This window comes from Bacillus cereus group sp. MYBK195-1, assembly GCF_051916605.1.
Taxonomy (GTDB): Bacteria; Bacillota; Bacilli; order Bacillales; family Bacillaceae_G; genus Bacillus_A; species Bacillus_A cereus.
Window position 1 is genome coordinate 1,087,225 of the sequence record NZ_JBQAGZ010000001.1, and the last position, 57,671, is coordinate 1,144,895.

The following is a 57,671-nucleotide window of genomic DNA, read 5'->3' on the forward strand; positions in this document are numbered from 1 at the left end:
TCAAATTTAATTGGTCCAGGGGTATCGAATGGTATTTGTTCGATTCTCGCAAAGAAAATGATAGATATAGAATCAGGTAGAAGTAAGGCTATTATCGAAGTAAACAGTTTGAAAGATAGTAGAGATTTTCTAGATGTACGTGATGCGGTCAAAGCGTATCATGTGTTATTACGAGATGGAATAAATGGAAAACAATATAATATCGGATCAGGAGTAAAACGATCTTTATTAGATGTACTAGAACAATATAAAGAATTAACACAGCTAAATTTTTTTATAGAGGAAACAGAGAAAAGTGGGAGCGACTCAAATGAGAGTTTAGCAACAGAGGAAATAAAAAAGTTAGGTTGGATCCCAGAAATTGAATTTCATCAATCATTAAAAGATGTACTTGAGTATGCGAAGTGTAGTGACATCTGCATGCAATGAAAAACAAAAAAGGGTGTAAGAAATATATGAATGGTTATGAAGTAATAGATAATCAAAATACGCTATTTCTTTCAATTGTTGATACGCTGGACTGGAGAGATGAAGAAGCGCATGTATTGCTTATTTATGAGGCAATACATAAATATCAAGCGTATGTAGAAGAAAAAAGGGTCAATCGAATAAAGTCAGCATTAGAGACGGAAACTAGGTATGTGATTCAAATCTTTGCTCAATATGAGTGTAGTGAGTATGGAAATGATTTTTATGAACTCATTAACGATCTTTTAAAAGATATAGAGGTGGAGTTAAAGATTTATATAAAAAATAATAAGTTCATTTACATTTAAAAGGTAAATATAAAGCTAGATTTTTAATAATAAAGGTGGGTATAAGTTATGAGCAAAACGATTCTTTTTACTGGGGGCGGTACAGCCGGACACGTTATGATTAATATTGTATTAATTCCTAAATTTATAGAGAAAGGATGGAGAGTCGAGTATATTGGATCTAAAAATGGAATTGAAAAATCATTAGTGCAAAATGTTAAATACAATAGTGTTTCAACGGGAAAGCTTAGGAGATATTGGGATTGGGAGAATTTTAAAGATCCTTTTAAAATTATACGCGGTTGTTTACAAAGTTATAATTTAATTAAGAAAACAAAGCCTGACGTTATCTTTTCAGCAGGAGGATTTGTTTCAGTTCCTGTAGCTATAGGAGCATGGTTAAATCGTGTGCCTATAATTATACGTGAACCAGATAGCACATTAGGGCTTGCCAATAAAATAGCATTACCTTTTGCTACAAAGCTATGCACAACATTTCCTCAGACAGGAGAAAATGTAAATAATGAGAAGAAGGTTTATGTAGGACCAATTGTAAGGGAAGAAATTGAGAAGGGTAACGTATTACGAGGAAGAAGATATTGTGAATTTCAGCAAGATAAACCAGTATTATTAATTATGGGTGGGAGTCAAGGTGCTAAGTGGATAAATGATATGGTAAGGAAATGTTTAGATACAATACTATTAAACTTTAATATTATTCATATATGTGGTAAAGGGAAGGTAGACCCATCTATTGGCAAGGAGGGGTATATGCAATTTGAATATATAGGCGATGAGTTGCCGCATATACTAAATATGGCAAGTGTTGTAGTTTCAAGAGCGGGTTCTACTGCTATTTCTGAATTGTTATTTTTGAAGAAACCGATGTTGCTTATCCCGTTAACTAACAGTTCCAGTAGAGGAGATCAAGTTTTAAATGCTGAATATTTTTCACAGCAAGGATATGCGGAAGTTATACTCCAAGACAGAGTAAGTACGAATACATTTATACATGCAGTAAATAAGTTGTATACAAATAAGGATAAATATATTCAAAACATGAATGGATATAAGAAAACAAATGATGAGGGGATTCATCAATTAATAGATATAATAAATGAAGTGGTGAAGTAATAGAAATGTAAATAGTAAAAAGGAAAGAAGGTATCTTCTTTCCTTTTTACTATATTTGTTCCAATTCATTATTATTTATTCCAATTAGCTATGTACTATCGGTGAATGCCATTTTCTAATAGCTCAGTAAATGCATGAATATGAATAGGTTTACTGTAATAATAACCTTGAATAAACTGACATTTATTTTTTTGAAGGAAATTTACGTGCTCTTTCGTTTCTACACCTTCAGCAATGACAGACATTCCTAATGTATTTGCTAATGTGATGATCGTTTTAATAATTTCCATTCCATCATCACATGTTTCAGACATTGTAATAAATTCTCTCGGGATTTTTAACGTATCAATTGGATACAAAGGTAAGTAGGCTAGCGAAGAATAACCTGTACCAAAATCGTCGATAGAAATGTGAATCCCTAAACTTTTTAGTGTACGCAGTTTTATCAATGTTTCTCGCTCATCCATCATTGCAATTCGCTCTGTTAATTCAAGATCAAGAGAGCTTGCTGGTAAACCTGTATTTGTTAAAGTAGAAGAAATAGATTTTACAAAATCCTCTTGTTCAAATTCCTTAGCAGATAAATTCACACCTATTTTTAAATGTGAATATCCGAGTGCGTGCCAACGTTTCATTTGCTTGCAAGCCTGCTCTAATGTCCATTTACCTATTGAAATAATTTGTAGTGTTTCTTCTGCAATCGGAATAAACTCGTATGGAGAAATAATACCTAATTCAGGATGATTCCACCTAATTAAAGCTTCTGCACCGATAATTTTATTAGATTCACTATCAACTTGAGGTTGATACAAAAGGAACAATTCTTCATTTTGTAGTGCGTTTGGTAAATCTTTTTCTAATCGCAATCGTCTTTCAATTTTTTTAGCGATTACATCGTCATAAATAGATACAGAGTTAAGTTCTTTTGCTTTTGCATCATACATTGCAACATTAGCGTTTTTTAGAAGTGTAGCGGTATCGATTCCGGAATGTGGATAAATAGCGATGCCGATACTCAGTGATAAAGTTAATTTATGCTCATGTATGATAAATGACTTTTTCATGCATTTAAATAATTGGTTACATAATTGGAATAAGTAATCTTCGTCAGTATAGTTTTCAATTATGATTGTAAATTCATCGCCACCGATTCTTGAAAGATGAGTATGTGATGGAAGACATGATTGGAATCGCTTTGCTACTTCTTCTAATATGTAATCTCCTGATGAATGTCCAAGTGTATCGTTAATTGCTTTAAAGCGATCTAAATCTAAATATAATAATGCAAACTCGCTTTCTGTTATTTTAGCATTTTTTATAACTCTCTTTAATTTCTTATGGAAAAAGGCACGGTTCCCAATTTTCGTTACAGTGTCATGGAATGCTAAATATTTTATTTCTTCTTGCTGTTTTTTTAGTGCAGTAATATCTTTCACCATAATATAGCTTCCTGAAATTTGTCCGTCTATTATAATAGGAATGATTGTAACGTATAAAAAATAAGTAAAGCCATCTTTATATTGAGAACTAAGTTGTAAGAATGCCGATTCTTGTTGTTTCACTTTTTCTAATGCCATTGCTAGCTTATGCTTATCTTCATCTAAAATGATCGAAAAACAAGTTTCACCTAGTAACTCATCTGTTGGTGCCCCAAGTAGTACACTCCCAGCCTTATTTACATTTAAGAATATTCCATTTAAATCAATGGTGAAGATAGGGTCAGGATGATATTCATATAATGATTTAAACTTTTGCTGTTTTTGAGAAAGAGCCTCTGATTTATGAACTAAATCAGACGTCCGTAAAGTAACTTTTTCTTCTAGTTGGGCATTAAATGCCTGCAAACGTTTTGTTAAGGAATTGTTTTGCATACGTACGATAGAATGACGAATGAGTACGAAAATAAAAGTAATACAATTTCCTGTAATGAGAGTTGAAGATGATGTTTGTTCTTTTAATGTAAACCCGATTAGTATTGCAACAGCAAGATAGGGAAATACAACTAAAGCTTTTTTTCCTATTATAGGGTTTACAAGGAAATAATTTTTATGGCTATTATGATCTTCTGAAATAGAGCCAGCTATTGCAATAAGTAATATAGGTATTCTATATAAAAGACGTAATAATATTATCGTTTCAGTTGATAAGTGGTTATTTAAGTAAAAATAAATATAGTTAAAAGTTGCAGAACTTATTAATACAAAAATAAAGATATAAATTTTCCGTTTGGAATTAAAAATTGTTGGACGGAAAAAGAGACTAACACCTAGTAGTAGAAATAATAAATCTGCAATTGGGTATAAAAATGAAAGGAAAACATCTCCTAGTGAAAGAGCGAATATATTTAAATTTGGTTGATTAAATAAATACCATTCTAATGTAAATATGGAAGTAAGCACTATGCATATATCACAAATAAAGAACGCTTTTTCCCATTTATTGCATTCCTTTAAGATTTTATAGCAGAAAGCGATAAGACAGAAAAATAGAAAAAACATATAAAATACATCAGAAACCGTAAAACGATGTATTGGAATTTCGAAGAAGCTATCTTGATATGTATATACTATTTTCCCTAATAAAAAACTACCAATTGCTATTGTAATACATATCCAAAACGGATTTGAACTGACTTTTTTAGAATATATAGAGTAAATCAGTGATACAAATGTAATGGCTTCAACGACAAGTGAAGCGAAGCGTACATCTGAATTTGAAAAATGAGTAGGGAACAGATAGAAAAATATAAAATAGATTGAATAGCATATTAATGTTCCGATTAATATACATAATTGTAAATTTTTATTTAATTTCAATGAAATCACCTTCTTTAATTATGCACTATGTTCGTTATATCTATACATAATAATATTATTTAAGAATTGTATCAGATTTCCTTATAAAAATCATGTTTATAAGGAAAGTGTTAAAGAGTGTAAGTATTCTTAAGGTTTAAAAAATATTGCGGTTGATAGTATAGACTGCATCAAGACTTTAAATAGAAATTGTATATTTAGTCATCCTTTGAATTGTAAAGTTTTTTTAGTGATTTGTAAGTGGAGATGCAAAATTGCATATAAAATGATGAGTATCCTTTTTTGGGGAACTTTTTATTTTTTAATCTGAAAATTAACATTTGTGAAAATGTTGAGAAAGGATATAAAATAAGAACGTGTATTCTTACAGAGTGGAATAGTATTGCCACTAAATAGGGAGGCTTTTTTATGATATATCGAATTAAAGATGCAGAAATATACTATGAAATTGTGGGAGAGGGTAAACCGGTCATTATCATACATGGCTGCGCCCCTGACCATAGGTTAATGATGAAATGTATGGAATCAGTATTTCAGAAATATGAAGGTTATAAGCGAATATATATTGATTTACCTGGAATGGGAAAATCGAATGCTCCAAATTGGATAAATAGTTCAGATCGTATAGTAGAAGTGCTTATCACATTTATTGAGGAAATCATTTCTACTGAAAAATTTTTATTGGTAGGAGAATCATATGGAGGCTATTTAGCTAAAGGTATACTTGCAAAGATGTTTGAGAGAGTTAGCGGATTACTATTAGTATGTCCTGTTGTTGTAGCGGAGCCAGAAAAAAGGATTCTTCCAGATAAACAGGTAATTGTACAAGATGAGGAATTTTTAAATACGCTCACTTCCACAGAAAGAGAGGAATTTTGTGAGTTAGCTGTAATAGCAAATGAATATACATATAAGCGATTTAAAGAAGAAATTAAGCCTGGGTTAGATGTTGCTAATGATGAATTTATTGAAAGGTTGCAAAAGAATTACTCTCTTACTATGGATTTTCAGCGTGAAAAATATGAAAATCCCGTTCTTTTACTGACTGGAAGACAAGATATATCAGTAGGTTATCAAAATATTATAGAAATTATTGAAGAATATCCAAGGGCAACATTAGCAGTGTTAGATATGGCAGGGCATAATTTGCAAATTGAGCAGCCTGAATTATTTGAGAGTTTAGTAGGAGAATGGATTAGACGAACAAATCAGCACAGTTTATAAAGTATTTTAGTATTACGCCTAAGTGTTGAAATGGGATAAATGAACGTGATTTATTAACTTATCTCGCTATTTTCCTGTAAAAGCCCGATTAGTAAGGGCTAATTAAAGTTTCACTTTATAAAAAATTTTAAGGAGAAATTATGAGCACATATATTTATATGGTTAGACATGGTGAATCACCAAAACTAGAAGGAAATGAAAGAATGCGCGGGTTAACTGAGAGGGGACATATGGATGCCCGTAGAGTAACTGACATATTAAAAGCGGAGAGGATTGATACTTTTATTTCAAGTCCTTATAATCGGGCTATGCTAACGATAGAGGAGTCAGCTAATTTCCATGAAAAAGAAATAGTAGTATATGAAAATCTTAAAGAGTGTATGTTTTCAAGTGAGGATCAGGTTATATCAGACAAAGAGGTGTATCCACTTGTACAGAAGATGTTCTCTAATCCGGACTTTGCACGAACGGAAGGAGAGTCATATGCAGATTGCCAGAGAAGAGTAGTGAAAGTATTAAAAGAAATCTTAATGGATTTTCAAGGATGCAAAATTGTAATTGGTACACATGGGCTTGTCATGACATTAATGATGAACTATTTTGATAAACAATATGGTTTTGAATTTTTAATGAATACGTCAAAACCGGATATATATAAGATGGAGTTTAAAGAAGAACAATTAATGAATGTAGAGAGATTATGGAAAGAGGAATAAAATTAGTTGCATGGATTTTGTTGTAAAAGTTACTTTTATAGCAAAGTCTTTTTTTTGAATAGAAAGCATCTTTATCAACTATTTTTAGAATGTTAAATCAATAAGTAATTATTCAGTCTTTGAATAAATTATGGAGAAATTGGTTTAGGGAAACAATTTTAAATGTGTCAAAACTCCAAACGTTGGATTTATATTCAATAGGAGAAAAAGATGTAGAATTTTGTCTTACAGTCCCCGTTTACTTTTCATTTCATTACATATAGGCTTTGTGGTGTAAGGGAGACATTGCCTTTACGCAAAATCTATAAGGAGGTCATTGTAATGAAACAGATTAAAAAGTTTGCGGGAGTTGCTTTAGCGGGGACGATTGGATTAAGTGGACTACTGTTTTTAGAACCAAGTGTAAGCGTTGCGGAAGCACAGCAAGTGAAAGTAGAAAATTTCAATACAATTGATGTAACGATGAATCTAAATGAATTGTATGTATTAAGTGGCAGAAGTATTGATATTCTTTCTGGAGATAAAGAAGCAATTCAGTTAAATAAATACACAATTAGTTTTAATAAACCTGGGAAGTATGTGATTAAAGTAAATGGCTGTATTTATGATGATGTATATACTTTTATTGTAAATGAGTAGTATATATTCTTAAATTGCGAGATAAAAACAGAAACACCCTATTTACGGTGAGAGTCGTAAATAGGGTGGATTTATTTGTATTAAGCTGTACTTTAAAGATGTTCACTAATTTTCTTTTTGCCATGTAAAGTATGTAAAAGTGTTTGAAACATCTTAAATGATTGCTGAAAGATTGGACTTTGAATAAAGGTGTACAGAAAAGTTACGATGAAAACAGGACCTCCTAGCATAAATCCAATAACTAGTACAATACATTCTACTATGATTCTAGCACGGCTAATAGAAAGTCCTGTTTTGTCTGAAATAGTAAGCATGAATCCATCACGGGGTCCAGCGCCAATCCCAGCTGCAACGTACATACCTCCACCGATACCTGTAATGGCAATACCAGAAAATAAAATGAGTAAGTTTATCCATAAATAATTACTAGCTTCTGGAAGCATGTTTGATTGTAAGAAAAAGTCCATAATGGGACCGATAAGTAGTGCATTCAAAAATGTCCCCACATTTATATATTTTCGATCTACTAGTAAAGATATTAGAACGAGACATAACCCACATATGACACTCCACGTACCGATGGTCCATCCAAACTTTTGGTAGAGAGCCATATTTAAAACTTCCCAGGGGTGCAAGCCGAGAAATTTAACTTTGACTGCGAGAGCGTTTCCAAGGCCAAAGAAAATTAATCCTAAGAAAAAAAGAAAATAGCGAAAGAGAGTTAGCCTCATCTTTAAAACCTCCCATATTTTATAATTATGTATGTTACCTGTTACGGTCTTAATGTACAAATATTATGTCTTTTTATCATGCGTTTAAAAGTGTTAACAATGTAAATGAAATATACATCTTCACAGTCAAAAAAGTTAAAATATTTCGTTTTAAGGATTATAATGGAGGGAGAAACATAAAAGGGAGTGAATGAACTTGAAACAAGAACTTATTGAAAGATTTACGAGATATGTAAAAATTGATACGCAATCAAATGAAGAAAGCCATACAGTACCAACAACACCAGGACAAATTGAGTTTGGTAAGTTATTAGTGGAAGAGCTAAAAGAAATTGGTTTAACAGAAGTAACGATGGATGATAATGGCTATGTAATGGCAACACTTCCAGCTAATACGGACAAGGATGTTCCTGTAATTGGATTTTTAGCCCATTTAGATACAGCAACAGACTTTACAGGGAAAAACGTCAAACCACAAATTCATGAAAATTTTGATGGTAATGCAATTACGTTAAATGAAGAGCTAAATGTTGTGTTAACACCAGAGCAGTTCCCGGAATTACCATCATATAAAGGACATACCATTATTACAACTGATGGTACAACACTTCTAGGAGCAGATGATAAAGCTGGTCTTACAGAAATTATGGTTGCAATGAACCATTTAATACATAATCCGCAAATTAAGCACGGGAAAATAAGAGTAGCATTTACACCGGATGAAGAAATTGGTCGTGGGCCAGCGCATTTTGATGTAGAAGCGTTTGGTGCATCATTCGCTTATACGATGGATGGAGGTCCATTAGGTGGTTTAGAGTATGAAAGTTTTAATGCTGCAGGTGCTAAGTTAACGTTTAACGGAACGAATACACATCCTGGAACAGCGAAAAATAAAATGCGCAATGCTACTAAACTGGCTATGGAGTTTAACGGGTATTTACCAGTAGAAGAGGCGCCAGAATATACAGAAGGCTATGAAGGATTCTATCATTTACTTTCTTTAAATGGTGATGTTGAGCAAAGTAAAGCGTATTATATTATTCGAGACTTTGATCGTGAAAATTTTGAGGCGCGTAAAAATAACGTTAAAAATATTGTGAAGACTATGCAAGAAAAGTATGGCGAAGATGCAGTCGTTTTAGAAATGAACGATCAATACTATAACATGCTTGAAAAAATTGAACCGGTAAGAGAAATTGTTGATATTGCATATGAAGCAATGAAAAGTTTAGACATTGAACCAAATATTCATCCGATTCGCGGAGGCACAGATGGTTCACAATTATCATATATGGGATTACCGACGCCGAACATTTTCACTGGTGGTGAAAATTATCACGGTAAATTTGAATATGTTTCGGTAGATACTATGGAAAAAGCCGTTCAAGTTATTGTGGAAATTGCAAGACGTTTTGAGGAGCAAGCTTAAAAAAGAACCAAGTAGTACGAATGTGCTACTTGGTTTTTTTTATATAGTACTCGCCACAAATAAAAAGTCGCATAAGACTCCCAATTAGCCCAGTTTGCCGCGAAACCTTTTATTTCATTTTTAGTCGGTTTATTTTCGGAACCTGTTATAAATTTAATTGCATTATGCAGACCAACATCATCAATTGGAAAAGCTGAAGGAAATCTTAAACAACGCATTAAAACATAGTTGGCAGTCCATGGTCCTATACCATGGATAGCGGTTAATTGTTTCTCAGCAACCTTTACATCTTGTGTTTGCAGTAAATCCTCTTTTGATAGTTTTCTCTCTGTAATAAGCTTCGCAATACCGATTAAATATTCACATTTTCTAGTCGTCATTTTTAATTGTTGGAGATCTTCTACATGTAGATTTGCAATTGTTTCAGGTGATGGGAATATCCAATGCTTTCTACCGTCCCATTCTACATAACTGCCAAATTGCTCAACTAATCTTCTTTTTAGCGTATAAGCATATGTTAAGTTAATTTGTTGACCGATAATTCCCCAGGAAAGTGCCTCAAATAAGTCTGGAATACCTAAATTACGAAGGCCATAATATTGTTCAATTGGTCCTTGAAGGAGTAAATCATGTTTAGCTAATGTATAAAAGGGAGCTAAATCAGTAGTTAAATCAAACCATTCTTTTACATAGTTAGCTACAGCATCGCTTACCCATCTTTCATGAGTATATAACTCTCCTAAAAAACGTATTTGAATATTGCCATCAGTATTCAAACTAATTTCAACTAAAGGATTTACATCTTGAACAGGGATAACTTTATAAATTTTATTGTCTTCAATATGAAACATACATTCATTGTTAGAGCGTGATAGATAACGTAAATTTTCTTGGAAACAAAATTCTTTTGGAACTGCTATAGATAATGCGCTATTATATTCTGCTGTCATATGAATTCCACCTATAACTTTTCTAATGTAAGCAATTTTTTCTTCATTTCTAATCCACCCCTAAATCCGGTTAGTTTCCCATTCTTCCCAATAACACGGTGACAAGGAATAGTAATAAGGAGAGGGTTAGCAGCAATAGCAGAAGCAACGGCGCGCACAGCTTTAGGTTTTTGAATTTTTTCAGCAATTTCTGTATAAGAATATGTCTTTCCATAAGGAATTTCACGTACCGTATTCCAAACAGATAATTGAAAATTAGTTCCATAAGCATCGATAGGAAATGTAAAAGTTTCTCGCTTGTTTTCTAAATACTCGATAACTTCTTGCATATATATTTGCAAGTAATCTGGACTATGAATCAATATATGTTGGGGCAGTTTTTTTCTAGCCCATATATTTAATTCTTCAAAATTTTCGTCTTGTGATCCAATGAAACATAGTCCATTTTCAGTTGCAGCAATATGAAATCGCCAATTTTTATGTGTAAGTAGCGTCCAATATATATAATTATTTTTGTAGGAATTCATTATCGTATCCCTCTTTCATTTCGTTCTTTTTTCGATATTCAGTAGGAGTAAATCCGGTTTTCTTTTTAAATAAAGTTGCGAAATACTCTGGGTTTTCTATCCCGACAGCAGTACTAATTTCTTTAATAGATTGATTTGTGTGTAAAAGGTATTTGGTTGCTTTAAGAACCCTGAATTGTTGTATATATTCTATAGGAGTTAGCCCTATTATTCTTTTGAAAGTACGCTGTAAATGAAAAGGGCTACCGTGACACATTTCCGCAAGCATGTCGAGAGTTAAGGATTCGTCATAATGCTTTTCGATATAGTCTTTAATTTGTTCTACCCACTCTTCATTAGGTAAAGTGATCCCATTTGGCTTACAACGTTTGCACGGGCGAAAGTTTTCGCTTAATGCTTGCTCTGCATGATGAAAAATTCGTACATTGTTTCTATTCGGTATTCTTGATTTGCATGATGGCCTGCAAAAAATTCCAGTTGATTTCACAGCATAAAAGAATTTGCTATCATAGGAAGAATCATTATGAATAATTGCTTGCCAATACTCATTTGTTAATATAACTCCTTCATTATGCAAAGAACATCACCTCTGAAATTAGTATAACCTGAATAAAGTGCGTATGTATGTATTCATAAATGTAAGAGCAAGATTACAAAGGTGAAAATATGATTGTTTTTCTATTTTGTGATAGCATGAAATTTGGAAATAAACATCAAGAGGAGGGCTAAAAGTGAAGTTAATTTCATGGAATGTAAATGGTTTGCGAGCAGTTATCGCAAAAGGTGGATTCTTGGAATATCTCGAGGAATCAAGTGCTGATATATTTTGTCTACAAGAGATTAAATTACAAGAAGGGCAAATTGATTTAAATCTAGAGGGATATTATACATACTGGAATTATGCTGTGAAAAAAGGATATTCAGGAACTGCTATTTTTTCGAAAAAAGAACCGCTTTCAGTTACATATGGTTTAGACATTGAAGAGCATGATCAAGAAGGGCGACTTATTACTTTAGAATTCGAAGATTTTTATATGATAACGTTATATACACCAAATTCAAAACGTGGATTAGAACGATTAGATTACAGAATGAAATGGGAAGATGATTTCAGGTCCTATATCAAACGATTAGATGAGAAAAAACCAGTTATTTTTTGTGGAGACTTAAATGTTGCTCATAAAGAAATCGATTTGAAAAATCCAAAAAGTAATCGTAAAAATCCTGGATTCTCTGATGAGGAGCGAGAGAAATTTTCATGTATTTTAGAAGAAGGATTTACTGATACATATCGTTACCTTTATCCTGATCAAGAAAGTGCATACTCGTGGTGGTCGTATCGTATGGGCGCGAGAGCGAAAAATATCGGATGGCGTTTAGATTATTTTGTTGTTTCGGAAAGAATGAAAGACCAAATAACAGAAGCGAAAATTAATAGTGAAGTGATGGGATCAGACCATTGTCCAGTTGAATTGCATATAAATTTCTAAAAAAAGAAGTATCTCCCTAATATTAGGGAGATACTTCTTTTTTTAATTCAGTTTGTTAAAATTTTTCAAATCATTCTTGAAATAATTTCATATTAAATATATACTTAGTAACGATAATCATTATCAGTGAAAAAGATTATCAAGTGATGAAGGCGTAAAAGAATTATAGTCTAGGGGAAGTGAACGTGAATGAGTTCTGGATAAAATTATTAATCTAATGAAATATATATATGGGATAAGATTCATATAGTTAAATTCTATTGAGAATATAGTTTGAAAATTTGAGAGGAGACATATAAAGATGAACAAGAAATTATTTACTTTAGGGATGGTTACAGTTTTAAGTGTAGGTTTAGCGGCATGTAATAGTGCGGATAAAACTTCAGGCGAGCAAAAACAACAGACAAAAGCTACGGAAACGAAAAAAGATGAAAAACGAAAAATTACATATTTAGGTAAAGAATATACAGTGCCAGCAAAAGTAGATAAAATTGCGACAGCTAGTTTAGAGTCAATGGAAGATGCGGCAGTACTTGGAATTAAACCAGTTGGTGCCATTACTGTAGGTGGTAAACTACCAAAGTACCTGGAAAAAGAGTTAGAAGGTGCGAAATCTGTTGGTGAGAAAATGCAACCCAATTTCGAAACATTACTACAATTAAAACCAGATGTGATTACATCAAGTACGAAATTCCCAGCAGAAACAGCTGAAAAGTTTACGAAAGTAGCTCCTACATTCCCGGTATCACACGTTTCAACAAATTGGGAAGATAACTTAAAGTTAATGGGAGAATTAACTGGTAAAAAAGATAAAGCAGAAAAAATTATTAAAGACTACAATTCAGACGCTGAAAAAGCAAAAGCAAAACTAGGAGATAAGTTAAAAGATAAAAAAGTACTTGTCATTAGACTAAGAGCAAACGAATTATTCCTATATCCAGAAGGAGTATACTTCAACCCTGTAATTTATAAAGATCTTGGACTAACTGCTCCAGAACAATTGAAAACTGTAAAAGCACAAGAGAAAATTTCATTTGAAAAACTTGCTGAACTTAACCCAGATTATATTTTCTTACAATATGAGGCAAGTGAAAATAAAAATCCAAAAGTGTTAGAAGAAATTGAAAGTAATCCAATTTGGCAAAGTATGAATGCTGCGAAGGAAAAGAAAGTATTTGTAAACGTTGTAGATCCAATGGCACAAGGTGGTACTGCTTGGAGTAAAACTGCCTTCTTAAAAGAAGCAGTGAAAAATTTATCTAAATAATACAATAAGTAAGGTGCGTTGAATGATATGCAGAAAACAAATGCAGTACCAGTAACTATATTATGTATAGCACCCATACTCATCTTATTTACAGTTATACTTTCGATTTTGTATGGGGCGAAAAGTATTGATGCTGAAACAGTGTGGAACGCATTATTTCATTTTGATTCAAGTGATGTAAATCATAATATTATTATTACTTCACGTTTACCAAGGGTAGTTGCAGCTCTTTTAGTCGGAGCATTTCTAGCCATATCAGGAGCACTTATGCAGGGGATGACAAGAAACTATCTTGCATCCCCTTCTATTATGGGTGTGACGGATGGTGCTGCCTTTGTTATTACACTTTGTATGATTTTTCTTCCAGGAATGTCATCAATTGGTATGGTTGTATGTTCAATGATTGGTTCTGCACTCGGAGCCGGTATCGTGTTTGGTTTTGGTTCGCTCCTTCAAAATGGCTTATCACCAGTTAGGTTAGCAATTATCGGAACAGTTATTGGAACATTTTTAAGCAGTGTATCGGCTGCCATGGCTTCGTATTTCCAAATTTCTCAAAATGTTAGTTTTTGGTTTAATGCAAAGTTAGATCAAGTAGATCCTAATATAATTAAAATTACGATACCGTTTGGGATAATTGGAATAATTTTAGCATTGTTAATATCAAAATCTATTACCATTCTTTCATTAGGCGAAGAGGTTTCTATTAATTTAGGACAGCGTACAAAACTAGTTAAAGCGATGGCAATTTTATCGGTAATTTTTTTAACAGGAACAGCAGTTGCTTTAGTAGGAAAAGTTGGTTTTGTAGGTTTAATTATTCCGCACATTACCCGCTTTATAATTGGAGTAGATTATAAATGGATATTGCCATGTGCAGGCGTTATTGGTGGGGTTTTCTTAGCGTTATGTGATGTTTTAAGTAGATTTGTAAATTATCCATTTGAAACGCCAATTGGAGTCGTAACATCTTTAATTGGAATTCCTTTCTTCCTTTATTTAATCCGTACAAGAGGAGGAGAGAGACATGCTTAAAAGTTCAAGTCAACGTTTCGGAATGACGATGGGGATTATTATATTTTTAATACTATGTGCTATTTATATTAGTTTAACAAATGGTACGTTCGACATTACGATTACAGATGTGTTTAAAACACTTTTTAGAATTGATCCAGTACCAGAACATGATTTAGTTATTTTTGAGTTTCGTCTTCCACGTATCGTAATTGCTGGATTAGTAGGATTAGGCCTTGGTGTTGCGGGTGCCGTTATTCAAGGGATTACGAGAAATGGATTGGCAGACCCAGGTATTTTAGGAGTAAATGCCGGTGCGGGAACAGCGATCGTCATTTTTATGTTTTTCTTTCAAGGACAATTAAAAAGCACAGACTGGGTTTCTATTATGATGATGCCAATGTTTGGTTTAGTCGGCGGATTAGGTGCTGCTATTATCATCTATCTTTTTTCTTGGAAAAACGGTAAGTTAGATTCGCAGCGACTTTTATTAACAGGGATTGCAATTGGATCAGGATTTGGGGCCTTTTCTATGTACTTATCACTCAAAATGAAGTCAACTGATTTCGAGATGGCTGCAGTGTGGGTTTCTGGAAGCATATATAGTGCGAACTGGAAGTATATTGTGGCTATGTTACCATGGCTTATTATTTTAATTCCACTTATACAAAAGAAAGCATATTTACTAGATTTATTTCAATTGGAAGAAACGAGTATTACAAGTTTAGGTGTTTCAGTAGAAAGAGAGAAATCGATTTTATTATTAAGCAGTATCGGGCTTGTGAGTGCATGTGTTGCTGTTTCAGGGAGTATCGGTTTTATTGGCTTAATGGCACCGCATATAGCGAAAAGACTTGTCGGTATTCAACATAAGTATATAATTCCCACGTGCGGCGTAATCGGAATGTTTCTTGTAGTTGCCTCAGACTTTATTGCAAAAACAGTTTTCACACCTGTAGAGTTACCAGTTGGAATCGTTATTTCTATTGTCGGTGTACCGTATTTCTTATATTTACTTTATAAGGCGAAAGCGTAAGAGGAGGAATAAAAGTGAGTATTTTAAGTGCAAAAAATTTAGAAACAAGTTATGAAAAGCTTACAGTGTTTCGCGATTTAAATGTGGAAATACAAGAAGGAAAAGTAACGACAATTATAGGTCCGAACGGTTGCGGTAAATCAACATTGTTAAAAACAATGGGAAGAATTTTAAAACAAAAAAGCGGAAAAGTATATTTACAAGGGCAAGATTTACATACAATTTCAACGAAAGAAATTGCGAAGCAGTTAGCTTTACTCCCGCAAACTCCAATTGCACCAGGTGAACTTAAAGTGGAAGAATTAATTTCTTATGGACGCTATCCACATCGAAATAACGTAAATAAGTTAACGACAAAAGATAAAGAAATGATTGATTGGGCATTAAATATAACGAAAACTTCTGAATTTCGAACGAGACAAATTGCAAATTTATCAGGTGGTCAAAGACAAAAGGTATGGCTAGCGATGGCATTAGCACAAGAGACAGAAGTGTTGCTATTAGATGAGCCAACTACATACCTTGATATGTCTCATCAATTAGATGTATTACAAATTGTGGAGAAGTTAAATAAAGAACATAATTGTACGGTTGTTATGGTATTACATGATATTAACCATGCAGCAAGGTTTTCAGATGAAATTATTGCAATGAAGGAAGGAGAAATTGTTACAACTGGTAGCCCAGAAGAAATCATTACAAATGAAGTGTTAAAAGAAGTATTTCATATTGATGCACGTGTCATGATAGATCCGTATAACGGGGCTCCTGTTTGTTTCGGTTATGATAGCGTTGTATCTCAAGAAGAAAAAATCGAAATATATGTAACAAGTTAAAAAGGGGGGGATAGGGTGAATACTACAGTTGAAAAACAGCAGATTATAACATCTAATACAGAACAGTGGAAAATGTATTCAAAATTAGAAGGTAAGGAATATCAAATTCATATTTCAAAGCCGAGGCAACCAGCACCGGATTCAGGATATCCTGTCATTTATATATTAGATGGCAATGCCTTTTTTCAAACATTTCATGAAGCAGTTAAAATACAATCAGTAAGAGCGGAAAAAACAGGTGTTTCACCAGCTGTTATAGTAGGATTGGGTTATCCAATTGAAGGCGCATTTTCAGGGGAAGAAAGATGTTATGATTTTACGCCTAGCGTAATTTCAAAAGATGCCCCTTTAAAACCAGACGGTAAACCGTGGCCTAAAACAGGAGGAGCACATAATTTCTTTACTTTTATTGAAGAAGAACTGAAACCACAAATTGAAAAGAATTTTGAGATCGATAAAAGTAAGCAAACGTTATTTGGACATTCTTTAGGTGGACTATTTGCTCTTTATATACTATTTACAAACTTAAATGCTTTTCAAAATTATTTTATTAGTAGTCCATCTATATGGTGGAATAACCAATCCGTACTTGAAAAAGAAGAGAACCTTATACATGAATTAAACAATGCTAAGTTTGAAACAGGAGTGTTCCTTACAGTTGGGTCACTAGAACGAGAGCATATGGTTGTAGGCGCAAATGAATTATCAGAGCGCCTTCTGCAAGTAAACCACGATAAACTTAAATTTAAGTTTTATGAAGCTGAAGGGGAGAATCATGCATCTGTTGTGCCGACTTCTTTAAGTAAAGGATTGAGATTTATTAGTTACGTATAGGAAAAAAGGTTATGGATGAAACATTCCATAACCTTTTTTGATATGTAGAATTGTCCTTTTTGAAAGTTTTGTTTCAACTTTTCGTCTAAAGAGACAAAAAGTTGTCACAAAACGGTCACAATTAGCATAAACATAAAATAGACGAAATGAACTTATTTCCAAAAAGGCTTGGTTTATTCCGATCATGATTTGTAGAGCTGAAAAAGTATGGATTAAAAGTTCACTATATTCCCAAGGAGGTAGATCGTATGAAAACTATTCTTGCTATCGCTGGACTTATTTGGGTTTTATCGCATGGCATCCCAATTTATGAAGGAGAACAAATTCGCAGTGCTCTGAATAAAAATTTTAATGAATATCATATCATTGATCGGCAAGATAATGTTGTAACAGTTCGAGTAAATGACTGTTTTCATACGGTAACCGTTGAAGGAACTTCAGTAGTGAATGATACAAAAGTATGCGATCAGCAATAATCATATATGGAAAGAAAAAATTCTTGGATTAAATAGCTGAAAATTAAGTTTTTAATATTATAGACAAAGAATAAGCGGGGGCGGGTAATCCCCGCTTATTCTTGTTTCTTTTTATTGAACTTTGATGAGAGATATAATGATTTTTTTGACAAAAAGAAAGGGTATACTGAAAATTGAGATTAAGAAGCTAATGCGTTGTTAAGAATAATCATAAAGCGGAAATATACTCATATGGGGTATCATACATAGATAATTAATGCTATAATTGGTATACTCGTAAAAGCAATTGTTTTATTGGATGAAGAGAAACTTTAAGAAGGTGATAATATGGGTCATAAAGAGCATGAAGCGGTAACACATAGATCAGAAAAAGAAAAAGAACAAATTATAAATAGATTAAAGAGGATTGAAGGACAGGTCCGCGGTATTCAAAATATGATTGAAAATGATCGCTATTGTGTGGATATTTTAGTGCAAATTTCAGCGATTAATGCAGCGATGAAAAAAGTAGGAATGGGTGTATTAAAAAACCATACAAGTCATTGTGTTTCAGGTGCTATTAAAGATGGCAATGGTGACGAAGCAATTGAAGAATTAATGACTGTATTTGAACGTTTTTCAAAAGCGTAAAAACAAGCTAGTATGTCACTGGCTTGTTTTTTTTGTTTACCTTCATAATAAGATTTCGGGGTATTGATGTGAAAAAGTGTGTGTAAAATAAACTTTTAGAAAATAATTGAAAAATCATGATACAAAACCATTGATTACCTTAGGGGGGTATGGTAAGATGTAATTGTGATTAACAAATAATGAAGAAACAAGAGGAGGATTTTAAATGGAACAGTTAACATTACAAGTTGAAGGTATGTCTTGTGGACATTGTGTAAATGCTATCGAAAGCAGTGTGAAAGAGCTAAACGGTGTTGAACAAGTGAAGGTTCAATTAGCAGAAGGAACTGTTGAAGTTACTATCGACTCGTCTGCCGTAACATTAAAAGATATCGTTGCTGTAATCGAAGACCAAGGATACGATGTTCAGTAATTATTTTTAGATATGGAAATAAATCGTACTTTAAACGAAGTACGATTTATTTTGCTAATAATTATACCTCATAAGGGTATATAGAGGTGAGAGACATGAATGAACAAAAAGAGGCCAATCTTCAAATATCAGGAATGACATGTGCGGCATGTGCAAATAGAATTGAAAAAGGTCTAAAAAAAGTAGAAGGTGTTCATGAGGCAAATGTAAATTTTGCGCTTGAAAAAACAAAAATAATGTACGATCCAACTAAAACAAATCCGCAACAATTTAAAGAAAAAGTTGAATCGTTAGGATATGGAATTGTAAGTGATAAAGCTGAATTTACTGTTTCAGGAATGACATGTGCAGCATGTGCAAATAGAGTTGAAAAGCGTTTAAATAAGTTAGATGGTGTGAACAAAGCGACAGTAAATTTTGCTTTAGAATCAGCTACAGTAGACTTTAATCATGATGAAGTTAATGTAAATGAAATGAAGAGCGCGATTACGAAGCTAGGATATAAATTAGAAGTGAAACCAGATGATCAAGATGCATCAACTGATCATCGATTACAAGAAATTGAAAGACAAAAGAAGAAGTTTATTATTTCGTTTATTTTATCTTTCCCATTATTGTGGGCAATGGTTAGTCATTTCTCATTTACGTCGTTTATTTATTTACCAGATATGTTAATGAACCCTTGGGTGCAACTAGCACTTGCAACTCCTGTTCAATTTATCATTGGTGGGCAGTTTTATGTTGGGGCTTATAAAGCGTTACGTAATAAAAGTGCGAATATGGATGTTCTCGTGGCGCTTGGAACGTCGGCCGCTTATTTTTATAGTGTATATTTAAGTATTCAATCTATTGGTTCTTCGGAACATATGACAGATTTATATTTTGAAACGAGTGCGGTACTTATTACATTAATTATTTTAGGTAAATTATTTGAAGCGAAAGCAAAAGGGCGCTCATCAGAAGCAATTAAAAAATTGATGGGTTTACAAGCGAAGACAGCTACAGTTGTGCGAGGTGGAACAGAAATAAAAATTTTGATTGAAGAAGTAGTAGCTGGTGATATCGTCTATGTAAAGCCTGGTGAAAAAATACCAGTAGATGGTGAGATTGTCGAAGGAAAGTCAGCGATTGATGAATCGATGTTAACGGGTGAAAGTATTCCTGTTGATAAGTCAATTGGGGATGTAGTAATAGGTTCTACAATAAATAAAAATGGATTTTTAAAAGTGAAAGCAACTAAGGTAGGAAGAGATACTGCATTAGCTCAAATTATTAAAGTAGTAGAAGAGGCACAGGGTTCAAAAGCTCCTATTCAAAGGGTAGCAGATCAAATTTCAGGTATTTTCGTACCGGTTGTAGTTGTGATTGCGATTATCACATTTGCAGTATGGATGATATTTGTTACACCTGGTGATTTTGGCGGAGCACTTGAGAAAATGATAGCGGTACTTGTTATCGCTTGTCCATGTGCATTAGGTCTTGCAACACCTACGTCTATTATGGCGGGATCAGGAAGGTCGGCTGAGTATGGTATTTTATTTAAAGGTGGAGAGCATTTAGAAGCAACGCACCGATTAGATACGGTTATTTTAGATAAAACGGGTACAGTGACAAATGGGAAACCGGTGTTAACAGATGTAATGGTAGCAGATGGATTCCACAAAGCAGAAATACTACGTTTAGTAGGTGCGGCAGAAAAAAATTCTGAACACCCACTTGCAGAAGCAATTGTAGAAGGAATTAAAGAAAAGAAAATTGATATCCCAAGCTCAGAAACGTTTGAAGCGATTCCGGGATTCGGTATCGAATCCGTTGTAGAAGGGAAACAATTATTAATTGGTACACGTCGATTAATGAAGAAATTCGATATTAATATTGAAGAAGTTTCTAAATCGATGGAAGCGCTAGAACGAGAAGGAAAAACAGCGATGCTTATTGCGATCAATAAAGAATATGCTGGTATAGTGGCCGTTGCAGATACTGTAAAAGATACTTCAAAAGCAGCTATCGCGAGACTTAAGAAAATGGGTCTAGACGTTGTGATGATTACAGGAGATAATACACAAACTGCTCAGGCAATTGCGGGGCAAGTTGGTATTGATCACGTAATTGCAGAAGTATTACCAGAAGGAAAAGCAGAAGAAGTGAAAAAACTCCAAGCACAAGGTAAGAAAGTAGCAATGGTTGGAGACGGGATAAATGATGCTCCTGCTCTTGCTACAGCGAACATTGGTATGGCAATTGGAACGGGAACGGATGTAGCGATGGAAGCAGCGGATATAACGTTAATCCGCGGTGACTTAAATAGTATTGCTGATGCGATCTTTATGAGTAAAATGACGATAAGAAATATTAAACAAAATTTATTCTGGGCATTAGCTTATAACGCGTTAGGAATTCCAATTGCGGCATTAGGTTTCTTAGCCCCTTGGGTTGCTGGAGCAGCGATGGCATTTAGTTCTGTATCCGTTGTATTAAATGCATTACGATTACAAAGAGTTAAATTAAAATCTTAAAGAGCTACATTAAGTAATTGAATAGAATTAAAAAACAATACTTTGAATAAGTATTGTTTTTTTGTTCGTATAGAAATTAAAACGATATAATAAAGCAGAAATATAGAATCGTATGTAGTAGAAAAGTTAAGAGGTAGTTTCGTAAGGAGACTTATATATGTTAAAAGATATTATAATTAGAACATTCCAGAAAGAAGATTTAGATCAAGTATTACAATTGTTCTATGAAACAGTTCATACGGTTAATGCAAAAGATTATAATGAGTTACAGCTACAGGCGTGGGCACCGGAGCGACTAGATAGAGAAAATTGGTTACAGTCTTTAGAAAAGAATATTAGCTATGTAGCGGATCATAAAGGTGTGATTGTGGGGTTTGGGGATTATAACGATGATCGTTACGTAGATCGTTTATTTACGCATAAAGATTATCAAGGGAAAAGAGTCGCTTCATACATACTACAGAAGTTAGAAAAAGAAGCAGTGAACCTAGGGCATAGGGATATATATACAGAGGCGAGCATTACCGCAAAACCTTTTTTTGAAAGTAAAGGTTTTATTTGCATAAAAGAACAAAAGAAACAACATAATGGTCAGATTTTTATTAATTATGTTATGAAAAAAATATCCTTCTCATAAATGAGAAGGATATTTTTCATTATTTTACAGCTTCTTTTAGTTCTTTACCAGCTTTGAAAGCAGGTACTTTAGAAGCTGCGATTTGCATTTCTTCACCAGTTTGTGGGTTACGGCCTGTACGAGCAGCTCTTTCACGAACTTCGAATGTACCGAATCCGATAAGTTGTACTTTTTCACCAGCAGCTAAAGTGTTAGTGATTGATTCTACTACAGTTTGTACAACTACAGTAGCTTCTTTTTGAGAAATCTCAGCATTTTGTGCTACGTTTTTAATTAATTCTGTTTTGTTCATGTTTTTCACCTCATATGTAAATAATGCTATTTAAGTTGTTATTATAACGTATAAAACATTCGAGAACAAGTGTACGTACATATATTCGCAAAAAAAATGAAATTTGTAATATTTTTTAGGGCACTTTATAGACATTCCATTTAAGCGGACAGAGATTTGTTCTTCATTTCAGTCTTCTCTTGATGAGCAGGTAGTTTCTTATTATAAGATATGAAGTAAGGTAGTGCTACAAATAACATACCTCCTACTAAATTTCCAAAGAAAACAAAAATAAAGTTTGGAAAATATTCAGCCCAAGTGAAATGACCGGCAAAAATGGCGGCTGGGATGACAAACATATTGGCTACAACGTGTTGAAATCCAATCGCAACAAAAGTCATAACCGGGAACCAAATACCGATAATCTTTCCGATAAATTCTTTACTTCCCATACTGAGCCAAACAGCTAAACAAACGAGCCAATTACATCCGATTGCAGAAATAAATGCTTGCAATGGTGTATCTTGTAGTTTCGCTTGAGCGATAGAAATAGTTTTTGCTAAAAAAGCTCCTTCAGTTAAGCCAACGATATGACCGAAAAAGTAGGCTACAAATACAGCCCCTATGAAATTGCTAAATGTAACAATAACTAAATTTCGTATGAAATAAAATAAAGTAATTTTCTTTTGAAGCCAGGCCATAGAAACTGTCATCATGTTACCAGTTACTAGTTCACCGCCTGCAAGAATAACGAGAATAAGGCCAATAGGGAATACAGCAGCGCCTAGAAAACTAGTAAATGATCCCCAAGCCTTTGGCATTGTTCCAATAACATGAATATCGAGTAAATACCCTAATGCTATAAAAGCACCGCCAAAAAAACCGAGAATTAACATAGGGAGTAATGATAAATGAGCTTTTTTTCTTCCGGAATTCGCAGCAAGTTCCGTAATTTCTTCTGGTGTAAATACAGACATGAATAACCCCTCCGTAATAAAATGATGGAATGAATAGAAAAAATTTCGAAAATCTATGTATTATAAAAATATGTTATGACTTCTGTATAAAATTGTCAAAGTGAATAGAGAGGGAATTACATATTGATAACATTGTTCATGTTGTCACATGAATGTAACAATAAGGATTTAAAGTGTTTCTAGAGGTGAAAACATGAATACGAATCATGTAAAAAAAGAACGAAAAAAATCAATCGTAAAGATATTTATTATTAGTTTTATAAGTATATTAATGATACCAGTAAGTTTGTATTATTATGCGACAGAAATAGAACGAAAACTAGTAACAGTTACGTGGAATGAAATAGAAGCTTCTACAATTCCTAAAGAGTTTAATAATAAAAAAATATTGCAGTTTTCAGATGTACATTTAGGGCCAGAGTTTACACTGAAGCAACTTGAACATTTAGTGGAGAAGATGAATGAATTACATCCAGATATAGTAGTTTTTACCGGAGATTTAATAGATAAATTTGGGTCTTATAGTGCGGAAAGAGAAGAAGCGAAGGCTATTTTGCAGAAAATTCACGCTCCCTTAGGGAAATATGCTGTGTTTGGGAATCATGATAGGGGCGGGGGCGGTAGTCTATTTTACAAAAAATATATGGAGGAAGCTGGTTTTTCTGTATTAGTAAATGAAGTGCAGAAAATTAAAGTGGAAAACGGCAAATATATTACAATATCAGGTTTGGATGATTTTCTATTAGGGAAGCCGAAAATAGATTTAACTTTAAAAAACTTGAAACAAAATGATTTCAACATGTTATTAGTACATGAGCCGGATGTTGTAACCAAAATAAATCGTTACCCAGTTGATCTTCAACTGTCAGGACATAGTCACGGAGGACAAGTCCAAATCCCTTTTGTAGGTCCGTTAATTACTACCAAACTAGCTGAGAGCTATGTTGAAGGTATGTATGAAGTAGAGGGGAAGAGTAAGCAGTTATATTTATATGTAAATCGTGGCATTGGGACTACTAGGATGCCTGTTAGATTTTGTAGTGTACCTGAACTTTCAGTTTTTGTGTTGAAGCAAAAGAGTGACTAGAATATTTAACAATATGATTCAGAGGAACGTGCGATGTTGGTCGATGGAAAACAGTTTCTTAAAACTTTAGATGTGACAAAGTAATTTTCATAAATAAAAAACAACAATAGGACCTATAAAGGGACCTATTGCTGTTTTTATCCTGCATGGATTGCCCATAAATGTCCGATTGATGAGGGCTAATTATAGTTTTACTTTGTTATTTTTGCAAGGAAAGACTATCAAAATATGTTCTATAGTTATTTGAGAATTCGAAGTTGTTTTTTGCATCCCAATTAATAGACCAAGACATTAGGCCGCGGAATGCAGGATAGCCACTCTGATTAGAAAGTTTATACTTTCCTCCGAATGGAACTCCTTTAATGATATAATTTAAAGCTTTTTTCATTTCAGTTGGCGAAATGTATCCACCACTTGGAGCTGCCGCTGGTGCTGCTGGAAGCCCAATCATGACTTGATCTGAACGAAGAGCTGGGAAAATGTTATTTGCATTACCACCTACAGGAAAACCATGTAAGAGCATATCTGCCATAGCGACCTCGTAGTCTGCAGTACCTTGATTGTAGTTATTACCGTCCATTCCAATCCCGCTACCAGCGTTGTAGTGTTGAACGTGAATGTATGTTAGTTTATCTTTCACTCCGTAAATAATTGGTAAATATGCACCCCATATGCTTCCATATGCGCTATATCCGCCTTGAACATAAGCTGTTTCAGGGGCCATGCTTAATAGAAAATCTGGACCATAATGATCTGAGATTGTTCGAATAGCTGAAATAAGATTTACGATTTGAGGGGTAGTTGGGTTTTTGAAGTTAGTGTCATTTCCGTTTAAGTAAATACCTGATTCAAGGTCAATATCTATTCCGTCAAAACCGTATTTATCGATCAGAGATTGTATGGAATTAATAAAACGATCCTTAGCGGCATTGTCAGGAAGTAAAACGACCCCATTTTGTCCACCTATTGAAAGAACTACTTTCTTTCCTTTACTTTTTAAATAAGAAATATCTGATTTGAATTCTGCATCTGTACCATACACAGGAGAAAATTCAACAGTGGAACGATCACCACCAGTTTCACCAAAAGATACATTGATTACATCCCATTTTGGTGAAACGTCTTTTAATTTAATAATGCCAGTACCGTTATCAAAATTATGCCAGTATCCAACGAGTAATTTTGAACCTAAATTGTTTGCTGCTTGTGCTTGGAAAGGGGATAGCGGTAGAAGTAAGAACATTACTAAAATACAACAAAAAAATTTGAACTTGTTTAACATATCAACACTCCTATACAAAAAGTTGTCTAGATGTATAATCTTGTTTATTTAATAATATCTGAAAATTCTTTCTTTTGTAAAGGGACTATAATTTTCTCAACAATTGTGTATGGGAAAGTATTAAACGTAATGTAATAATTTTTGAAGGAGGTTGAATTATAATTGTTAAATTCAGAATATTTTGATATATTTTAAAGTATAGGACAAAATCTTTCGCACAGTACTCTTACATAAATTTCAAAATTTAGTTTGGAAGGGGATGTACAAGATTTGGATAAAAATCTAAAGAAAGACCTCAAAATACGCCACATTACAATGATTTCAATTGGCGGCGTAATAGGGGCTGGTTTGTTTGTTGGAAGTGGTGCAGTTGTACATTCGGCAGGACCAGGTTCTATCGTTTCATATGCATTAGCAGGACTTCTAGTCATTTTCGTCATGAGAATGCTAGGAGAAATGGCAGCTGTTAATCCGACAAGTGGTTCATTTGCAACGTATGCAAGAGAAGCAATTGGTCCTTGGGCGGGTTATACAATAGGCTGGTTATACTGGTTTTTTTGGGTAATTGTTATTGCAATAGAAGCCACAGCAGGTGCTGGTATTATCCAATATTGGATTCCACAAATACCGCTTTGGTTATTAAGTTTAATATTAACAATTTTATTAACGCTGACGAACGTTTTTTCGGTGAAATCATTTGGAGAGTTTGAATATTGGTTTTCTTTTATTAAAGTAATAAGTATTGTTTTGTTCCTTTGTTTAGGTCTTGCTGTTATTTTAGGATTTGTTCCAGGAACAGAAGCACCCGGCACTTCGAATTTAATTGGACAAGGTGGATTTATGCCAAACGGTATAAGTTCGGTACTGCTTGGAATTACTGTCGTTATATTTTCATTTATGGGATCAGAGATTGTAGCAGTAGCCGCAGGTGAATCTGCAGAACCTGTAAAAGCAGTAAAAACAGCAACAAACAGTGTGATTTGGCGTATTCTTGTATTTTTTATTGGGTCTATAGCGGTAGTTGTTACGCTACTGCCATGGAATTCAGCAAACATATTAAAAAGTCCATTTGTAGCTGTACTGGAACATATAGGAATACCAGCTGCGGCACAAATTATGAATTTTATCGTTTTAACAGCTGTACTCTCTTGTTTAAATTCGGGTTTATATACAAACTCAAGAATGCTTTTTTCGATGGCAGAAAGAGGAGATGCTCCAAAGGCGTTTTTGAAATTGAACAGTAGTGGTGTTCCAGTTCGGGCCGTTTTATTCGGAACGTTCTTCGCTTATATTGGCGTTGTTTTTAGTTATATTTCTCCAGATAAAGTCTTTTTGTTTTTAGTGAATGCATCTGGCGGGATTGCGTTACTAGTTTATCTCGTTATTGCAGTTTCGCATTTAAAGATGCGTAAAAAAATGGGAAAAGTAGAACAACAAAATTTGAAAGTGAAAATGTGGCTTTTTCCGTATGTAACGTATGTTACAATTGCTGCTATTATAGCAGTTTTAGTTGCGATGTTCGCAATTGATACTTTACGTTCACAAGCACTTTTAACAATGTTTGTTACTGTTCTTATAATACTTTCTTATTTTATTTTTAATAGAAATAAAAATAGCACAATTTTGAAGCCTAAAAGTAAGAATGAGGAATCCGTTCGATTCTAATTTTCTTATTTTCGAAGAGAGTTACACCAAATCATTACTATAAAAGAATCATATATAATCATAGAAACAAGTAATTACTATTGTCATAGTGAATATAAACTTTTTTCTTGACTTTTTATACGAAGGCGAGCAAAATGGTAAAAAAGGAAGGGGGGATGATGATGGAAGAGTACGTATTAGAGCTGTATAACCTGTTATATACGACAGAATGGCAAGATATTGTTTCGTTTCTAGGAATCGTATTTTGCATGAAAATTGTAATTGTATATATGGAAGAGCAAGGTATGTTCTATTCCTTCTCATCCCCGTTCGATATGCAGCGCGAGCCGTTGCTAAACTATGCCAATGTGAATTACGAACAAATTCCTTTTGTTATTTTCTTTATGATTCGATTTATTACAGCAATTGTAAGGAAAAAGGAAAGTGACGATGAAGAGTGCCACTCAACTTGTAATATAGCGAATGTTTTTTAAGCTAAATACAAGGAGGAGATTTATATGTGGTTTCGATTTCTTATGATTGGTTTCTTTTCATTAACAGCAATTTCTTTAATGGGATATCAAGTGTCTGAAATTTTTCAAGCATATAGCGATACATTTTTTAACAAAAACTAATCTCGTTGCTATTTGAATAATAAAGCGATAAAATCCTTCTTAAGAAGTTTTATTAAGAAGGATTTTTTTCTTTGTCTTATCTTGCTGTGTCAAACTATTGTCACATTTACACTGTGAATAGTATGTTAAAATAGTGAGGTTACGTATACATATTTGAAGGAAGAGGGAGTGACCATTTTGGTGGATCAATCAACAAATCAGAAAAGCTATGCTCCTATTGTGATAACGCTTTCTGTAATTGTAAATGCGATTATTTTATTTTTGTTCTTTGGACCTGTTGGCTATGAAGGAGAATTACATTTTGATGTAACAATTTTACCAATGTTAAATGCAATTTTTAATAGCTTTACGTTCGTATTCTTATTAGCAGCTCTATACTCTATTATTAAGAAGAATGTGAAAATGCACCGTGGTTTCATCCTGGCAGCATTTACAACGACGTTGCTATTTTGTGTTTCTTATTTATCGTATCATTACTTAGCGCCAGCAACACATTTTGGCGGAGAAGGATTCATTAAATATGTGTATTTCATCATTTTAATTACACATATTATCCTGGCAGCAATTATTGTACCGCTTGCATTGTTTGCACTTGTATTTGGTTTTACAAATCAATTAACACGTCATCGTAAAATTGTACGTTGGACGATGCCGATTTGGTTATATGTAAGTTTATCTGGTGTTATAGTTTACTTAATGATCTCACCTTATTATCAATAAAAAATCTCAGCCTGTAGGCTGGGATTTTTTTGTTAGGCAAATATTTTTGTGAAATGAAAAAAATATGGTATACAAAAGTATAGTTACTTTTCATATAGAAGGGATGGTAAAGGAATATGCAAAATTTTGTATTTCGTAATCCAACGAAACTTATTTTCGGTAAAGGGCAATTAGAACAGTTGAAAACTGAAATTCCACAGTTCGGTAAAAAAGTTCTTCTCGTATACGGGGGAGGCAGTATTAAAAGAAACGGTATTTATGATAATGTAATTTCTATTTTAAAAGATATAAATGCAGAAGTATTTGAATTGACAGGCGTTGAACCGAATCCTCGTGTATCGACTGTAAAGAAAGGGATTCAAATTTGTAAAGAGAATGGTGTTGAATTTATTTTAGCAGTTGGCGGAGGAAGTGTAATCGACTGTACGAAGGCAATTGCTGCTGGTAGTAAGTACGATGGAGATGTATGGGATATTGTAACGAAAAAAGCTTTTGCTAGTGAGGCATTACCTTTTGGTACTGTACTTACTCTTGCAGCAACAGGATCTGAAATGAATGCAGGCTCGGTAATTACAAACTGGGAAACGAATGAAAAGTATGGATGGGGTAGCCCGGTTACTTTCCCGCAGTTTTCAATTTTAGATCCAGTTCATACTGCGTCTGTGCCGAGGGATCAAACAATTTACGGTATGGTAGATATTATGTCGCACGTATTAGAGCAATATTTCCACAACGGAACGAATACAGAACTACAAGATCGTTATTGTGAATCTGTTTTAAAAACAGTAATTGAGACAGCTCCTAAGCTTTTAAGTGATTTAGAAAATTATGAGCATAGAGAAACTATTTTATATTGTGGTACTATGGCGTTAAACGGCATTTTAGCGATGGGAGTTAAAGGAGACTGGGCAACTCATAATATTGAGCATGCAGTTTCTGCTGTTCATGATATACCGCATGGAGGCGGCTTAGCAATTCTATTCCCTAACTGGATGAAGCATGTCGTAGATGAAAATGTAAGTCGTTTTAAACAGTTTGCTATTCGCGTATTCAATGTAGAAACAGATGGAAAGACTGAGCGAGAAATTGCGTTAGAAGGAATTCAGGCGTTACGTCAATTTTGGACTTCAATTGAGGCACCAGTAACATTATCTGATTATGCTATTGGAGAAAATGAAATTGATTTAATGGCGGATAAAGCAATGGCTTATGGTGAATTTGGTAACTTTAAAAAATTAAATAAAGACGATGTTTTAAGCATATATAAATCTTCTTTATAAGTGAATCGAGTAAAGAAACCCGTTTGATATAACGATCAAATGGGTTTCTTTTTTTGTTATTTATAACTGTTTGTGATTGATTTTGGTTATTTATGAATGTTTATGGTTGATTTTTGTGATCGTTTTCATTATACTGTAATCAAAGAAGAGGTGAATAAAATGTTAACTCCTGAACGTCATCAAATGATATTGCAACTTGTAAAAGAGCAGAAGATTGTTAAATTACAACAATTGGTGGAAAGAACAGAAAGCTCTGAATCAACAATTCGTCGTGATTTAGCGCAATTGGAAAAACAAAGGTTATTAAAGAGAGTTCATGGTGGTGCCGCTGTTTTAACAGGAAAAGGGCAAGAACCAACGATGGTTGAAAAATCATCCAAAAACATTCAAATAAAACAACAAATTGCTAATTATGCGGCTAGCGTTGTTGAACAAGGTGATTGTATTTATTTAGATGCAGGAAGTACAACATTTGAAATGATTCCATTTTTAATAAATAAAGATGTGACTGTCGTTACGAATGGACTTATGCATATTGAAGCTTTAGTTGAAAATAATATTCGTGCGTATTTACTAGGTGGAATGATGAAGAGTAGGACGAAAGCTTTAATCGGTGCTATGGCACAGGAAAGTATGCAGAAGTATCGTTTTGATAAATGTTTTTTAGGTGCAAATGGTGTACATGAACAGCTTGGCTTTACAACGCCAGATCCAGAAGAAGCGCTCTTAAAACAAATGGCATTAACATTAGCAAACGAAGGATATTTCTTAATTGATGAAAGTAAGTTTTCAGAAGTTGCATTTGCGAAAATTGCAAATGTTGAAGAAGCAAATATTATTACAAACCATTTAGAAATTGATTTAGAAAAATATAAAAGACAAACCAATGTAATTGAGGCTGATAAACAATGATCTATACAGTTACTTTAAACCCATCTATTGATTATGTAGTACAAGTTAATTCCTTTGATTTAGGCGCAGTCAATCGAGCAGAGAAAGATATGAAGTTTCCTGGAGGAAAAGGGATTAATGTTTCTCGCGTTCTCCATCGTTTAGGCGTGGAAAATGTAGCACTTGGATTTACTGGTGGATTCACCGGTCAATTTATTAAAAGTGTATTACAGGAGGAAGGCGTAATGACAAACTTCATCCAAGTAGACGGAGATTCCCGAATTAATGTGAAAATAAAAGAGCAAGAAGAGACAGAATTAAATGGGCAAGGTCCTAATGTGACAAATGAGCAATTTGAACAATTAATGAAACAAATCGAAAGTATGAAGCAGGGAGATTGCGTTGTGCTAGCTGGAAGTGTACCTGCATCTATCCCAACTACCTTTTATGAATCAATCGCAGCGCTCGGAGCTGAAAAAGGTATTCGAGTAGTAGTTGATGCGAGCGGAAGTGCACTGCAGCATGTAATTAAAAATAAGCCATTTTTAATTAAGCCAAACCATCATGAACTTGGTGAGTTGTTTGGAGTGGAGCTTTCAACAGTAGAGGACGTTTTACCTTATGGGAGAAAATTAATTGAACAAGGTGTAAAACACGTTATCGTATCGATGGCTGGAGAGGGAGCTTTATTATTTACGGCAGAAGGTATATATGAAGCGACTGTTCCAAAAGGTGTTGTAATTAATTCAGTTGGGGCCGGAGATTCTCTTGTTGCAGGGTTTGTAGGCAAATATGAACAGACAAAAGATATTGAAAAGGCATTTCAATACGGCGTTGCAACAGGGAGTGCAACAGCATTTTCAGCTGATTTATGTAAGAAGGAAAAAGTAGAAGAATTATTGTCGCAAGTAATTGTAGCTAAGCGATAGGGGGAAGCAACATATGAAAATTACAGAACTATTAAAAAGGGATACAGTCATTATGGATTTGACAGCTTCAAATAAAGAAGCTGTCATAGATGAATTAGTTGAGAAATTAAATGTGGCAAATCGTTTAAATAATAAAACGGAATTTAAAGAAGCTATTTTAAAGCGGGAGTCCCAAAGTACGACTGGAATAGGGGAAGGTATTGCAATACCTCATGCGAAGACAAAGGCTGTTAAACAACCATCGATTTGTTTTGGTAGAAGTGTAAGCGGTATCAATTATGAGTCGCTCGACGGACAGCCTGCACACTTATTCTTTATGATTGCTGCAAGTGAAGGAGCGAATAATACTCATTTAGAAACGTTGTCTCGTTTATCGACATTATTAATGGATGAAGGGTTTCGCAAGCAACTATTAGAAGCGAAGGATGAAAGTGAGCTTCTTCAACTATTTGATGAAAAAGAGAATGAAAAAGAAGAAGAGATTGAAGTCGCCAAACCAGAAGGAAATGAACCGTACGTATTGGCAGTTACGGCTTGCCCAACTGGAATCGCTCACACGTATATGGCCGCAGATAGCTTGAAAGCAAAAGCAGCAGAGCTAGGAATCGCAATTAAAGTTGAAACGAACGGATCAACAGGTATAAAAAACGGTTTAACAAAAGAAGACATTGAACGAGCAACAGCTATTATCGTAGCAGCAGATAAACAAGTAGAAATGAACCGTTTTGCTGGGAAGCATGTCATTCAAGTACCAGTCGCTGATGGGATTAGAAAAACGGAAACACTTCTTAATCGAGCTGTAAAGCAAGATGCACCAATCTTTAAAGGTGTAAAAGAAGATGGAAAGGCAGAAAGTACGGAAAAAGAAAAAGGATTAGGAATTTATAAGCATTTAATGAATGGCGTAAGTAATATGCTTCCATTCGTTGTTGGCGGCGGGATTTTAATAGCGCTAGCGTTTTCGTTTGGTGGTATAAAGGCGGAAGGTCCTTTAGCTGAATTGTTCATGTCAATTGGTGGGGGAAAAACAGGTGCGTTTTTATTCCTTGTACCAATTTTAGCTGGATTTATTGCAAGTTCTATTGCTGATCGTCCTGGTTTTATGCCTGGTGTTGTAGGTGGATTTTTAGCGGCGAATGCGAATGCTGGCTTTTTAGGTGGATTAATTGCTGGTTTCTTAGCTGGATATGTTGTTTTAGGGTTGAAAAGATTATTTTCAGGACTACCAGTACAATTAGAAGGAATTAAACCTGTTTTGTTATATCCAGTCTTTGGATTATTGATTACAGGAGTTGTAATGCAAAAAGCAGTGATTCCGCCTGTAGTAGCATTAAATGAAATGTTGACAGGGTGGTTAAATGGTTTAAACGGTACGAATGCTATATTACTAGGTCTTATTTTAGGTGGTATGATGGCAATTGATATGGGTGGTCCAATTAATAAAGCGGCATTTACGTTTGGTATTGCTGCAATAGAAGCACAGAATTTTGGAGTGCACTCAGCAGTTATGGCTGGTGGTATGGTACCGCCACTTGCGATTGCATTTGCAACTACATTCTTTAAATCAAAGTTTACAGAAGCGGAACGTAAATCTGGTTTAACAAATTATATTATGGGAGCATCGTTCATTACAGAAGGTGCGATTCCGTTTGCAGCTGCAGATCCGGTTCGAGTAATCGTAAGTTGTGTTGTTGGTTCAAGTATTGCAGGTGCGTTATCTATGTTATTCCAAATTACATTACCAGCACCGCATGGTGGATTATTTGTAATAGCGTTAGTAAATAAACCGTTACTATATATTTTCTCTATATTAATTGGAACGATTGTCTCGGCTATTATGCTAGGTGTTTGGAAAAAGAAAGTTCAATAACAAATGAAAAGAGAGCAGCTTTTAGTAGCTGCTCTCTTTTTATTACAAAAAAATAGGTTAACAATTAAATATTGATGTTTTTTGGTAAAATATGTAATAAAATCTGAATTTTTTGTAACAAAAAAGTAACACTGTAATTTTTTCTGGAAAAAAGTTCTTATGCTCGTATATGAAAAATATATGAACACCATTGGAGATTGTATTAGAAATACATTTTATTAATATGGAAATTTATGTTACAACTCGTTAATCGTATATTACGAATGCTTTGTAATTGTGTGATTTCTAAAAATTCTAAAAATCTGTTGCTATAATGAAAATACAAAAACAAAGCAAATGGAGGCTATTCATGAAAAAATTATTAGGTATAGCAACAGCAGCAGTTTTTGGTCTTGGGATTTTTGTGGGTTCTGCTAAAGCGGAAACAATTGTAACAACAGACGTATTAAATGTTAGAGAAAACCCAAATGTAGAGTCAAAGCTTGTAGGTAAAGTGTTAAGTGGGAATACACTAGATGTTATAAATACAGAAAATGGATGGACAAAAATTAAGTTGAACGGCAAGGAAGCGTTTGTAAGTGCCGAGTTTACAAAGAGCACATATTATGTAACGGCGGGCGTATTAAATATTCGTGCTGGAGCGAATACTGATTCTGAAATTTTAGGTAAACTTAATAAAGATGATGTGATTGAAACGACGAATCAAGTTCAAAATGAATGGTTACAATTCGACTACAATGGAAAAGTCGGATATGTTCACGTGCCATATTTAACAGGAACGGCACCTGTAATCGAAAAGAAAGAGGTTGTAGCTCAAGAAGAAGCGCCAGCTAGAACCAATACGCCGGTTAAAAATAATACAGTAGTTAAGAATAAAGAGTCTGTTAAGAGTAACGATTCTATTAAGAATGTAGAATCAAGTAAACCTGTGGTAAAAGAAAAACCGGCTGCAAAACCAGTTGCAAAATCTACTGAAACAAGTGTGCCTACTGGTGGTCGTGAAATTACAGTAGAAGCGACGGCATATACAGCAGATCCGAGTGAGAATGGTTCGTATGGTGGTCGTGTATTAACTGCGATGGGGCATGATTTAACAGCAAATCCAAATATGAAAGTAATTGCTGTTGATCCGAAAGTAATTCCGCTTGGATCAAAAGTATGGGTAGAAGGATATGGAGAAGCGATTGCTGGAGACACTGGTGGTGCGATTAAAGGAAATCGTATTGATGTATTAGTCGGTTCAGATGGTAGTGCTAATAGCTGGGGGCGCAAATCTGTAAAAGTGAAAGTTATACAATAGGTTATCGATATTAATATAAAAAGCGGTTGCTTGAATTTATGTAAGCAGCCGCTTTTTATGGATTATTGAAATGGATAAATAGTTTTACCTGTAATAATTTTATATGCACTGCAAAATTGCGTTTGTATATATTCTGTATTTTTATTTTCTGGATGCAATGTTGTTTCATGGAGAGTAGAATGAAAAGCCCGTAGTAAACAATTTAGGGCGAAGTATAATTCCTCTTGTGAACAATTTTGTTCTTTTGTAGAAGTAGCCAAAATGAGGTCTTTTGTCAAAGATGAAAAATTGATGGTGGATTGTTTCATAGTTAACTCATCCTCTCGAAACTATTTTTATCATGTATATGCAGAATTGGACAAACTATGTTCTTTTTTCTATATAATTTCATGTACCGAAATGAAAGAACTTGCAATCATGCCGTTAAAATTGGTAAGATTGGGTATAATCAATAGATGGAGTATATTACATAAAGAGAGTTGAATGATATGGTAGAAGTGCAACGCGAAAAAGTTGCTGTCATCATTGGACCAACTGCTGTTGGAAAGACGAAGTTAAGTATCGATCTTGCCAAAGCGTTGAACGGTGAAATTATTAGTGGTGATTCCATGCAGATCTATCGAACGATGGATATTGGAACTGCAAAGGTAACAAAAGCAGAGATGGACGGAATTCCACATTATATGGTCGATATAAAAAATCCGGAAGATTCATTTTCTGTCGCGGAATTTCAAGAACGTGTTCGCAAGCATATTCGAGAAATTACAGAACGTGGTAAATTACCAATTATAGTTGGTGGGACCGGTCTTTATATACAATCTGTTTTATTCGATTATCAGTTTACAGATGATGCTGGTGATGTGATATACCGAGAGCAAATGGAAAAGTTAGCTTTAGAACGCGGTGTGGAATATGTACATAAAAAATTGCAAGAAGTAGATCCAGAAAGTGCGGAGCGTATTCATGCAAATAATGTACGACGTGTCATTCGGGCGTTAGAAATTTTCCACACAACGGGTGAAAAAATGAGTGACCAAATTGAGAAACAAGAAAAAGAGTTACTCTATGATGTTTCATTAATTGGCTTGACAATGGATCGAGAAATGCTATACGATCGCATTAACTTACGAGTGGATTTGATGATGGAACAAGGCCTATTAGAGGAAGTAGAAGGGCTGTATAATAGAGGGATACGAGATTGTCAATCTATTCAAGCGATTGGATATAAAGAAATCTATGATTATTTTGAGAATCGAGTCTCTTTAGAAGATGCGGTATCACAATTAAAGACGAATTCGCGTCGTTATGCAAAGCGTCAATTAACGTGGTTCCGTAATAAAATGGATGTCACGTGGTTTGATGTTACAAACGGTGAAAAAACGTCAGAAATTTTACGATACATAGAAGGAAAGTTACAAGTAAAGTCGAATAATAGTAAGTAGAGAAAAAGAGGAGGATTCGACATGAAGCAATCAATCAATATTCAAGATCAGTTTTTAAATCAACTCCGTAAAGAAAATACGTTTGTTACGCTGTACTTATTAAATGGTTTCCAGCTTCGTGGACTAATTAAAGGATTTGATAATTTTACAGTCCTGCTGGAAACAGAAGGTAAGCAACAGCTTATTTATAAACATGCAATTTCTACATTTGTACCACAAAAAAATGTTTCAATTGAATTAGAATAGTAATGAATTATTGTACATAACAAAAAAAGAGCGAGTTTTCTGAAGTGACCCCTAAAAGTTAGACACGGTTATTTCATTAGGCAGCTTGATAAAAGTGAGTCCGGTATTGTACCGGGCTCATTTTTAATTTTGCCTTAATCCGTTTCGTATTATAATAATCTATATATTTTTCTAATTCTATTTTAAAGTGCTCTACATTTTCAAATTCTTTTATGTAGAGGAACTCCGACTTCATAATCCCAAAGAAATTTTCTATTACTGCGTTGTCGTAACAGTTGCCTTTTCGAGACATACTCTGGACGATAGCTCTTGATTCAAGTGTCCGGACGTACTGTCCCATTTGATAATGCCATCCTTGATCCGAATGCATCAGTAGCTGGTGGGTTTCAGGTAAACGTTCCAATGCTTTCTCTAACATGTCTGAAACAAGCGAATACGTCGGTCTAGAACCAATTGTATAGGTAATAATTTCACCATTATACAAATCTAATACAGGTGATACATACAGTTTTTCTCCAAACAATTTAAACTCTGTGATGTCTGTTACTTGATTCGGTGCATCTGTATGAAAATTACGCTCCAAAATATTAGGTGCGATTCTACCGACTTTTCCTTTATAGGATTTATATTTCTTCATACGCACGACACACTTTAACCCAAGCTCTTTCATAATGCGCTGAACCTTCTTGTGGTTCACTTTCTGGCCACGATTCGTTAATTCATCACGAATGCGACGGTAACCATAACGACCTTCATTTTCCTCATAAATCGCTTTAATCTCAGCTTTCAAATCGGCATCTACATCTGGACGATTCATTTTCTTTACTAAATCATAATACGTGCTTCGAGGAATAGTAGCTAGCTCCACAAGTGCCTTCACCGAATATTTATGCCTTAATTCATAGACTACTTGCGCTTTGTCTTGTTTTGTGATTTTTCCTTGTTTTGAACTAAGGCATTTAACTTTTTTAAGTACTCATTTTCCATCTCAAGCTGTTTAATGCGTGCTTCAAGTGCTTCGACTGACCCTTCAGCTAAAGGTTGTTTTAATTGTTTATTTGAATCTTTTTTCATGGATGGACGCCCCTTTTTCTTAGATTGAAGGGCATCAATTCCTTGTGTTTCGAGCTGTTTTTTCCAAACAGAAATCGTTGAAGGGGCAGGAATATTAAAAATAGCTGCCGTCTCAAATAAGGACATACCGTTTTCAATCATAAAGTTTAGTACGTCTAGTTTAAATTGTTGTGTGTAATTTGTACATCGTTTTAGAAAAGCTTCCAGACCATTCTGTTTATATTGGTTTACCCAATTCAAAATGATTGTGTCACTTATACCGAGCGATCTACCCATTTCTCGATAACTTTCATTCCTGTTCAAATAACGTAGAACGATTTGTATTTTTTCATCAGCTGTAAATTTAGCCATAGAAAAACTGCACCTCCAATTGTTAGACTGTGTCTAACAATTGGGGTGCAGTTCATTTCTCGCTCTTTTTTTATTTGTCATAAACAATATATGATGAAATTTAAGCGATTCTAAATACAGTAAGGCGGATGTTAGTATTTCCTGTCGCAGGGATCGTAATCTCATTAAGAGTAGATTGAACAGAAATTCTTGCACCAGCTGCTAATGTTTCGATTGTAGTAAATGAAAGTGAGTCGCCTATTAAATTTGAAGAGAAATTATCAGTTGCGACTGCTCCATTAATTGAAATTCCTACTCCGAGTGGAGCGCATCCTGGTGCAGTTGTAGAAATGGATACGCTAATTACATAAATACCACCGTTAATAACAGTAACTGTATCTGTGCCGTTGAAGATAATATTGTTTACGTTAATTGCAGTACTAAAAATAAAATTATTAAATTGCAGTACTGTTTGCTGAATATTGTTTGTTACAACAATTGTTGCTATAGGGAAGCTAGGTCCAGTAGGCCCAGTAGGTCCAGTAACTCCTATGCCAGTAGCGCCGGTAGCACCCGTTGGTCCTTGAATGCCTTGAGGTCCGGTAGCGCCTGTGTTACCTTGAACACCTTGAGGTCCAGTAGCACCAGTGGCACCAGTAGCGCCAGTAGCACCTGTGTTACCTTGAGGTCCAGTAGGTCCAGGAGGCCCGCCAGAAGGTCCGGTAGGTCCGGTAACTCCTATACCAGTAGCGCCAGTGGCACCGGTAGCACCCGTGTTACCTTGAACACCTTGAGGTCCAGTGGCACCAGTAGCACCTGTGTTGCCTTGAACACCTTGAGGTCCGGTAGCGCCAGTGTTACCTTGAACACCTTGAGGTCCGGTAGCGCCAGTGTTACCTTGAGGTCCCTGAGGTCCAGTAGCGCCAGTAGCACCTGTGTTACCTTGAACACCTTGAGGTCCGGTAGCGCCAGTGTTACCTTGAGCACCTTGAGGTCCGGTAGCGCCAGTGTTACCTTGAGCACCTTGAGGTCCAGTGGCACCAGTAGCGCCAGTGGCACCGGTAGCACCCGTGTTACCTTGAACACCTTGAGGTCCAGTGGCACCAGTAGCACCCGTGTTACCTTGAACACCTTGAGGTCCAGTAGCGCCAGTAGCACCTGTGTTACCTTGAGCACCTTGAGGTCCAGTAGCGCCGGTAGCACCTGTGTTACCTTGAACACCTTGAGGTCCAGTAGCACCCGTGTTACCTTGAACACCTTGAGGTCCGGTAGCGCCAGTGTTACCTTGAGGTCCCTGAGGTCCAGTAGCGCCAGTAGCACCAGTGTTACCTTGAGCACCTTGAGGTCCAGTAGCGCCGGTAGCACCTGTGTTACCTTGAGCACCTTGAGGTCCAGTAGCGCCGGTAGCACCAGTGTTACCTTGAGCACCTTGAGGTCCAGTAGCACCAGTAGCACCAGTAGCACCTGTGTTACCTTGAACACCCTGAGGTCCAGTAGCGCCAGTGTTACCTTGAGCACCTTGAGGTCCAGTAGCACCAGTAGCACCAGTGTTACCTTGAACACCCTGAGGTCCAGTAGCGCCTGTGTTACCTTGAACACCTTGAGGTCCGGTAGCGCCAGTGTTACCTTGAGGTCCCTGAGGTCCAGTAGCGCCAGTAGCACCCGTGTTACCTTGAGCACCTTGAGGTCCAGTAGCGCCGGTAGCACCAGTGTTACCTTGAGCACCTTGAGGTCCAGTAGCGCCGGTAGCACCTGTGTTACCTTGAGCACCTTGAGGTCCAGTAGCACCAGTAGCACCAGTGTTACCTTGAACACCCTGAGGTCCAGTAGCGCCAGTGTTACCTTGAACACCTTGAGGTCCGGTAGCGCCTGTGTTACCTTGAGCACCTTGAGGTCCAGTAGCACCTGTGTTACCTTGAACACCTTGAGGCCCAGTAGCGCCAGTAGCACCCGTGTTACCTCGAGGTCCAGTGGCACCAGTAGCGCCGGTAGCACCTGTGTTACCTTGAACACCCTGAGGTCCAGTAGCGCCAGTAGCACCTGTGTTACCTTGAGCACCCTGAGGTCCAGTAGCGCCAGTAGCACCTGTGTTACCTTGAACACCTTGAGGTCCAGTAGCACCTGTGTTACCTTGAGCACCTTGAGGTCCAGTAGCGCCAGTGTTACCTTGAGGTCCCTGAGGTCCAGAAGGTCCAGGAGGCCCGCCAGAAGGTCCAGTAGGTCCGGTAACTCCTATACCAGTAGCGCCAGTGGCACCGGTAGCGCCAGTAGCACCCGTGTTACCTCGAGGTCCAGTGGCACCGGTAGCGCCGGTAGCGCCTGTGTTACCTTGAGGCCCAGTAGCGCCGGTAACACCAGTGTTACCTTGAGGCCCAGTAGCGCCGGTAGCGCCTGTGTTACCTCGAGGCCCGGTGGCACCGGTAGCGCCGGTAGCGCCTGTGTTACCTTGAGGCCCAGTAGCGCCGGTAACACCTGTGTTACCTTGAGGCCCAGTAGCGCCAGTAGCGCCCGTATTACCTCGAGGCCCAGTGGCACCGGTAGCGCCAGTAGCGCCCGTGTTACCTCGAGGCCCAGTGGCACCAGTAGCGCCAGTAGCGCCCGTGTTACCTTGAGGCCCAGTAGCGCCAGTAGCGCCCGTATTACCTCGAGGCCCAGTGGCACCGGTAGCGCCAGTAGCGCCCGTGTTACCTTGAGGCCCAGTAGCGCCAGTAGCGCCCGTATTACCTCGAGGCCCAGTAGCGCCAGTAGCGCCAGTGTTACCTCGAGGTCCAGTAGGTCCGGTAGGTCCGGTAGGTCCTTGAATGAACGAAGCAGAATTAACTAGAGCAGTTTGTAATGCTGCTATTAATTTAAGGAGCTCTTGAAGTGTGCAAGGGTCAATTCGGAATAATTTTGTAATGTATAGTAAATAGTTAATGAGATTTTGAAGCTCAATAAATACAGCGCTTGCTACAAAGGTTGGATTTCTTAATATAGTTATTAAGTTTTTAATAATAGCTAAGCCTTGTGCTTTCAGGGAGGAAGTAGCATCTAGTGAACAAATAAATTTACTTAGTAGGTTCAATGTATCGATTAGATCTTCAATATTTTGGGGAGATGGATTTGCGAAAAGTTTTGGGATTATTTTTGTTAAATCAATAATAATCGCACGAAATGTTCTAAGCTGAGCTTTAGTAATTGGGATTGATGGAGTATTTGGGATTCGTCCGGCGCTACTTGGAAAGCATGGTTTGGAGAATTTGTTTTGATTGTCGTTATAACGAGACATTAAATCTCTCCTTTCTCACGAAAATGTGAACGAAACTCATCATAGTAGATGCAGAAATTAGTTAAATGGTCATAGTAAAATCGTTTGTTTAAAGAAAAAATAGAAAAAACGCCTTACAATAAGGCGTTTTTTCTATTTTCTGCGTATTGATAATATCGCTTTAAGGAAATTTTTGATTTGAATCCAGCGAGTTTTATAATTTCTGATTCAGGAGTTTCTTTTTTTATTAAGTTTAAAATATAGGTGTTACGAAAATGTTGTCCTGAAATTCCTTTACGTAAATTGGCTCTAGCCACTTCGAGGCGAATCATTTTTTGTATAGCAATTTCCGTTAATGCCTTTGGTGCATCATTTTCATATACCCACCTGTATGTTCCACGGTTAAAATCGAATGCGACAAATAATGGATCATCACTATGGTATTTAGGACGAACTGGTTCTGGGATGCTTTTGTAATAATTATATAGTTGTTTTTTGTCTTCTTTTGCTAATGTAATTGTTCTTTCTACACCTGCGGTTGCTGGGATGGATAATGTATTAGTTTCAAAGTGAACGTGATGCATTGTTAATGCTGTAAGTTCCTGTAAGGATAAACCGTAGTCAATCAATAGATTTAAAATAGCAATATTGCGATCCATTAATAAAGGGCGCACAGGAAGTTGTTTTTCTGAAAGTCCTTCTAATGAAGTGACTATATACTTTAACCTTTTTTCTTCATCAGGTGAAATGAAATCTTCGTTACGAAGTGTACGGTCTGGTTGAATAGATATTTCCATATTCTTCAATGGATTAGGAATGTTTAGAAAATGATGCATTCTATTTAGTACAATAAATACACGATGCATCGTTTTTTCTGAGTAATGTCGATTCGTTTTTAAATCGGAAAAGTAATCTTCGTAGTCTTTTGTACAAAGTGTAGCCCATATATTACTGGAAGGGAGCTTTTTGTTTTTTTCTAACCAATGTCCGAAGTCTTCAATGTCATAAACATAACGTTTAATAGTTGAGGGTTTTCGGCCTTTATTCAATAAAAAAATAGAAAAGGCTTGTATTGTATCATGGAATTCCGTTGTCTCCATAGTCCCACCACCTTAATTATTTCTTATATTATAGCAAACTTTTCTGAAAATAGGCATTTACAAGGGGGACAGGAATAATAATATTTGGTGAGTGGATAAAATGAGGTGATTGTATGGAACAATCGATGCGAAAGAAAAACAACAATCAAATTAATATTGTGTTAAACCATCGAAAGAAAATTTCTTTGCCAGCCGCAGAAAATAAAACGGTAATTTCAAATGAAACTGCAATTAAACATGAAATGCTGCAGAGAATTGAAGAAGAGATGGGGAAGCTTGTTGGGATGGAGGATATAAAAAAGATAATAAAAGAAATATATGCTTGGATTTATGTGAATAAAAAAAGACAAGAAAAGGGATTGAAGTCAGAGAAGCAAGTACTTCATATGCTGTTTAAAGGGAATCCAGGTACAGGGAAGACAACTGTTGCTAGAATGATAGGAAAATTGCTGTTTGAGATGAATATTCTATCGAAAGGCCACTTGGTTGAAGCTGAACGTGCTGATCTTGTAGGAGAGTACATCGGCCATACAGCCCAAAAAACAAGAGATTTAATAAAAAAAGCAATGGGAGGTATTTTGTTTATTGATGAGGCGTATTCTTTAGCTCGAGGAGGAGAGAAGGACTTTGGAAAAGAAGCAATTGATACGCTTGTAAAACATATGGAAGATAAACAACATGGTTTTGTATTGATTTTAGCTGGATATTCAAGAGAGATGAATCACTTTCTTTCATTAAATCCAGGGCTTCAATCTCGTTTTCCATTTATTATTGAGTTTGCGGATTACTCGGTAAATCAGCTATTGGAAATTGGGAAGAGAATGTATGAAGATCGTGAATATCAGTTATCAAAAGAAGCTGAATGGAAATTTAGGGATCATTTACATGCGGTGAAGTATTCGTCGCAAATTACATCGTTTAGTAATGGGCGATATGTACGGAATATTGTTGAAAAATCAATTCGTACACAGGCGATGCGGTTGTTGCAAGAAGATGCGTATGATAAAAATGATTTAATTGGAATATCGAGTATGGATTTGATGCTCGAAGAGGAGACGCACAGTACATAAACTGTGCGTCGATTTTTGTGTATAAGTTCGTTTACTCTTTTTTTGCTTTTTCTTGGTGTGTTTTATGGAAGTGTTCCATTTTAGCGCTCTTTTCGTGTGCTGAATTAGGATCGTGTCCAAATTGATTTACTGAGCTTTTTTGAGCTCCTTTATTAACGTGGTTTGTCATTTGTATTCACCTCACTTTAAAAATTAGTATAAACATTATATAAAGAAAAAATCGTTAGAAAAGAAAAACCTCTTTACGATATGTAAAGAGGTTAGATTGCTATTTATGCATTGAACGTTCTTTCGTTTCGATACGTCTGTGCGGTAAATGCCATTTGTAATGAATAGAAACCATGCGGAAGCAAACAATTAAAATGAATAGAATGTAAAGAGCCCAATCGCTAACAATAATTTGAGCTCCAATTAAGAAACCTGCTAAAATTGTCCAAAAGGCATATACTTCAGCTCGAAGAACGAGAGGTTTTCTGCGGGCTAAAAGATCGCGAATGATACCGCCGCCGATACCAGTTAAAACAGCTGCTACAATTGTGGCGCTAATTGGTAAATTTAATTTTTGGGCATATAATGCTCCTTGTACAGCAAATGCTGATAAACCGATAGCGTCAGTGATATTTTCCCACTTTTTCCAATGTCTAATTAACTTATTTGGAAAAAGAAAAATAATAGTCATTGATAAAAGTGCGATTTGGAATAACATGTCTTGTTGCCAAAACGCGACAATCGGATAACCGATTAATAAATTACGAAGGGCACCTCCCCCAAATGCGGTTGCCATTCCTAAAATATACACCCCGAAAATATCATAATCCTCTTCCATTGCAACAATGGCTCCGCTTAGTGCGAAAGCAATTGTGCCTATGATGCTAAAAATCTCCCATGCCATGAATTTTCTCCCCCGCTAACTAGATGAAATGTGCTTCCTCTGCTATTATATTAGAAGGTTTAAATTTCGAAAAGGATGAGTGAACATATTTGATGGAAGAAAAAGAAAAAGTCATATTAGTAGGCTGTCAATTGCCACAAGATGATGATGAAAAATTTATGCATTCCATGAAAGAGCTTGCATCACTAGCGAAGACTGCACGAGCAGAATTGTTAGTGTCAACAACGCAAAAACGACCAAAGTTTCATCCGGCAACTTACATAGGTAAAGGGAAATTAGAAGAGCTTACAATGTTAACTGAAGAATTAGAGCCGGATGTTATTGTATTTAATAATGAATTAACGCCGAGTCAAATTCGGAATTTATCCTCAGTATTAGATGCGAGAGTAATTGATCGAACGCAACTAATACTGGATATTTTTGCGCAACGTGCGAAGTCGAGGGAAGGTAAGCTTCAAGTAGAATTAGCTCAGTTGCAATATACAATGCCGCGTCTTATGGGGCAAGGATTGTCCTTATCGCGTCTTGGTGGTGGTATTGGAACGAGAGGACCGGGTGAGACGAAATTAGAGACGGATCGTCGTCATATTCGATCCCGTATTGATGAAATAAAGAAACAACTTGCAGTTGTTGTGGAACATCGAAAAAGATATCGTGAGAGAAGAAAAGATAATAAAGTATTTCAAGTTTCGTTAATAGGGTATACAAATGCAGGGAAATCGACACTGTTTAATAGATTAACGGAAGCTGATACGTTTGAAGAAAACCTTCTGTTTGCAACATTAGACCCAACGACGAGGAAGATGCCGTTACCTTCTGGTTATACAGTATTACTAACTGATACTGTTGGTTTTATACAAGATTTACCCACTTCATTAATCGCTGCTTTTCGTTCAACGCTGGAAGAAGCGGGGGAAGCAGATGTCATTTTACATGTAGTTGATTCCGCGGATCCTAACTACATAGGGCATGAAAAAACAGTAAAACAATTATTATCAGAACTTGAAATTAACCATATTCCTATTATTACGTTATATAATAAAAAAGATGAATTACATCAAAACTTTATTCCGTTTCCGAAAAGTGATTTCTTAATGACTAGTGCTTTTGAAGAAAATGATTTATTGCGTATAAAAGAAGCGATAGAAACGAAGATGAAGAAAGAAATGGATTGTTATCGAGTGGAAATCCCTCCGAGTGAAGGTAAGTTGTTAACGCTTTTAAAGACGGAAACTCTATTAGCAAAGATGGAGTTTCTAGAAGATAAATTTGTATATGATTGTGCAGGGTATATTTTTACTCATTCATCGCTTAATGTGCAATTAAAGAGATTTTTAGTGGAAGAAGGAGACAATAAAAATGTTTGATCGTTTGAAAAATGGAGAAAAAATTGCTCCAATCGTAAAAGAAGTAGAGAGTCAGATTACAGAAGTACATAAACGTGCGGATGAAGTAATTGAAAGCAATCAGTTTCGTGTATTAGAAAGTTTTCGTAAACATAAAATTAGTGACTCGCATTTTATCCCGACAACAGGTTATGGTTATGATGATATTGGCCGTGATACGTTAGAAAAAGTGTATGCTGATGTATTTGGGGCGGAAGCTGGACTTGTTCGTCCGCAAATTATTTCAGGTACTCACGCTATCTCTACAGCTTTATTTGGTATTTTACGCCCGGGAGATGAGTTATTGTATATCACTGGGAAACCGTATGATACGTTAGAGGAAATTGTTGGTGTACGTGGGAAAGGTGTAGGTTCATTTAAAGAATATAATATCGGTTACAATGCAGTTCCGCTAACTGAAGCTGGGCTTGTTGATTTTGAGGCTGTTGCAGCAGCGATTCATAATAATACGAAAATGATCGGTATTCAGCGCTCGAAAGGTTATGCTACTCGTCCGTCGTTTACTATTTCTCAAATTAAAGAGATGATCGCGTTTGTTAAAGAAATTAAACCTGATGTTGTTGTGTTTGTAGATAACTGTTATGGCGAGTTTATTGAAGAGCAAGAGCCATGTCATGTTGGTGCAGATTTAATGGCGGGTTCGCTTATTAAAAACCCGGGCGGCGGAATTGTTAAAACTGGTGGTTATATTGTCGGGAAAGAACAGTATGTTGAAGCGTGTGCATATCGTTTAACATCTCCGGGAATTGGCGCTGAAGCTGGAGCGTCTTTATACAGTCTGCAAGAAATGTATCAAGGGTTCTTCTTAGCGCCACATGTTGCAGGACAAGCGCTGAAAGGTGCAATTTTTACAGCTGCGTTTTTAGAAAAGTTAGGAATGAACACGTCACCAGCGTGGAATGCACCAAGAACAGACTTAATTCAATCTGTTCAATTTGATGATAAAGACCGTATGATTGCCTTCTGCCAAGCGATTCAATATGCATCTCCAATTAATTCGCATTTTACTCCGTATGCAAACTATATGCCAGGTTATGAAGATGATGTAATTATGGCTGCGGGAACATTTATTCAAGGTGCAAGTATTGAATTGTCTGCTGATGGTCCAATTAGACCGCCATATGTTGCGTATGTGCAAGGTGGCTTAACGTATTCGCATGTTAAAATTGCGATTTGTTCTGCGATTGACGAATTGATTGAAAAGAATTTATTAACAATTTCTTAAAGGGAAGCTGTCGATTTCGGCAGCTTTTTTCGTATAAAAGTAATGATTTATGCGATTAGAAAAAAGAATGAAAAAATTCATAAAAAAATTTATAAAAAATCATGTAAGAAAAGCTAACATCTATTGACACTAAACATAACATAGTATAAAATGAGAAGCAGTTAAGGCGAAGGAGGAACTGAAAAATGAAAGAAGATAGACGTTCTGCCCCGCTGTTTCCTATTGGTATTGTTATGGATTTAACACAATTGTCTGCACGTCAAATTCGCTACTATGAAGAGCATAATCTTGTTTCTCCAACCCGTACAAAGGGGAATCGTAGATTATTTTCATTTAACGATGTAGATAAGTTGTTAGAAATTAAAGATTTGTTAGATCAAGGCTTGAATATGGCTGGTATTAAACAAGTGTTACTAATGAAAGAAAATCAAACAGAAGCAGTGAAAGTAAAAGAAGAAACGAAAGAAATTTCAAAAACTGAGCTTCGCAAAATACTTCGAGACGAACTACAACATACAGGTAGATTCAATCGAACTTCATTGCGACAAGGTGACATTTCAAGATTTTTTCACTAAAGATAACTGATTCTGAAGGCGATTAGAGGGACTAAGGAGGAATTTATAATGTCTAGATACACAAAAGAAGATATTTTCCGTTTGGCGAAAGAAGAGAATGTAAAGTATATCCGTTTACAATTTACGGACCTTTTAGGGGTAATTAAAAACGTAGAGATTCCAGTGAGACAATTAACGAAAGCTCTTGATAACAAAATGATGTTTGATGGATCTTCGATTGAAGGTTTCGTACGTATTGAAGAATCTGATATGTATTTATATCCTGATTTAGACACTTGGGTAATTTTCCCTTGGACAGCTGAAAAAGGTAAAGTAGCTCGACTAATCTGTGATATTTACAATGCAGATGGCACTCCATTTGATGGAGACCCACGTAACAACTTAAAACGTGTGTTAAAAGAAATGGAAGCTTTAGGATTTTCAGACTTCAATCTTGGACCAGAGCCAGAATTCTTCCTATTTAAGGTTGATGAAAAAGGAAATCCAACATTAGAACTAAACGATAACGGTGGATACTTCGACCTTGCGCCGATGGATCTAGGGGAAAACTGTCGTCGTGATATCGTTCTTGAACTTGAAGAAATGGGATTTGAAATTGAAGCATCTCACCATGAGGTTGCTCCAGGGCAGCACGAAATTGACTTTAAATATGCAAATGCAATTCGCTCATGTGATGACATTCAAACATTCAAACTTGTTGTAAAAACAATTGCTCGTAAACATGGTTTACACGCAACGTTTATGCCAAAACCACTATACGGTGTGAACGGTTCAGGTATGCACTGTAACTTATCATTATTTAAAAATGGTGAGAACGTATTCTTTGATGCAAACGGTGACTTACAATTAAGTGATGATGCTCGTCACTTCATCGCAGGTATTTTAAAACATGCACCAGCATTTACAGCGATAGCAAACCCAACTGTAAACTCATACAAACGTCTAGTACCTGGATATGAAGCGCCTTGTTACGTAGCATGGTCTGCACAAAACCGTAGCCCGTTAGTACGTATCCCTGCATCTCGTGGTATTAGTACACGCGTAGAAGTACGTAGTGTTGACCCAGCTGCAAACCCATATTTAGTAATGGCTACATTATTAGCTGCAGGTCTTGATGGAATTAAAAACAAATTAACTCCACCAGCAGCAGTAGATCGTAACATCTATGTAATGACAAAAGAAGAGCGCGAAGAAGCAGGTATCGTTGACTTGCCAGCGACATTAGCGCAAGCATTAGTTACATTACAATCTAATGAAGTAGTATGCGGCGCACTAGGAGAACACTTACTTGAGCACTTCATCGAAGCGAAAGAGATTGAGTGGGATATCTTTAGAACACAAGTTCACCAATGGGAACGCGATCAATATATGTCTCTATACTAAGAGGCTTGAACCCTTGATACAACTCGTATCAAGGGTTTTTTAATTCCCTATTATTACAATTTTATGTGGTTGCAAAATGAAAAACAGCCACATAAAAGCTAATAATTAATAACAAGTAGTGAAATCATAGAAAAACATTATCAGATAAACGTAAGTTTTATATAATTTGTGAAATAAAAAAGCCTTGATACTACGGTATCAGGGCTTTTTTAAGTGAACTTATTGGATATATTAACTACTAGATAATGGATTATTTTTGGTTTCTTGAATCCTGTTACTAAGAAAATCTTTTCAAAAGAATTGATCTTATCTTTTTTAATCACTTGTGCTATAAACTTAATAATTCTTTACTGTCTTGTACAACGCGACCGATGATTTTTACGTCCTCATCTGCAAGGCTATAAGTTTGTGGCTTGTGAATCAGATCATTACTCAATGATATTAACGTAATGATGCTTAGTTATAACACAGTCTTATTCAGGGATTCGTCAGTTTCATTTTCTAGATTTAGGGAATAAATATAGCTTAGTACCTTGCAATAAATAATACTAAGTGGTATATTATGGATAAATTAGGTACCGTGTATTGAACAGTACTGAGATAGGGAAGGAGGATGGCACTTGAACGTTCAGTTTAAAAAAGGTGTGCTTGAACTTTGTGTATTAGCACTTGTAAAACGTAAAGATAGTTACGGTTATGAACTTGTTCAGCAAATTTCTAATAAATTTTTAATATCGGAAGGGTCAGTATACCCTTTATTACGTCGTTTGACGAAAGAAGGGTATTTTCAAACGTATTTAAAGGAATCTACGGAAGGGCCACCTCGTAAATATTATCAATTAACAGAGCAAGGGGAGACGCAATTTCATTTGTTAGTAACAGAATGGTGTGATTTTGCGAAAGGGGTACAAGAAATTATTGAAGGGGTGGAATGGGATGAGTAAAGAAGGGTTTCTTAAAGAATTATCAAGTTATCTTAGAAAGTTACCAGAGGAAGAGAGGCAAGATATTTTATTGGATTATGAAGAGCACTTTCAGTTTGGACTAGAAGAGGGGAAAACTGAATCAGAAATAATACAAGGCCTTGGTTCTCCGAAAGTAATAGCGAAAGAATTACTTGCGATGTATCGCTTCGATGAAATGAAAAAAAATCCATCGACTTCAAATGTGACAAGAGCTGTTATGGCAGCGATTGGACTTAGTTTGTTTAATTTTATTATTGTGTTAGGACCGTTAGTCGCAATTATTGCTTTTATATTTTCTTTTTGGATCGGTGGTATTGCTAGTGTAGTAACACCATTTTTCGTTATTGGAAAAGTATTTATGGGTACTTTTATATGGTTGGATCTTTTCGTTAGTATAACGTTTGTTGGAGTAGGTTTATTGTTATGTATTATCGCTTTTTATAGTACAAAGTGGTTTAAGAGATTGTGTGTACGATATGTAATATGGAACTTCAAAATGATAAAAGGAGAGTAAATGATGAAAAAACTATTTTTAATCGCTATTGCTTGTATCATTATTGGAGTAATAGGAATTTCCCAAACATATGAAAAAGCAGTACAAACTGTTAAAAAAGGCGATAAAGAAAATGTAATTAAAAACGAAACATTAAAAAATATAGAAGTTAAGTTAGATGCCGGGGATATTATTGTCCAAAAATCTCCTGACTCTTCTTTTTATATCAAGCAATCAGGAGATGTACGTAAACAAGAGATTCGTATCGCAGAAGATGGTGACACATTAAAAGTTATTGGGGAAAGAGAAAAAGGTGCTTCATTTGATTTTTCTTTTTACGATTTTAGGTTTCAAACGTCTAAATTGACTCTCCTTGTGCCCGAACGCTCTTACCAAGATGTAAAAGTAAATTCATCTGCTGGACAAATCGAAATGAGTGATGTGAAAAGTGATAGCGTAAGTGTTAGAACACTTGCTGGAGAAGTAGAGTTGAAACAAATAACGGCTAAGAATGTGGAGGGATCGACAAAAGCTGGTGAGGTGAATTTTAAGAAGGTATTAGGGAAAGTGACCGCAAAAACAACAAGTGGGGAAATAAATATTCAAGATCATGATTCTAAGTATAATCTAGAAGCAAGTTCAACTGCGGGAGATATAGATATTACTTTATCGGAAAAACCACAAGATGCGGTAATTACTGGGCAAAGTGCTGCCGGAGATGTAACAATTTTTAATGAAGAAAATAAAAACGTAACAATTGGAAATGGTAGTAAAAAGATTAGTGGTAAAACGGCTGCTGGAGATGTGACGATTAAAACTCGTTAATAAGAAATAGAATGCATGGAAATCTATCAAAATACAAAAAAGAAGATAATTACCGTATATAAATAAGGTAATTATCTTCTTTTTATTATTTTTAATGTAAATCACGATATACGCCAATTACTTTCCCGATAACTGACACTTGTTTTAAAATGATAGGTTCTAATGAAGAATTTTCTGGTTGTAGACGGAAATGGTCTTTTTCTTTATAGAAACGTTTAACAGTTGCTTCATTATCTTCTGTTAAAGCGACTACAATTTCACCATTATATGCAGACTGTTGTTGGCGAACAACAACTAAATCTCCATCGAAAATACCAGCTTCAATCATACTATCTCCAGAAATACGTAACATGAACACTTGGTCTGCTCCAGCGACAATACTAGCTGGAAGTGGGAAATGTTCCTCTACGCTTTCAACCGCTGTAATTGGTAAACCAGCAGTAACTTTTCCGACAATTGGAACTTGAATAACAGATTGTGTTTCCGTATCCATTCGGTCTTCACCTAAAATTTCAATGGCACGTGGTTTTGTTGGATCGCGTCGAATGTATCCTTTTTCTTCTAATCGTGATAAATGTCCGTGCACTGTAGAACTAGAAGCGAGGCCGACTGCTTGACCAATTTCACGTACGGAAGGTGGATATCCTTTTTCTTGTACTTTTAGCTTAATAAAGTCGAGAATGTCTTGCTGGCGTTTCGTTAACTTTTCCATGTTTTCTAACACCTCGTTTTCTTTCATTTTTCTTATTAATAAGTATAACATGTGAAAAAACATTCTACAAACATAAGTTCGAACAAATGGCGGATTTATGTTACACTATAGGGAAATAATAGGGAGAAAGAGGGGTTCAAAATGAATGCAATTATTTATGCACGTGTGAGTACAACGAAAGAAGCGCAAGAAACATCATTATTACGTCAAAAAGATGAATTATTGCATTTAGCTGAGCGCTATCAAATGAATGTTACTAAGGTGATTGAAGAGCAGGCTAGTGGATATACAATTGAACGTGACGGTATATTAGAGGTGTTGGATACAATTCGAGACGAACAAATCGATGTGTTACTTATACAAGATGAAACGCGCCTTGGTAGAGGAAATGCGAAGATCGCATTAATGCATTGTTTACATAAAGAAGGCATAAAAGTATATACGCATACACATAATGGTGAATTACAACTGTCGGATTCTGATTCGATGGTATTAGATATTATTGGTATTGTTGAAGAATATCAAAGAAAGATTCATAATTTGAAAATTAAACGAGGTATGCAACGTGCAGTAGAAAAAGGTTATCGTCCAGAAAATAATTTAAAAAATCGTCATTTAAGTGTAGGAAGAGAGAAAAAAGAAGTGCCAATTGAGGAAATTGTACGTTTACGAAAAAGTGAACTCACGTTTGAAGAAATTGCAGCAACATTACGTGGATTTGGTCATGATGTTTCAAAGGCGACTGTACATCGTAGATATGTAGAGTATACGAAGCAATTGCTTGATAAAGAAGAGTAACTATTGTATGATAATAATCAGTTTTGATTAGAAGGGGGATTCGAGATGATTAATCACGAACTCGTTGAACGCATTAACTTCTTAGCGAAAAAAGCAAAAGCTGAAGGTTTAACTGAAGAAGAGCAACGTGAGCGTCAATCGCTACGTGAACAATATTTAAAAGGATTTCGTCAAAATATGTTAAACGAACTTAAAGGTATTAAAGTTGTTAACGAAGAAGGTACAGATGTTACACCGACGAAATTAAAAGCTTTAAAAAAGCAAGATAATGCAAAATTAAATTAAAAGATGGGCTTCGCCCATCTTTTTTATTTGTAAAAAATCTTCATTTAATAACTTTCCAGTTGTTATTAACTGTTGCTTCTATCGTTTTATGTTCCAATATATAATTAGCGATAAGTTCAGACATATCTGTGGGGATATCTTTTACTACCGGTTTGTTTTGAAACATAAAGAAATTTCCCCCGCCACTTGCACGATAATTATTCATTACAACGTCATATTCTTCATTCATATTAAGAGGAACACTGTTATGCTGTAAAGATTCTACTCTTTCACCAATTGGTTTTGAAATGTTTAATACGTATGAAATCCCTTCCCACATATCATAATTATAATGTTGTGGCTTTGGTTCTATGTAGGTAGGACTTACGGTGATGGATCCATCTGTTTTTAATGTGAAATAAGAAGCAGAGAGTTCAAGAGCATTTTTTATATCCGCTCCAGTTATTCTAATTACTTTTAATGTGTTTGGATAAATATAATTAGAAACGATGTCACGCATTGTTACATGTTCCGGGAAACCTGGAGATGTATTATGGAACAAACTTGTACAAGAAATTGATACATTAGCTATATCCATCTGTATTTTATTTATGAATTCGATAAAAGGATGATCATGCAAACGAGTTTGCATAGCATCTGAAATTTGCATGCCCCCTTGAATGATTCCAATAGGTTGATCAAGCCACTTTTGTGTTTTCTCTTCGTAATCGGCTACCAATGAAAGTACATCTTGGTCCGCCTCAACTCCTTGTACAGATAATAATTCAGAAGAACTCTCTTTTTTCACCCATTTATGTTTTGTTTTTTCGAATGTTATTTTTACTTTTCCAACTGAGTGTCCATTGCATCCAGTCTGTAAAATTGTTACACCGTTAGCCATTGTGTGAGAAATTTCTCGGTGTTGATGACCTGTTAGTAAAAGATCTATACCTTCAATTTCATGGCACATTGCATATCCTTGGTTTTCTCCTGTTAACACTTCAGTCGGTACCCCGGTTTGTAAATCTCGTTCAACTCCCCCGTGATACGCTACGACTAGTAAATCTGGTTTCTCATGTTTGCGAATGTAAGAAACCCATTCTTTTGTAGTCTTTAATGCATCTTTAAATAGTAAATCTTTAATGTGATGGGGTTGTTCCCAATTGGGAATGTAATGCGTTGTCACCCCTAAAATAGCAATTTTTATATTTGATTCAATATGTTTTATTACATATGGTTTCCCGAAATAAGGTTTTTTACTGTTTTTATCTAAAATGTTTGCTGATAGGTACGGGAAGTTCGCAGTAGTCACAGCATTATTTAATATATCCATCCCGTAATTAAATTCATGATTGCCGATAATTGCAGCGTCATACTGTAAGTAATTCGCTAATAAGGACATTGGGTTTTTTTTGTTTTTTTCGTATGTAACATAATGATAAGTAAATGGTGTGCCTTGAATAAAGTCGCCATTATCAATTAAAAGAACGTTTGTATTTTGGGAACGTTCTTTTTTTATAAGAGTAGAAATTTTAGCTAAACCAAGTTCTGCTGGGGAGTTATCTTGGTAGTGAATAGGATAAACAGTGCCATGTATATCGCTTGTTAATAAGATGTTTAAAGTTACAGTTTGATTTTGTTCCAATATGACTCACCTTTTCTATTGTTATCTTCCAATTCATCATATCAAATATGTGAAGTGAATTTTGATGTGAATGTATAGAATGTGTAAAGATTCTGTAAATAACCAATTGTGTATCAAAATATGTGATATATTTCTTCATGTTTATGAAAGGTTATTTTATAACAAGAAAATGGAGGCATTAATATGTTGAAAAAAGTTTTTGCAATGAGTACAACAGTTGTACTAGCTGCGGGATTATTAAGTGGCTGCGGGACGAAAGAGTCAAGTGCAAGTAAAAATGAAGATACGAAAAAAGGTTATGTACCAAAGACCTTAAATGTTCAATTTGTTCCTTCCCAAAATGCGGATACGTTAGAGGCAAAGGCAAAACCGCTTGAGAAGCTATTAAGTGATAAGTTAAATATTCCAGTAAAAGTTAGTATTTCAACGAACTACAATACAATTGTAGAAGCGATGGCATCTAAGCAAGTAGATGTAGGGTTTATACCTCCAACAGCGTATGTGCTAGCGCATGAGAAAAAGGCTGCAAACGTAATTTTACAAGCACAACGTTTTGGGGTAGATGATGAAACGGGAGCCCCTACAAAGGATTTAGTAGACTTTTATAAATCTGAGTTTGTTGTTAAGAAAGATTCAAATATTAATAGTGTAAAAGATTTAAAAGGTAAAAAAATTGGCTATCAAGATGTAACGTCATCAGCGGGATATGTGTGGCCTGCAGCTGTTCTATTAAAAGAGGGAATTGATCCGTTAAAAGATGTGAAACCTGTTACATTAAAAGGTCACGATCAGTCGCTTATTGCTCTTTTAAATGGTGACGTAGATGCGGCTGTTGTATTCCAAGATGCTCGTAATATTGTAAAAAAAGATTATCCGAATATATTTGATCAAACGAAAATAGTGAAATTTACTGAGAAAATTCCGAACGATACAATTTCTGTACGATCTGATTTAGATGCAGAGTGGAGCAAGAAATTACAAGATGCTTTCATTGAAATTGGAAAGAATGAGGAAGGTCACAAAATCATTAAAGAAGTATATTCACATGAAGGATATGTTAAATCTGATGATAGTAAATTTGATATCGTTCGTGAATATGGGAAGAAAGTAAAAACGCAATAATACATATGGAAATGGCAGCTAGCTGAAAGGGGATGTTTTCAGTTAGTTTGCCGTTTTGAATACATAGAAGGTAGGTAAGATGTGTGATAGAGTTTCGAAATGTCTCCAAAGTGTATCCAAACGGTACAAAAGGATTGAATAATATAAACTTGAAAATTCAAAAAGGTGAGTTTGTTGTAATGGTAGGGCTGTCTGGAGCTGGAAAATCTACACTTCTCAGATCCGTAAATCGTCTTCATGAGATTACCGAAGGAGAAATCATTATTGAAGGTGAGTCTATTACTGCTGCGAAAGGAAAAGGATTAAGGCGTATGCGCCGGGATATCGGTATGATCTTCCAAAGTTTTAATCTTGTAAAGCGATCAACAGTATTAAAAAATGTATTAGCTGGTCGTATTGGATATCATTCCACATTACGTACAACGTTAGGTTTGTTTCCGAAAGAAGATGTGGAGCTCGCATTTCAAGCGTTAAAAAGAGTGAATATTTTAGAAAAAGCATATGCACGTGCTGATGAATTATCAGGAGGACAACAGCAACGTGTATCAATAGCTAGAGCATTGGCACAAGAAGCAAAAATCATATTGGCAGATGAGCCTGTTGCATCGTTAGATCCACTTACGACAAAGCAAGTATTAAATGATTTGAAAAAAATCAATGAAGATTTTGGAATTACAACAATTGTGAATTTGCATTCTATTGATTTAGCTAGGCAATATGCGACACGTATTATTGGATTACATGCAGGAGAAATTGTTTTTGATGGTTCAGTAGAAGAGGCGACAGATGAAAAATTTGCTGAAATTTATGGAGATGTAGCACAGAAAAATGAATTGTTAGAGGTGGCAGTTAAATGAGTGACGTAACGATATATTCGAAATCGATACCGAAGCCGCCGAGTAAGTTAAAACATATGTTAACGTTTATTCTAGTCATTTTACTGTTGTGGGGAAGTAGTATACAGGTCGACGCATCATTTTCAAAGCTAGTAGTTGGTTTTCCTAATATGATGGATTTGTTAAAAGAAATGGTGCCGCCAGATTGGAGTTATTTTCAAGTTATTACAACAGCAATGTTAGATACAATACGTATGGCGATTATTGGGACGACTTTAGGAGCGATTTTAGCTATTCCACTTGCACTGTTTGCGGCAAGTAATGTGTTTACTAGTACATTTTTATACAGTCCAGCTCGATTGATTTTAAATTTTATTCGAACGATACCAGATTTATTATTAGCGGCAATTTTCGTAGCTATTTTTGGAATAGGACCACTTCCGGGTATTTTAGCTCTTACTTTTTTCTCAATTGGGCTCGTGGCGAAATTGTTGTATGAATCAATTGAATCAATTGACCCGGGCCCACTAGAAGCGATGACAGCTGTAGGGGCTAATAAGGTGCAATGGATTGTTTATGGAGTCATTCCACAAGTAAAAGCACACTTTGTTTCCTATGTACTATATACATTTGAGGTGAATGTACGTGCAGCGGCTGTCCTAGGTTTAGTAGGAGCAGGTGGTATTGGATTATATTATGATCGTACACTTGGATTTTTACAATATAAACAAACTGCTTCTATAATTATTTATACCCTTATTGTTGTTTTGTTAATTGACTACATTAGTACATTGTTGCGGGAGAAACTATAATGAATAGAACGACGATGATTGTGCCAAAACCGAAGAAACCGAGTATATATCGCTGGATTATTTTAATAGCACTTACAGTTGTATATGCATGGGCCTTTTCAGGAGTGCCATTAGAGGGGATAAAGGACACAGCAGGTGAAATTACGAAAGCAATTATGACAGGGATATTGAATCCAGACTGGTCGTATGTATCTTTGCCAGATGGTGAAGATTTATTACATGGATTAATTGATACGTTGGCAATTGCAATATTA

At 35.4% G+C, this 57,671-nt stretch carries 59 protein-coding genes (2 of these 59 only partly in view); 43 read left to right on the forward strand and 16 right to left on the reverse strand.

Going from position 1 to position 57,671, the window contains the following annotated elements:
- The 3 genes in view from ACTFRY_RS05835 to ACTFRY_RS05845 are tightly spaced (at most 48 nt apart) and all read left to right on the forward strand, a layout consistent with a single transcriptional unit that may run on beyond the window.
- A protein-coding gene (locus ACTFRY_RS05835; RefSeq protein ID WP_000739017.1) for an NAD-dependent epimerase/dehydratase family protein crosses the window boundary here: on the forward strand, nucleotides 1-429 show its end. The gene continues 483 nt to the left of window position 1, outside the view; the window shows 429 of its 912 coding nt (coding positions 484-912); its start codon lies beyond the left edge, outside the window; it ends in the stop codon at nucleotides 427-429.
- Nucleotides 426-776: a DUF6572 domain-containing protein gene (locus ACTFRY_RS05840; protein WP_002098140.1), complete on the forward strand. Its 351-nt coding sequence runs from the start codon at nucleotides 426-428 to the stop codon at nucleotides 774-776. Before ACTFRY_RS05835 ends, ACTFRY_RS05840 begins: the two co-directional genes overlap by 4 nt.
- 48 nt (nucleotides 777-824) lie before the next feature.
- Entirely contained in the window at nucleotides 825-1,889 is a 1,065-nt protein-coding gene (locus ACTFRY_RS05845; protein WP_098616346.1) for an undecaprenyldiphospho-muramoylpentapeptide beta-N-acetylglucosaminyltransferase, read from the forward strand.
- 95 nt (nucleotides 1,890-1,984) lie between these two features.
- Here the strand turns inward: ACTFRY_RS05845 and ACTFRY_RS05850 are convergent, their stop codons facing one another.
- Nucleotides 1,985-4,705: a bifunctional diguanylate cyclase/phosphodiesterase gene (locus ACTFRY_RS05850; protein WP_000773536.1), complete on the reverse strand. Its 2,721-nt coding sequence runs from the start codon at nucleotides 4,703-4,705 to the stop codon at nucleotides 1,985-1,987.
- A gap of 408 nt (nucleotides 4,706-5,113) precedes the next feature.
- Between ACTFRY_RS05850 and ACTFRY_RS05855 the strand changes: the two genes are divergently transcribed.
- The 3 genes from ACTFRY_RS05855 (at nucleotide 5,114) to ACTFRY_RS05865 (ending at nucleotide 7,284) form a co-directional block, all read left to right on the forward strand.
- Entirely contained in the window at nucleotides 5,114-5,929 is an 816-nt protein-coding gene (locus tag ACTFRY_RS05855) for an alpha/beta fold hydrolase (protein WP_000640332.1), read from the forward strand.
- 140 nt (nucleotides 5,930-6,069) lie between these two features.
- On the forward strand, nucleotides 6,070-6,645 hold the full coding sequence (locus ACTFRY_RS05860; protein WP_000109178.1) for a histidine phosphatase family protein: 576 nt from the start codon (nucleotides 6,070-6,072) through the stop codon (nucleotides 6,643-6,645).
- A 321-nt stretch (nucleotides 6,646-6,966) separates the two neighbouring features.
- Nucleotides 6,967-7,284: a hypothetical protein gene (locus ACTFRY_RS05865; RefSeq protein ID WP_000809495.1), complete on the forward strand. Its 318-nt coding sequence runs from the start codon at nucleotides 6,967-6,969 to the stop codon at nucleotides 7,282-7,284.
- A 92-nt stretch (nucleotides 7,285-7,376) separates the two neighbouring features.
- Here the strand turns inward: ACTFRY_RS05865 and ACTFRY_RS05870 are convergent, their stop codons facing one another.
- Nucleotides 7,377-8,015 (reverse strand): YczE/YyaS/YitT family protein, encoded by a 639-nt coding sequence (locus ACTFRY_RS05870; RefSeq protein WP_001241259.1) that lies wholly within the window; start codon nucleotides 8,013-8,015, stop codon nucleotides 7,377-7,379.
- A 196-nt stretch (nucleotides 8,016-8,211) separates the two neighbouring features.
- Here ACTFRY_RS05870 and pepT point away from each other — a divergent pair, with 196 nt between their 5' ends.
- Nucleotides 8,212-9,444, forward strand: a complete 1,233-nt coding sequence (gene pepT / locus ACTFRY_RS05875) for a peptidase T (protein ID WP_000807014.1) — start codon at nucleotides 8,212-8,214, stop codon at nucleotides 9,442-9,444.
- Here pepT and ACTFRY_RS05880 read toward each other — a convergent pair.
- Genes ACTFRY_RS05880 through ACTFRY_RS05890 form a run of 3 tightly spaced genes read right to left on the reverse strand, consistent with a single transcriptional unit; the run spans nucleotide 9,441 to nucleotide 11,498 of the window.
- Nucleotides 9,441-10,394, reverse strand: a complete 954-nt coding sequence (locus tag ACTFRY_RS05880) for a DNA-3-methyladenine glycosylase 2 (RefSeq protein ID WP_098616347.1) — start codon at nucleotides 10,392-10,394, stop codon at nucleotides 9,441-9,443. The genes pepT and ACTFRY_RS05880 overlap by 4 nt on opposite strands.
- An 11-nt stretch (nucleotides 10,395-10,405) precedes the next feature.
- Nucleotides 10,406-10,921: a methylated-DNA--[protein]-cysteine S-methyltransferase gene (locus ACTFRY_RS05885; protein WP_098616348.1), complete on the reverse strand. Its 516-nt coding sequence runs from the start codon at nucleotides 10,919-10,921 to the stop codon at nucleotides 10,406-10,408.
- Nucleotides 10,902-11,498, reverse strand: a complete 597-nt coding sequence (locus ACTFRY_RS05890) for a bifunctional transcriptional activator/DNA repair enzyme AdaA (protein ID WP_000551300.1) — start codon at nucleotides 11,496-11,498, stop codon at nucleotides 10,902-10,904. The genes ACTFRY_RS05885 and ACTFRY_RS05890 overlap by 20 nt, the downstream gene beginning before the upstream one ends.
- 154 nt (nucleotides 11,499-11,652) lie before the next feature.
- On the opposite strand from ACTFRY_RS05890, the gene ACTFRY_RS05895 reads away from it, so the two are divergent.
- The 11 genes from ACTFRY_RS05895 to ACTFRY_RS05945 all read left to right on the forward strand — a co-directional run bounded on the left by ACTFRY_RS05895 (nucleotide 11,653) and on the right by ACTFRY_RS05945 (nucleotide 22,069).
- Complete coding sequence (locus ACTFRY_RS05895; protein WP_000767617.1) at nucleotides 11,653-12,411, forward strand: exodeoxyribonuclease III; 759 nt, start codon at nucleotides 11,653-11,655, stop codon at nucleotides 12,409-12,411.
- Between the two features lie 301 nt (nucleotides 12,412-12,712).
- Nucleotides 12,713-13,678, forward strand: a complete 966-nt coding sequence (locus ACTFRY_RS05900; protein WP_001035506.1) for an iron-hydroxamate ABC transporter substrate-binding protein — start codon at nucleotides 12,713-12,715, stop codon at nucleotides 13,676-13,678.
- A 27-nt stretch (nucleotides 13,679-13,705) separates the two neighbouring features.
- Nucleotides 13,706-14,713 carry a FecCD family ABC transporter permease gene (locus tag ACTFRY_RS05905; protein ID WP_001173058.1) on the forward strand — a complete coding sequence of 336 codons (1,008 nt, stop codon included), beginning with the start codon at nucleotides 13,706-13,708 and terminating at the stop codon, nucleotides 14,711-14,713.
- Complete coding sequence (locus tag ACTFRY_RS05910; protein WP_000920451.1) at nucleotides 14,706-15,728, forward strand: FecCD family ABC transporter permease; 1,023 nt, start codon at nucleotides 14,706-14,708, stop codon at nucleotides 15,726-15,728. Before ACTFRY_RS05905 ends, ACTFRY_RS05910 begins: the two co-directional genes overlap by 8 nt.
- Nucleotides 15,729-15,742: 14 nt before the next feature.
- Complete coding sequence (locus tag ACTFRY_RS05915) at nucleotides 15,743-16,564, forward strand: ABC transporter ATP-binding protein (RefSeq protein ID WP_000025773.1); 822 nt, start codon at nucleotides 15,743-15,745, stop codon at nucleotides 16,562-16,564.
- Between the two features lie 15 nt (nucleotides 16,565-16,579).
- A complete protein-coding gene (locus tag ACTFRY_RS05920) occupies nucleotides 16,580-17,398 on the forward strand; it encodes an alpha/beta hydrolase (protein WP_098616349.1) in 819 nt (272 codons plus the stop codon).
- Nucleotides 17,399-17,646: 248 nt separating this feature from the next.
- Entirely contained in the window at nucleotides 17,647-17,874 is a 228-nt protein-coding gene (locus ACTFRY_RS05925; RefSeq protein ID WP_000849103.1) for a hypothetical protein, read from the forward strand.
- A 327-nt stretch (nucleotides 17,875-18,201) separates the two neighbouring features.
- Nucleotides 18,202-18,504 (forward strand): metal-sensing transcriptional repressor, encoded by a 303-nt coding sequence (locus tag ACTFRY_RS05930; protein ID WP_000509876.1) that lies wholly within the window; start codon nucleotides 18,202-18,204, stop codon nucleotides 18,502-18,504.
- Between the two features lie 205 nt (nucleotides 18,505-18,709).
- On the forward strand, nucleotides 18,710-18,916 hold the full coding sequence (copZ, locus tag ACTFRY_RS05935; RefSeq protein ID WP_000436973.1) for a copper chaperone CopZ: 207 nt from the start codon (nucleotides 18,710-18,712) through the stop codon (nucleotides 18,914-18,916).
- A 95-nt stretch (nucleotides 18,917-19,011) separates the two neighbouring features.
- Nucleotides 19,012-21,432, forward strand: coding sequence for a heavy metal translocating P-type ATPase (locus ACTFRY_RS05940; protein ID WP_098616350.1), 2,421 nt, complete (start codon nucleotides 19,012-19,014; stop codon nucleotides 21,430-21,432).
- Nucleotides 21,433-21,589: 157 nt separating this feature from the next.
- Nucleotides 21,590-22,069: a GNAT family N-acetyltransferase gene (locus ACTFRY_RS05945; protein WP_136986435.1), complete on the forward strand. Its 480-nt coding sequence runs from the start codon at nucleotides 21,590-21,592 to the stop codon at nucleotides 22,067-22,069.
- A 19-nt stretch (nucleotides 22,070-22,088) separates the two neighbouring features.
- On the opposite strand, the gene ACTFRY_RS05950 is transcribed toward ACTFRY_RS05945, so the two are convergent.
- Both ACTFRY_RS05950 and ACTFRY_RS05955 read right to left on the reverse strand, forming a co-directional pair.
- Nucleotides 22,089-22,361: an HU family DNA-binding protein gene (locus tag ACTFRY_RS05950; protein WP_001043904.1), complete on the reverse strand. Its 273-nt coding sequence runs from the start codon at nucleotides 22,359-22,361 to the stop codon at nucleotides 22,089-22,091.
- A gap of 140 nt (nucleotides 22,362-22,501) precedes the next feature.
- The gene (locus ACTFRY_RS05955) at nucleotides 22,502-23,317 is read right to left on the reverse strand and encodes a formate/nitrite transporter family protein (protein ID WP_000110530.1); all 816 of its coding nucleotides are present in this window, start codon (nucleotides 23,315-23,317) and stop codon (nucleotides 22,502-22,504) included.
- Nucleotides 23,318-23,510: 193 nt separating this feature from the next.
- Between ACTFRY_RS05955 and ACTFRY_RS05960 the strand changes: the two genes are divergently transcribed.
- Complete coding sequence (locus ACTFRY_RS05960) at nucleotides 23,511-24,404, forward strand: metallophosphoesterase (RefSeq protein WP_098616351.1); 894 nt, start codon at nucleotides 23,511-23,513, stop codon at nucleotides 24,402-24,404.
- A 199-nt stretch (nucleotides 24,405-24,603) separates the two neighbouring features.
- On the opposite strand, the gene ACTFRY_RS05965 is transcribed toward ACTFRY_RS05960, so the two are convergent.
- A complete protein-coding gene (locus tag ACTFRY_RS05965; protein WP_065845270.1) occupies nucleotides 24,604-25,686 on the reverse strand; it encodes a chitinase in 1,083 nt (360 codons plus the stop codon).
- 270 nt (nucleotides 25,687-25,956) lie between these two features.
- On the opposite strand from ACTFRY_RS05965, the gene gabP reads away from it, so the two are divergent.
- The 8 genes from gabP to entD all read left to right on the forward strand — a co-directional run bounded on the left by gabP (nucleotide 25,957) and on the right by entD (nucleotide 34,955).
- The gene (gene gabP / locus ACTFRY_RS05970; RefSeq protein WP_000360107.1) at nucleotides 25,957-27,351 is read left to right on the forward strand and encodes a GABA permease; all 1,395 of its coding nucleotides are present in this window, start codon (nucleotides 25,957-25,959) and stop codon (nucleotides 27,349-27,351) included.
- 134 nt (nucleotides 27,352-27,485) lie between these two features.
- Nucleotides 27,486-27,824, forward strand: coding sequence for a hypothetical protein (locus ACTFRY_RS05975; protein WP_002000550.1), 339 nt, complete (start codon nucleotides 27,486-27,488; stop codon nucleotides 27,822-27,824).
- A gap of 318 nt (nucleotides 27,825-28,142) precedes the next feature.
- Entirely contained in the window at nucleotides 28,143-28,685 is a 543-nt protein-coding gene (locus ACTFRY_RS05980; protein ID WP_000228314.1) for a DUF420 domain-containing protein, read from the forward strand.
- 116 nt (nucleotides 28,686-28,801) lie between these two features.
- Nucleotides 28,802-29,965: an iron-containing alcohol dehydrogenase gene (locus ACTFRY_RS05985; RefSeq protein ID WP_016118497.1), complete on the forward strand. Its 1,164-nt coding sequence runs from the start codon at nucleotides 28,802-28,804 to the stop codon at nucleotides 29,963-29,965.
- A gap of 159 nt (nucleotides 29,966-30,124) precedes the next feature.
- Nucleotides 30,125-30,877, forward strand: a complete 753-nt coding sequence (locus ACTFRY_RS05990) for a DeoR/GlpR family DNA-binding transcription regulator (RefSeq protein ID WP_000957264.1) — start codon at nucleotides 30,125-30,127, stop codon at nucleotides 30,875-30,877.
- Entirely contained in the window at nucleotides 30,874-31,785 is a 912-nt protein-coding gene (gene pfkB, locus ACTFRY_RS05995) for a 1-phosphofructokinase (protein WP_098616352.1), read from the forward strand. The genes ACTFRY_RS05990 and pfkB overlap by 4 nt, the downstream gene beginning before the upstream one ends.
- Nucleotides 31,786-31,798: 13 nt before the next feature.
- Entirely contained in the window at nucleotides 31,799-33,655 is a 1,857-nt protein-coding gene (locus ACTFRY_RS06000; RefSeq protein WP_098616353.1) for a PTS fructose transporter subunit IIABC, read from the forward strand.
- A gap of 349 nt (nucleotides 33,656-34,004) precedes the next feature.
- Nucleotides 34,005-34,955 (forward strand): cell wall-binding protein EntD, encoded by a 951-nt coding sequence (gene entD, locus ACTFRY_RS06005; protein ID WP_086392618.1) that lies wholly within the window; start codon nucleotides 34,005-34,007, stop codon nucleotides 34,953-34,955.
- 62 nt (nucleotides 34,956-35,017) lie between these two features.
- Here the strand turns inward: entD and ACTFRY_RS06010 are convergent, their stop codons facing one another.
- Nucleotides 35,018-35,263 carry a hypothetical protein gene (locus ACTFRY_RS06010; RefSeq protein WP_000814429.1) on the reverse strand — a complete coding sequence of 82 codons (246 nt, stop codon included), beginning with the start codon at nucleotides 35,261-35,263 and terminating at the stop codon, nucleotides 35,018-35,020.
- A gap of 180 nt (nucleotides 35,264-35,443) precedes the next feature.
- Between ACTFRY_RS06010 and miaA the strand changes: the two genes are divergently transcribed.
- Nucleotides 35,444-36,397, forward strand: a complete 954-nt coding sequence (gene miaA, locus ACTFRY_RS06015; RefSeq protein ID WP_098616355.1) for a tRNA (adenosine(37)-N6)-dimethylallyltransferase MiaA — start codon at nucleotides 35,444-35,446, stop codon at nucleotides 36,395-36,397.
- 21 nt (nucleotides 36,398-36,418) lie between these two features.
- Nucleotides 36,419-36,643 (forward strand): RNA chaperone Hfq, encoded by a 225-nt coding sequence (gene hfq, locus ACTFRY_RS06020; RefSeq protein ID WP_000813896.1) that lies wholly within the window; start codon nucleotides 36,419-36,421, stop codon nucleotides 36,641-36,643.
- A 76-nt stretch (nucleotides 36,644-36,719) separates the two neighbouring features.
- Here the strand turns inward: hfq and ACTFRY_RS06025 are convergent.
- The 3 genes from ACTFRY_RS06025 to ACTFRY_RS06035 form a co-directional block, all read right to left on the reverse strand.
- Nucleotides 36,720-38,068, reverse strand: a protein-coding gene (locus ACTFRY_RS06025) for an IS3 family transposase (RefSeq protein ID WP_098616356.1) whose coding sequence is annotated in 2 segments (ribosomal slippage) — nucleotides 36,720-37,615 and nucleotides 37,615-38,068 — 1,350 coding nt in all. Because the reading frame shifts where the segments join, the coding sequence is not laid out codon by codon here.
- A gap of 100 nt (nucleotides 38,069-38,168) precedes the next feature.
- Nucleotides 38,169-41,315 (reverse strand): Gly-Xaa-Xaa repeat protein, encoded by a 3,147-nt coding sequence (locus ACTFRY_RS06030; RefSeq protein WP_440032205.1) that lies wholly within the window; start codon nucleotides 41,313-41,315, stop codon nucleotides 38,169-38,171.
- A gap of 113 nt (nucleotides 41,316-41,428) precedes the next feature.
- Nucleotides 41,429-42,394, reverse strand: coding sequence for a tyrosine-type recombinase/integrase (locus tag ACTFRY_RS06035; RefSeq protein ID WP_000450319.1), 966 nt, complete (start codon nucleotides 42,392-42,394; stop codon nucleotides 41,429-41,431).
- Nucleotides 42,395-42,507: 113 nt separating this feature from the next.
- Between ACTFRY_RS06035 and spoVK the strand changes: the two genes are divergently transcribed.
- Nucleotides 42,508-43,464, forward strand: a complete 957-nt coding sequence (gene spoVK, locus ACTFRY_RS06040; protein WP_000438175.1) for a stage V sporulation protein K — start codon at nucleotides 42,508-42,510, stop codon at nucleotides 43,462-43,464.
- 31 nt (nucleotides 43,465-43,495) lie between these two features.
- Here the strand turns inward: spoVK and ACTFRY_RS06045 are convergent, their stop codons facing one another.
- Together ACTFRY_RS06045 and ACTFRY_RS06050 are read right to left on the reverse strand one after the other, a co-directional pair.
- Complete coding sequence (locus tag ACTFRY_RS06045) at nucleotides 43,496-43,633, reverse strand: hypothetical protein (RefSeq protein WP_000181501.1); 138 nt, start codon at nucleotides 43,631-43,633, stop codon at nucleotides 43,496-43,498.
- 99 nt (nucleotides 43,634-43,732) lie between these two features.
- On the reverse strand, nucleotides 43,733-44,356 hold the full coding sequence (locus ACTFRY_RS06050) for a trimeric intracellular cation channel family protein (protein WP_000312267.1): 624 nt from the start codon (nucleotides 44,354-44,356) through the stop codon (nucleotides 43,733-43,735).
- A 92-nt stretch (nucleotides 44,357-44,448) separates the two neighbouring features.
- On the opposite strand from ACTFRY_RS06050, the gene hflX reads away from it, so the two are divergent.
- The 7 genes from hflX (at nucleotide 44,449) to ACTFRY_RS06085 (ending at nucleotide 51,228) form a co-directional block, all read left to right on the forward strand.
- On the forward strand, nucleotides 44,449-45,723 hold the full coding sequence (hflX, locus tag ACTFRY_RS06055) for a GTPase HflX (protein ID WP_016118491.1): 1,275 nt from the start codon (nucleotides 44,449-44,451) through the stop codon (nucleotides 45,721-45,723).
- On the forward strand, nucleotides 45,716-46,987 hold the full coding sequence (locus tag ACTFRY_RS06060; protein WP_000460290.1) for a methionine gamma-lyase family protein: 1,272 nt from the start codon (nucleotides 45,716-45,718) through the stop codon (nucleotides 46,985-46,987). The genes hflX and ACTFRY_RS06060 overlap by 8 nt, the downstream gene beginning before the upstream one ends.
- A 185-nt stretch (nucleotides 46,988-47,172) precedes the next feature.
- Complete coding sequence (glnR, locus tag ACTFRY_RS06065; protein ID WP_000656783.1) at nucleotides 47,173-47,562, forward strand: transcriptional repressor GlnR; 390 nt, start codon at nucleotides 47,173-47,175, stop codon at nucleotides 47,560-47,562.
- A 48-nt stretch (nucleotides 47,563-47,610) separates the two neighbouring features.
- A complete protein-coding gene (glnA, locus tag ACTFRY_RS06070) occupies nucleotides 47,611-48,945 on the forward strand; it encodes a type I glutamate--ammonia ligase (protein ID WP_000092763.1) in 1,335 nt (444 codons plus the stop codon).
- Nucleotides 48,946-49,565: 620 nt separating this feature from the next.
- Nucleotides 49,566-49,889 (forward strand): PadR family transcriptional regulator, encoded by a 324-nt coding sequence (locus ACTFRY_RS06075; protein ID WP_001102627.1) that lies wholly within the window; start codon nucleotides 49,566-49,568, stop codon nucleotides 49,887-49,889.
- Nucleotides 49,882-50,424: a DUF1700 domain-containing protein gene (locus tag ACTFRY_RS06080; protein WP_000031383.1), complete on the forward strand. Its 543-nt coding sequence runs from the start codon at nucleotides 49,882-49,884 to the stop codon at nucleotides 50,422-50,424. The genes ACTFRY_RS06075 and ACTFRY_RS06080 overlap by 8 nt, the downstream gene beginning before the upstream one ends.
- Nucleotides 50,425-51,228: a DUF4097 family beta strand repeat-containing protein gene (locus ACTFRY_RS06085; protein WP_098617175.1), complete on the forward strand. Its 804-nt coding sequence runs from the start codon at nucleotides 50,425-50,427 to the stop codon at nucleotides 51,226-51,228. It begins immediately after the preceding gene.
- Between the two features lie 91 nt (nucleotides 51,229-51,319).
- Here ACTFRY_RS06085 and lexA read toward each other — a convergent pair whose 3' ends face one another.
- Nucleotides 51,320-51,940: a transcriptional repressor LexA gene (lexA, locus tag ACTFRY_RS06090; RefSeq protein ID WP_000413738.1), complete on the reverse strand. Its 621-nt coding sequence runs from the start codon at nucleotides 51,938-51,940 to the stop codon at nucleotides 51,320-51,322.
- A gap of 141 nt (nucleotides 51,941-52,081) precedes the next feature.
- Between lexA and ACTFRY_RS06095 the strand changes: the two genes are divergently transcribed.
- Together ACTFRY_RS06095 and ACTFRY_RS06100 are read left to right on the forward strand one after the other, a co-directional pair.
- Nucleotides 52,082-52,738 carry a YneB family resolvase-like protein gene (locus tag ACTFRY_RS06095; protein ID WP_000991470.1) on the forward strand — a complete coding sequence of 219 codons (657 nt, stop codon included), beginning with the start codon at nucleotides 52,082-52,084 and terminating at the stop codon, nucleotides 52,736-52,738.
- 45 nt (nucleotides 52,739-52,783) lie between these two features.
- The gene (locus ACTFRY_RS06100; protein ID WP_000607015.1) at nucleotides 52,784-53,023 is read left to right on the forward strand and encodes a DUF896 domain-containing protein; all 240 of its coding nucleotides are present in this window, start codon (nucleotides 52,784-52,786) and stop codon (nucleotides 53,021-53,023) included.
- A gap of 40 nt (nucleotides 53,024-53,063) precedes the next feature.
- Here the strand turns inward: ACTFRY_RS06100 and ACTFRY_RS06105 are convergent, their stop codons facing one another.
- Nucleotides 53,064-54,647: a bifunctional metallophosphatase/5'-nucleotidase gene (locus tag ACTFRY_RS06105; protein ID WP_098617174.1), complete on the reverse strand. Its 1,584-nt coding sequence runs from the start codon at nucleotides 54,645-54,647 to the stop codon at nucleotides 53,064-53,066.
- A 183-nt stretch (nucleotides 54,648-54,830) separates the two neighbouring features.
- On the opposite strand from ACTFRY_RS06105, the gene ACTFRY_RS06110 reads away from it, so the two are divergent.
- The 4 genes from ACTFRY_RS06110 to phnE (ACTFRY_RS06125) form a co-directional block, all read left to right on the forward strand.
- Nucleotides 54,831-55,769, forward strand: a complete 939-nt coding sequence (locus tag ACTFRY_RS06110) for a phosphate/phosphite/phosphonate ABC transporter substrate-binding protein (protein WP_098617173.1) — start codon at nucleotides 54,831-54,833, stop codon at nucleotides 55,767-55,769.
- 83 nt (nucleotides 55,770-55,852) lie between these two features.
- Complete coding sequence (gene phnC, locus ACTFRY_RS06115) at nucleotides 55,853-56,626, forward strand: phosphonate ABC transporter ATP-binding protein (RefSeq protein ID WP_016111191.1); 774 nt, start codon at nucleotides 55,853-55,855, stop codon at nucleotides 56,624-56,626.
- A complete protein-coding gene (phnE, locus tag ACTFRY_RS06120; protein WP_047386637.1) occupies nucleotides 56,623-57,417 on the forward strand; it encodes a phosphonate ABC transporter, permease protein PhnE in 795 nt (264 codons plus the stop codon). Before phnC ends, phnE (ACTFRY_RS06120) begins: the two co-directional genes overlap by 4 nt.
- On the forward strand, nucleotides 57,417-57,671 hold the beginning of the coding sequence (gene phnE / locus ACTFRY_RS06125; protein ID WP_016118477.1) for a phosphonate ABC transporter, permease protein PhnE. Its footprint extends 549 nt past the window's final position; 255 of the gene's 804 nt are visible here — the first part of the coding sequence; its start codon is at nucleotides 57,417-57,419; the stop codon falls past the right edge of the window. The genes phnE (ACTFRY_RS06120) and phnE (ACTFRY_RS06125) overlap by 1 nt, the downstream gene beginning before the upstream one ends.

Bases quoted from the DNA above. Each gene is read 5' to 3' on its own strand.
- ACTFRY_RS05840 (WP_002098140.1), top strand. From the start codon at position 426: ATGAAAAACAAAAAAGGGTGTAAGAAATATATGAATGGTTATGAAGTA.
- ACTFRY_RS05845 (WP_098616346.1), top strand. From the start codon at position 825: ATGAGCAAAACGATTCTTTTTACTGGGGGCGGTACAGCCGGACACGTT.
- ACTFRY_RS05855 (WP_000640332.1), top strand. From the start codon at position 5,114: ATGATATATCGAATTAAAGATGCAGAAATATACTATGAAATTGTGGGA.
- ACTFRY_RS05860 (WP_000109178.1), top strand. From the start codon at position 6,070: ATGAGCACATATATTTATATGGTTAGACATGGTGAATCACCAAAACTA.
- ACTFRY_RS05865 (WP_000809495.1), top strand. From the start codon at position 6,967: ATGAAACAGATTAAAAAGTTTGCGGGAGTTGCTTTAGCGGGGACGATT.
- ACTFRY_RS05870 (WP_001241259.1), bottom strand. From the start codon at position 8,015: ATGAGGCTAACTCTCTTTCGCTATTTTCTTTTTTTCTTAGGATTAATT.
- ACTFRY_RS05880 (WP_098616347.1), bottom strand. From the start codon at position 10,394: ATGACAGCAGAATATAATAGCGCATTATCTATAGCAGTTCCAAAAGAA.
- ACTFRY_RS05885 (WP_098616348.1), bottom strand. From the start codon at position 10,921: ATGAATTCCTACAAAAATAATTATATATATTGGACGCTACTTACACAT.
- ACTFRY_RS05900 (WP_001035506.1), top strand. From the start codon at position 12,713: ATGAACAAGAAATTATTTACTTTAGGGATGGTTACAGTTTTAAGTGTA.
- ACTFRY_RS05905 (WP_001173058.1), top strand. From the start codon at position 13,706: ATGCAGAAAACAAATGCAGTACCAGTAACTATATTATGTATAGCACCC.
- ACTFRY_RS05910 (WP_000920451.1), top strand. From the start codon at position 14,706: ATGCTTAAAAGTTCAAGTCAACGTTTCGGAATGACGATGGGGATTATT.
- ACTFRY_RS05925 (WP_000849103.1), top strand. From the start codon at position 17,647: ATGAAAACTATTCTTGCTATCGCTGGACTTATTTGGGTTTTATCGCAT.
- ACTFRY_RS05930 (WP_000509876.1), top strand. From the start codon at position 18,202: ATGGGTCATAAAGAGCATGAAGCGGTAACACATAGATCAGAAAAAGAA.
- copZ (WP_000436973.1), top strand. From the start codon at position 18,710: ATGGAACAGTTAACATTACAAGTTGAAGGTATGTCTTGTGGACATTGT.
- ACTFRY_RS05940 (WP_098616350.1), top strand. From the start codon at position 19,012: ATGAATGAACAAAAAGAGGCCAATCTTCAAATATCAGGAATGACATGT.
- ACTFRY_RS05945 (WP_136986435.1), top strand. From the start codon at position 21,590: ATGTTAAAAGATATTATAATTAGAACATTCCAGAAAGAAGATTTAGAT.
- ACTFRY_RS05950 (WP_001043904.1), bottom strand. From the start codon at position 22,361: ATGAACAAAACAGAATTAATTAAAAACGTAGCACAAAATGCTGAGATT.
- ACTFRY_RS05955 (WP_000110530.1), bottom strand. From the start codon at position 23,317: ATGTCTGTATTTACACCAGAAGAAATTACGGAACTTGCTGCGAATTCC.
- ACTFRY_RS05960 (WP_098616351.1), top strand. From the start codon at position 23,511: ATGAATACGAATCATGTAAAAAAAGAACGAAAAAAATCAATCGTAAAG.
- ACTFRY_RS05965 (WP_065845270.1), bottom strand. From the start codon at position 25,686: ATGTTAAACAAGTTCAAATTTTTTTGTTGTATTTTAGTAATGTTCTTA.
- ACTFRY_RS05975 (WP_002000550.1), top strand. From the start codon at position 27,486: ATGGTAAAAAAGGAAGGGGGGATGATGATGGAAGAGTACGTATTAGAG.
- ACTFRY_RS05985 (WP_016118497.1), top strand. From the start codon at position 28,802: ATGCAAAATTTTGTATTTCGTAATCCAACGAAACTTATTTTCGGTAAA.
- ACTFRY_RS05990 (WP_000957264.1), top strand. From the start codon at position 30,125: ATGTTAACTCCTGAACGTCATCAAATGATATTGCAACTTGTAAAAGAG.
- pfkB (WP_098616352.1), top strand. From the start codon at position 30,874: ATGATCTATACAGTTACTTTAAACCCATCTATTGATTATGTAGTACAA.
- ACTFRY_RS06000 (WP_098616353.1), top strand. From the start codon at position 31,799: ATGAAAATTACAGAACTATTAAAAAGGGATACAGTCATTATGGATTTG.
- entD (WP_086392618.1), top strand. From the start codon at position 34,005: ATGAAAAAATTATTAGGTATAGCAACAGCAGCAGTTTTTGGTCTTGGG.
- ACTFRY_RS06010 (WP_000814429.1), bottom strand. From the start codon at position 35,263: ATGAAACAATCCACCATCAATTTTTCATCTTTGACAAAAGACCTCATT.
- miaA (WP_098616355.1), top strand. From the start codon at position 35,444: ATGGTAGAAGTGCAACGCGAAAAAGTTGCTGTCATCATTGGACCAACT.
- hfq (WP_000813896.1), top strand. From the start codon at position 36,419: ATGAAGCAATCAATCAATATTCAAGATCAGTTTTTAAATCAACTCCGT.
- ACTFRY_RS06030 (WP_440032205.1), bottom strand. From the start codon at position 41,315: ATGTCTCGTTATAACGACAATCAAAACAAATTCTCCAAACCATGCTTT.
- ACTFRY_RS06035 (WP_000450319.1), bottom strand. From the start codon at position 42,394: ATGGAGACAACGGAATTCCATGATACAATACAAGCCTTTTCTATTTTT.
- spoVK (WP_000438175.1), top strand. From the start codon at position 42,508: ATGGAACAATCGATGCGAAAGAAAAACAACAATCAAATTAATATTGTG.
- ACTFRY_RS06045 (WP_000181501.1), bottom strand. From the start codon at position 43,633: ATGACAAACCACGTTAATAAAGGAGCTCAAAAAAGCTCAGTAAATCAA.
- ACTFRY_RS06050 (WP_000312267.1), bottom strand. From the start codon at position 44,356: ATGGCATGGGAGATTTTTAGCATCATAGGCACAATTGCTTTCGCACTA.
- hflX (WP_016118491.1), top strand. From the start codon at position 44,449: ATGGAAGAAAAAGAAAAAGTCATATTAGTAGGCTGTCAATTGCCACAA.
- ACTFRY_RS06060 (WP_000460290.1), top strand. From the start codon at position 45,716: ATGTTTGATCGTTTGAAAAATGGAGAAAAAATTGCTCCAATCGTAAAA.
- glnR (WP_000656783.1), top strand. From the start codon at position 47,173: ATGAAAGAAGATAGACGTTCTGCCCCGCTGTTTCCTATTGGTATTGTT.
- glnA (WP_000092763.1), top strand. From the start codon at position 47,611: ATGTCTAGATACACAAAAGAAGATATTTTCCGTTTGGCGAAAGAAGAG.
- ACTFRY_RS06080 (WP_000031383.1), top strand. From the start codon at position 49,882: ATGAGTAAAGAAGGGTTTCTTAAAGAATTATCAAGTTATCTTAGAAAG.
- ACTFRY_RS06085 (WP_098617175.1), top strand. From the start codon at position 50,425: ATGATGAAAAAACTATTTTTAATCGCTATTGCTTGTATCATTATTGGA.
- lexA (WP_000413738.1), bottom strand. From the start codon at position 51,940: ATGGAAAAGTTAACGAAACGCCAGCAAGACATTCTCGACTTTATTAAG.
- ACTFRY_RS06095 (WP_000991470.1), top strand. From the start codon at position 52,082: ATGAATGCAATTATTTATGCACGTGTGAGTACAACGAAAGAAGCGCAA.
- ACTFRY_RS06100 (WP_000607015.1), top strand. From the start codon at position 52,784: ATGATTAATCACGAACTCGTTGAACGCATTAACTTCTTAGCGAAAAAA.
- ACTFRY_RS06110 (WP_098617173.1), top strand. From the start codon at position 54,831: ATGTTGAAAAAAGTTTTTGCAATGAGTACAACAGTTGTACTAGCTGCG.
- phnE (WP_047386637.1), top strand. From the start codon at position 56,623: ATGAGTGACGTAACGATATATTCGAAATCGATACCGAAGCCGCCGAGT.